The 53,902-nt window shown below is 67.1% G+C and carries 60 protein-coding genes (1 of these 60 cut by a window edge); 32 read left to right on the plus strand and 28 right to left on the minus strand.

Annotated elements, in window-relative coordinates:
- Positions 1–742 (plus strand): carboxypeptidase-like regulatory domain-containing protein (locus tag ACYQ1H_RS07380; protein WP_460027406.1); only part of this gene is annotated, 742 nt, incomplete at its 5' end.
- A gap of 328 nt (positions 743–1,070) precedes the next feature.
- On the opposite strand, the gene ACYQ1H_RS07385 is transcribed toward ACYQ1H_RS07380, so the two are convergent.
- The 3 genes from ACYQ1H_RS07385 to ACYQ1H_RS07395 are packed head-to-tail and all read right to left on the minus strand — an operon-like array spanning position 1,071 to position 4,189.
- Complete coding sequence (locus ACYQ1H_RS07385; RefSeq protein WP_460027407.1) at positions 1,071–2,567, minus strand: FAD-linked oxidase C-terminal domain-containing protein; 1,497 nt, start codon at positions 2,565–2,567, stop codon at positions 1,071–1,073.
- A gap of 8 nt (positions 2,568–2,575) precedes the next feature.
- Positions 2,576–3,271 (minus strand): rhomboid family intramembrane serine protease, encoded by a 696-nt coding sequence (locus tag ACYQ1H_RS07390; protein ID WP_460027408.1) that lies wholly within the window; start codon positions 3,269–3,271, stop codon positions 2,576–2,578.
- A gap of 36 nt (positions 3,272–3,307) precedes the next feature.
- Positions 3,308–4,189 carry a YybS family protein gene (locus ACYQ1H_RS07395; protein ID WP_460027409.1) on the minus strand — a complete coding sequence of 294 codons (882 nt, stop codon included), beginning with the start codon at positions 4,187–4,189 and terminating at the stop codon, positions 3,308–3,310.
- A 378-nt stretch (positions 4,190–4,567) separates the two neighbouring features.
- On the opposite strand from ACYQ1H_RS07395, the gene soxC reads away from it, so the two are divergent.
- Positions 4,568–5,848 (plus strand): sulfite dehydrogenase, encoded by a 1,281-nt coding sequence (soxC, locus tag ACYQ1H_RS07400; RefSeq protein ID WP_460027410.1) that lies wholly within the window; start codon positions 4,568–4,570, stop codon positions 5,846–5,848.
- The gene (locus tag ACYQ1H_RS07405) at positions 5,835–6,434 is read left to right on the plus strand and encodes a c-type cytochrome (protein ID WP_460027411.1); all 600 of its coding nucleotides are present in this window, start codon (positions 5,835–5,837) and stop codon (positions 6,432–6,434) included. The genes soxC and ACYQ1H_RS07405 overlap by 14 nt, the downstream gene beginning before the upstream one ends.
- Before the next feature lie 288 nt (positions 6,435–6,722).
- Here the strand turns inward: ACYQ1H_RS07405 and ACYQ1H_RS07410 are convergent, their stop codons facing one another.
- Positions 6,723–7,574 (minus strand): hypothetical protein, encoded by an 852-nt coding sequence (locus tag ACYQ1H_RS07410; protein ID WP_460027412.1) that lies wholly within the window; start codon positions 7,572–7,574, stop codon positions 6,723–6,725.
- Positions 7,575–7,744: 170 nt separating this feature from the next.
- On the opposite strand from ACYQ1H_RS07410, the gene ACYQ1H_RS07415 reads away from it, so the two are divergent.
- Complete coding sequence (locus tag ACYQ1H_RS07415; RefSeq protein ID WP_460027413.1) at positions 7,745–8,605, plus strand: carotenoid biosynthesis protein; 861 nt, start codon at positions 7,745–7,747, stop codon at positions 8,603–8,605.
- Positions 8,606–8,719: 114 nt separating this feature from the next.
- Here ACYQ1H_RS07415 and queC read toward each other — a convergent pair whose 3' ends face one another.
- The 17 genes from queC to ACYQ1H_RS07500 form a co-directional block, all read right to left on the minus strand.
- Positions 8,720–9,403 carry a 7-cyano-7-deazaguanine synthase QueC gene (gene queC, locus ACYQ1H_RS07420; protein ID WP_460027414.1) on the minus strand — a complete coding sequence of 228 codons (684 nt, stop codon included), beginning with the start codon at positions 9,401–9,403 and terminating at the stop codon, positions 8,720–8,722.
- On the minus strand, positions 9,400–10,041 hold the full coding sequence (gene queE / locus ACYQ1H_RS07425; RefSeq protein WP_460027415.1) for a 7-carboxy-7-deazaguanine synthase QueE: 642 nt from the start codon (positions 10,039–10,041) through the stop codon (positions 9,400–9,402). Before queE ends, queC begins: the two co-directional genes overlap by 4 nt.
- A gap of 7 nt (positions 10,042–10,048) precedes the next feature.
- Positions 10,049–11,002 (minus strand): tol-pal system protein YbgF, encoded by a 954-nt coding sequence (gene ybgF, locus ACYQ1H_RS07430; protein WP_460027416.1) that lies wholly within the window; start codon positions 11,000–11,002, stop codon positions 10,049–10,051.
- A gap of 8 nt (positions 11,003–11,010) precedes the next feature.
- Complete coding sequence (gene pal, locus ACYQ1H_RS07435; RefSeq protein ID WP_460027417.1) at positions 11,011–11,547, minus strand: peptidoglycan-associated lipoprotein Pal; 537 nt, start codon at positions 11,545–11,547, stop codon at positions 11,011–11,013.
- A 26-nt stretch (positions 11,548–11,573) separates the two neighbouring features.
- Positions 11,574–12,863 (minus strand): Tol-Pal system beta propeller repeat protein TolB, encoded by a 1,290-nt coding sequence (gene tolB / locus ACYQ1H_RS07440; protein WP_460027418.1) that lies wholly within the window; start codon positions 12,861–12,863, stop codon positions 11,574–11,576.
- Between the two features lie 19 nt (positions 12,864–12,882).
- Entirely contained in the window at positions 12,883–14,013 is a 1,131-nt protein-coding gene (tolA, locus tag ACYQ1H_RS07445; protein WP_460027419.1) for a cell envelope integrity protein TolA, read from the minus strand.
- Positions 14,010–14,450 carry a protein TolR gene (tolR, locus tag ACYQ1H_RS07450; RefSeq protein ID WP_460027420.1) on the minus strand — a complete coding sequence of 147 codons (441 nt, stop codon included), beginning with the start codon at positions 14,448–14,450 and terminating at the stop codon, positions 14,010–14,012. Before tolR ends, tolA begins: the two co-directional genes overlap by 4 nt.
- Positions 14,447–15,124 carry a protein TolQ gene (gene tolQ / locus ACYQ1H_RS07455; RefSeq protein ID WP_460027421.1) on the minus strand — a complete coding sequence of 226 codons (678 nt, stop codon included), beginning with the start codon at positions 15,122–15,124 and terminating at the stop codon, positions 14,447–14,449. Before tolQ ends, tolR begins: the two co-directional genes overlap by 4 nt.
- Before the next feature lie 4 nt (positions 15,125–15,128).
- Positions 15,129–15,602, minus strand: coding sequence for a tol-pal system-associated acyl-CoA thioesterase (gene ybgC, locus ACYQ1H_RS07460; RefSeq protein ID WP_460027422.1), 474 nt, complete (start codon positions 15,600–15,602; stop codon positions 15,129–15,131).
- Complete coding sequence (ruvB, locus tag ACYQ1H_RS07465) at positions 15,599–16,633, minus strand: Holliday junction branch migration DNA helicase RuvB (protein ID WP_460027423.1); 1,035 nt, start codon at positions 16,631–16,633, stop codon at positions 15,599–15,601. The genes ybgC and ruvB overlap by 4 nt, the downstream gene beginning before the upstream one ends.
- A gap of 193 nt (positions 16,634–16,826) precedes the next feature.
- Positions 16,827–17,423, minus strand: coding sequence for a Holliday junction branch migration protein RuvA (ruvA, locus tag ACYQ1H_RS07470; RefSeq protein ID WP_460027424.1), 597 nt, complete (start codon positions 17,421–17,423; stop codon positions 16,827–16,829).
- On the minus strand, positions 17,420–17,926 hold the full coding sequence (ruvC, locus tag ACYQ1H_RS07475; RefSeq protein ID WP_460027425.1) for a crossover junction endodeoxyribonuclease RuvC: 507 nt from the start codon (positions 17,924–17,926) through the stop codon (positions 17,420–17,422). The genes ruvA and ruvC overlap by 4 nt, the downstream gene beginning before the upstream one ends.
- 110 nt (positions 17,927–18,036) lie before the next feature.
- On the minus strand, positions 18,037–18,783 hold the full coding sequence (locus ACYQ1H_RS07480; protein ID WP_460027426.1) for a YebC/PmpR family DNA-binding transcriptional regulator: 747 nt from the start codon (positions 18,781–18,783) through the stop codon (positions 18,037–18,039).
- 66 nt (positions 18,784–18,849) lie between these two features.
- Complete coding sequence (locus ACYQ1H_RS07485) at positions 18,850–20,172, minus strand: NAD(P)/FAD-dependent oxidoreductase (protein WP_460027427.1); 1,323 nt, start codon at positions 20,170–20,172, stop codon at positions 18,850–18,852.
- 105 nt (positions 20,173–20,277) lie between these two features.
- On the minus strand, positions 20,278–20,991 hold the full coding sequence (locus tag ACYQ1H_RS07490) for a hypothetical protein (RefSeq protein ID WP_460027428.1): 714 nt from the start codon (positions 20,989–20,991) through the stop codon (positions 20,278–20,280).
- Positions 20,992–21,158: 167 nt separating this feature from the next.
- The gene (msrP, locus tag ACYQ1H_RS07495) at positions 21,159–22,085 is read right to left on the minus strand and encodes a protein-methionine-sulfoxide reductase catalytic subunit MsrP (protein WP_460027429.1); all 927 of its coding nucleotides are present in this window, start codon (positions 22,083–22,085) and stop codon (positions 21,159–21,161) included.
- Between the two features lie 28 nt (positions 22,086–22,113).
- Positions 22,114–22,761, minus strand: coding sequence for a protein-methionine-sulfoxide reductase heme-binding subunit MsrQ (locus ACYQ1H_RS07500; protein WP_460027430.1), 648 nt, complete (start codon positions 22,759–22,761; stop codon positions 22,114–22,116).
- Between the two features lie 167 nt (positions 22,762–22,928).
- On the opposite strand from ACYQ1H_RS07500, the gene ACYQ1H_RS07505 reads away from it, so the two are divergent.
- The 4 genes from ACYQ1H_RS07505 (at position 22,929) to ACYQ1H_RS07520 (ending at position 25,587) form a co-directional block, all read left to right on the plus strand.
- Entirely contained in the window at positions 22,929–23,630 is a 702-nt protein-coding gene (locus ACYQ1H_RS07505; protein ID WP_460027431.1) for a transaldolase family protein, read from the plus strand.
- Between the two features lie 164 nt (positions 23,631–23,794).
- Positions 23,795–24,175, plus strand: a complete 381-nt coding sequence (locus tag ACYQ1H_RS07510) for a phage protein NinX family protein (RefSeq protein ID WP_460027432.1) — start codon at positions 23,795–23,797, stop codon at positions 24,173–24,175.
- 85 nt (positions 24,176–24,260) lie between these two features.
- Positions 24,261–24,638 (plus strand): 6-pyruvoyl trahydropterin synthase family protein, encoded by a 378-nt coding sequence (locus ACYQ1H_RS07515; protein ID WP_460027433.1) that lies wholly within the window; start codon positions 24,261–24,263, stop codon positions 24,636–24,638.
- A 34-nt stretch (positions 24,639–24,672) separates the two neighbouring features.
- Complete coding sequence (locus ACYQ1H_RS07520; protein WP_460027434.1) at positions 24,673–25,587, plus strand: class I SAM-dependent methyltransferase; 915 nt, start codon at positions 24,673–24,675, stop codon at positions 25,585–25,587.
- Here ACYQ1H_RS07520 and ACYQ1H_RS07525 read toward each other — a convergent pair.
- Together ACYQ1H_RS07525 and ACYQ1H_RS07530 are read right to left on the minus strand one after the other, a co-directional pair.
- The gene (locus ACYQ1H_RS07525) at positions 25,544–26,323 is read right to left on the minus strand and encodes a class I SAM-dependent methyltransferase (RefSeq protein WP_460027435.1); all 780 of its coding nucleotides are present in this window, start codon (positions 26,321–26,323) and stop codon (positions 25,544–25,546) included. The two genes, ACYQ1H_RS07520 and ACYQ1H_RS07525, sit on opposite strands and share 44 nt — an antisense overlap.
- A gap of 7 nt (positions 26,324–26,330) precedes the next feature.
- Positions 26,331–26,996 carry a CDP-alcohol phosphatidyltransferase family protein gene (locus ACYQ1H_RS07530; RefSeq protein WP_460027436.1) on the minus strand — a complete coding sequence of 222 codons (666 nt, stop codon included), beginning with the start codon at positions 26,994–26,996 and terminating at the stop codon, positions 26,331–26,333.
- Positions 26,997–27,087: 91 nt separating this feature from the next.
- On the opposite strand from ACYQ1H_RS07530, the gene ACYQ1H_RS07535 reads away from it, so the two are divergent.
- The 13 genes from ACYQ1H_RS07535 (at position 27,088) to ACYQ1H_RS07595 (ending at position 41,863) form a co-directional block, all read left to right on the plus strand.
- A complete protein-coding gene (locus tag ACYQ1H_RS07535) occupies positions 27,088–28,107 on the plus strand; it encodes a glycosyltransferase family 4 protein (protein ID WP_460027437.1) in 1,020 nt (339 codons plus the stop codon).
- 75 nt (positions 28,108–28,182) lie between these two features.
- Positions 28,183–28,686: an ATP-binding protein gene (locus ACYQ1H_RS07540; RefSeq protein ID WP_460027438.1), complete on the plus strand. Its 504-nt coding sequence runs from the start codon at positions 28,183–28,185 to the stop codon at positions 28,684–28,686.
- A gap of 5 nt (positions 28,687–28,691) precedes the next feature.
- Positions 28,692–29,141, plus strand: coding sequence for a chemotaxis protein CheW (locus ACYQ1H_RS07545; RefSeq protein WP_460027439.1), 450 nt, complete (start codon positions 28,692–28,694; stop codon positions 29,139–29,141).
- Positions 29,131–30,417, plus strand: coding sequence for a CheR family methyltransferase (locus ACYQ1H_RS07550; protein ID WP_460027440.1), 1,287 nt, complete (start codon positions 29,131–29,133; stop codon positions 30,415–30,417). The genes ACYQ1H_RS07545 and ACYQ1H_RS07550 overlap by 11 nt, the downstream gene beginning before the upstream one ends.
- On the plus strand, positions 30,414–31,082 hold the full coding sequence (locus ACYQ1H_RS07555) for a chemotaxis protein CheW (RefSeq protein ID WP_460027441.1): 669 nt from the start codon (positions 30,414–30,416) through the stop codon (positions 31,080–31,082). Before ACYQ1H_RS07550 ends, ACYQ1H_RS07555 begins: the two co-directional genes overlap by 4 nt.
- A complete protein-coding gene (locus ACYQ1H_RS07560; RefSeq protein WP_460027442.1) occupies positions 31,079–33,445 on the plus strand; it encodes a hybrid sensor histidine kinase/response regulator in 2,367 nt (788 codons plus the stop codon). The genes ACYQ1H_RS07555 and ACYQ1H_RS07560 overlap by 4 nt, the downstream gene beginning before the upstream one ends.
- Positions 33,442–34,470, plus strand: coding sequence for a chemotaxis protein CheB (locus ACYQ1H_RS07565; RefSeq protein WP_460027443.1), 1,029 nt, complete (start codon positions 33,442–33,444; stop codon positions 34,468–34,470). Before ACYQ1H_RS07560 ends, ACYQ1H_RS07565 begins: the two co-directional genes overlap by 4 nt.
- A gap of 40 nt (positions 34,471–34,510) precedes the next feature.
- A complete protein-coding gene (locus ACYQ1H_RS07570) occupies positions 34,511–35,704 on the plus strand; it encodes a SpoIIE family protein phosphatase (protein WP_460027444.1) in 1,194 nt (397 codons plus the stop codon).
- A gap of 43 nt (positions 35,705–35,747) precedes the next feature.
- The gene (gene cax / locus ACYQ1H_RS07575) at positions 35,748–36,794 is read left to right on the plus strand and encodes a calcium/proton exchanger (RefSeq protein WP_460027445.1); all 1,047 of its coding nucleotides are present in this window, start codon (positions 35,748–35,750) and stop codon (positions 36,792–36,794) included.
- Positions 36,795–36,843: 49 nt separating this feature from the next.
- Entirely contained in the window at positions 36,844–37,185 is a 342-nt protein-coding gene (locus ACYQ1H_RS07580; protein ID WP_460027446.1) for a hypothetical protein, read from the plus strand.
- Between the two features lie 81 nt (positions 37,186–37,266).
- Positions 37,267–38,730, plus strand: a complete 1,464-nt coding sequence (gene guaB, locus ACYQ1H_RS07585) for an IMP dehydrogenase (protein ID WP_460027447.1) — start codon at positions 37,267–37,269, stop codon at positions 38,728–38,730.
- A gap of 48 nt (positions 38,731–38,778) precedes the next feature.
- Complete coding sequence (gene guaA, locus ACYQ1H_RS07590) at positions 38,779–40,353, plus strand: glutamine-hydrolyzing GMP synthase (protein ID WP_460027448.1); 1,575 nt, start codon at positions 38,779–38,781, stop codon at positions 40,351–40,353.
- Positions 40,354–40,660: 307 nt separating this feature from the next.
- Positions 40,661–41,863: a tyrosine-type recombinase/integrase gene (locus ACYQ1H_RS07595; protein WP_460027449.1), complete on the plus strand. Its 1,203-nt coding sequence runs from the start codon at positions 40,661–40,663 to the stop codon at positions 41,861–41,863.
- An 89-nt stretch (positions 41,864–41,952) separates the two neighbouring features.
- Here ACYQ1H_RS07595 and ACYQ1H_RS07600 read toward each other — a convergent pair whose 3' ends face one another.
- The gene (locus ACYQ1H_RS07600; protein WP_050714668.1) at positions 41,953–42,198 is read right to left on the minus strand and encodes a helix-turn-helix transcriptional regulator; all 246 of its coding nucleotides are present in this window, start codon (positions 42,196–42,198) and stop codon (positions 41,953–41,955) included.
- Positions 42,199–42,319: 121 nt separating this feature from the next.
- Positions 42,320–43,324: a hypothetical protein gene (locus ACYQ1H_RS07605; RefSeq protein WP_050714669.1), complete on the minus strand. Its 1,005-nt coding sequence runs from the start codon at positions 43,322–43,324 to the stop codon at positions 42,320–42,322.
- An 81-nt stretch (positions 43,325–43,405) separates the two neighbouring features.
- Between ACYQ1H_RS07605 and ACYQ1H_RS07610 the strand changes: the two genes are divergently transcribed.
- From ACYQ1H_RS07610 to ACYQ1H_RS07660, 11 genes are all read left to right on the plus strand, one after another.
- Positions 43,406–43,639 carry a Plasmid-related protein gene (locus ACYQ1H_RS07610; protein ID WP_015039729.1) on the plus strand — a complete coding sequence of 78 codons (234 nt, stop codon included), beginning with the start codon at positions 43,406–43,408 and terminating at the stop codon, positions 43,637–43,639.
- A gap of 3 nt (positions 43,640–43,642) precedes the next feature.
- On the plus strand, positions 43,643–44,521 hold the full coding sequence (locus tag ACYQ1H_RS07615) for a helicase RepA family protein (protein ID WP_460027450.1): 879 nt from the start codon (positions 43,643–43,645) through the stop codon (positions 44,519–44,521).
- Positions 44,475–45,380: a replication protein C, IncQ-type gene (gene repC, locus ACYQ1H_RS07620; RefSeq protein WP_460027451.1), complete on the plus strand. Its 906-nt coding sequence runs from the start codon at positions 44,475–44,477 to the stop codon at positions 45,378–45,380. The genes ACYQ1H_RS07615 and repC overlap by 47 nt, the downstream gene beginning before the upstream one ends.
- A 711-nt stretch (positions 45,381–46,091) precedes the next feature.
- Positions 46,092–46,370 (plus strand): TraK family protein, encoded by a 279-nt coding sequence (locus ACYQ1H_RS07625; RefSeq protein WP_460027452.1) that lies wholly within the window; start codon positions 46,092–46,094, stop codon positions 46,368–46,370.
- A gap of 332 nt (positions 46,371–46,702) precedes the next feature.
- Positions 46,703–47,077, plus strand: coding sequence for a conjugal transfer transcriptional regulator TraJ (gene traJ / locus ACYQ1H_RS07630; protein WP_017997823.1), 375 nt, complete (start codon positions 46,703–46,705; stop codon positions 47,075–47,077).
- 34 nt (positions 47,078–47,111) lie between these two features.
- Positions 47,112–48,926 (plus strand): TraI/MobA(P) family conjugative relaxase, encoded by a 1,815-nt coding sequence (gene traI / locus ACYQ1H_RS07635; protein WP_460027453.1) that lies wholly within the window; start codon positions 47,112–47,114, stop codon positions 48,924–48,926.
- A 213-nt stretch (positions 48,927–49,139) separates the two neighbouring features.
- On the plus strand, positions 49,140–49,925 hold the full coding sequence (trbJ, locus tag ACYQ1H_RS07640; protein WP_017997821.1) for a P-type conjugative transfer protein TrbJ: 786 nt from the start codon (positions 49,140–49,142) through the stop codon (positions 49,923–49,925).
- A gap of 16 nt (positions 49,926–49,941) precedes the next feature.
- A complete protein-coding gene (gene trbK, locus ACYQ1H_RS07645; RefSeq protein WP_050714673.1) occupies positions 49,942–50,217 on the plus strand; it encodes an entry exclusion lipoprotein TrbK in 276 nt (91 codons plus the stop codon).
- On the plus strand, positions 50,214–51,875 hold the full coding sequence (trbL, locus tag ACYQ1H_RS07650) for a P-type conjugative transfer protein TrbL (RefSeq protein ID WP_460027454.1): 1,662 nt from the start codon (positions 50,214–50,216) through the stop codon (positions 51,873–51,875). The genes trbK and trbL overlap by 4 nt, the downstream gene beginning before the upstream one ends.
- Positions 51,876–51,877: 2 nt before the next feature.
- A complete protein-coding gene (locus ACYQ1H_RS07655) occupies positions 51,878–52,135 on the plus strand; it encodes a hypothetical protein (protein ID WP_460027455.1) in 258 nt (85 codons plus the stop codon).
- A 63-nt stretch (positions 52,136–52,198) separates the two neighbouring features.
- Positions 52,199–52,432 (plus strand): type I toxin-antitoxin system ptaRNA1 family toxin, encoded by a 234-nt coding sequence (locus ACYQ1H_RS07660; protein WP_104561779.1) that lies wholly within the window; start codon positions 52,199–52,201, stop codon positions 52,430–52,432.
- Between the two features lie 218 nt (positions 52,433–52,650).
- On the opposite strand, the gene ACYQ1H_RS07665 is transcribed toward ACYQ1H_RS07660, so the two are convergent.
- The 3 genes in view from ACYQ1H_RS07665 to ACYQ1H_RS07675 are tightly spaced (at most 34 nt apart) and all read right to left on the minus strand, a layout consistent with a single transcriptional unit that may run on beyond the window.
- Positions 52,651–53,004 (minus strand): hypothetical protein, encoded by a 354-nt coding sequence (locus tag ACYQ1H_RS07665; protein WP_460027456.1) that lies wholly within the window; start codon positions 53,002–53,004, stop codon positions 52,651–52,653.
- Positions 53,001–53,366 carry a helix-turn-helix domain-containing protein gene (locus tag ACYQ1H_RS07670; RefSeq protein WP_460027457.1) on the minus strand — a complete coding sequence of 122 codons (366 nt, stop codon included), beginning with the start codon at positions 53,364–53,366 and terminating at the stop codon, positions 53,001–53,003. Before ACYQ1H_RS07670 ends, ACYQ1H_RS07665 begins: the two co-directional genes overlap by 4 nt.
- A gap of 34 nt (positions 53,367–53,400) precedes the next feature.
- Positions 53,401–53,902 carry the 3' portion of a caspase family protein gene (locus ACYQ1H_RS07675; protein ID WP_460027458.1) on the minus strand. It continues 485 nt past the right edge of the window, so the window shows 502 of its 987 coding nt (coding positions 486–987); its start codon lies off the right edge, out of view — the gene reads right to left on this strand; its stop codon occupies positions 53,401–53,403.

A 53,902-nucleotide genomic window follows, 5' to 3' on the forward strand; every position in this document is an offset into this window, starting at 1 on the left:
CATACTGGATCCCGTAAGAGGCACCTATGCCATCCCGCCGAACTGGCAGGAGGATTATCTCCCGCAGGATCTGTACATACCGAAAGGAACCTACAAGGTAAGGTTCTCCTATCCGGGCTATCCGACAGTGATCAACTCGAATGTGGTGATCAAGTCCGCACGGGCCACCACCTCGGATGCCTGCCTGAATGGCTCCTTGAGAGGTACGGTAACGGACCCCCTGAAGTCAGGGCTGCTTGCCCTGCGAACCGGTGTTAACGTGCGCGTCGTCGATGGCAGTAACACCACGGTGGCGGAAGCAACGACGGTAGCTGGCGTCTATCTGATCGATGTCATTCCGGGTGGCACCTACCGGATTGAGTTCCGCAACAATTCCGCATCGACCAACCCGGATGAAGTGGTTGAGAATATCGAGATCCCGGTTTGCGAAAGCAAGACATTGGATAAAGGCGTTTATGATATTTGCTACTATGAGTCATGGGGAACGTTAGGTGGACTTGTCCAAGGCAAGGCCTGCGGAGCGTGTCCGAGACTTCCCCTCACAAACACCACCGTAAAGGTATTGACAGGCAGCACAGTTATAGCCCAAGGAAACACAAGCATTGGTATCTATGGACTCCAAAAAGTGCAGAGCGGAACCTACACAGTGGAATTCAGCAAATCCGGCTATCCAACCCAAACAGAATTGAACTACACCATCAACAAATGCGGCATACAGGTACTTAACAAAAACCTCAACTAATCCATGCCTGTGGCAGGGCAATAGATAAGGTTTTCAGCACCACCAAAACCAAGACCACCGGCAAATCACCACCTAAAACCCGGCCACCTGGCCGGGTTTTTTTATGGCCCGGACTCCACAGTTGGCCACCCGTAGGCGATCCGGCACCTTCCGCAAGCGTCCTGGACAACTCGGGCTTCGGCGAGAGCAATCGTGCTAGCCCCGGAGCACGCACCCAAGGGTATGGGTTCTCGGCAGGCTGGATGCCGCACCCGAAAACCCGGGCTCCCCGCCGCACGAGCAGGAAGGGGTTGCGTGTTTCCCGGATGCCGGAAAACCGGGCAGACGCCTAGAACCGCTCCAGCTCGGGATGCGGCAGGCGGCCGCGATGCACGTGCAGGGCGCCGAACTCGGCGCAGCGCGGCAGGCTGGGAATGGCCTTGCCGGGGTTCAGCAGGCCGGCCGGATCGAACGCGCGCTTCACCGCGTGAAACTGCGCCAGTTCGGCCGGGGCGAACTGCACGCACATCTGGTCGATCTTCTCCACCCCGACCCCATGCTCGCCGGTAACGGTCCCGCCGGCATCGATGCAGACCTCCAGGATGGCCGCACCCAGCGCCTCGGCCTGCTCGCGTTCGCCGGGCCGGCCGGCATCGAACAGGATCAGGGGATGCAGATTGCCGTCGCCGGCATGGAAGACATTGGCCACCGCCAGCCCGTGGCGCTGCGCCAGCTCTGCGATCCGGCCCAGCACCTCGGCCAGCCGGCGGCGCGGAATGGTGCCGTCCATGCAGTAGTAATCGGCGGCGATGCGGCCGACGGCGGGAAACGCCGCCTTCCGCCCGGCCCAGAAACGCCGGCGCTCGGCCTCGTCGCCGGAACGGCGCACCTCGACGGCACCGCTCGCGCGCAGCACCGCCTCGGCCCTTGCCGCATCACCCTCGACCTGCTCCGGCAAGCCGTCCAGTTCGCACAGCAACAGTGCGGCGGCATCGACCGGATAGCCGGCATGGATGAAATCCTCGGCGGCGCGGATGATGGCGTTGTCCATGAACTCCAGCCCGGCCGGTACCAGACCGGCGGCGATGATGTCGGCCACCGCCGCACCGGCCGCTTCGATGCTGGGGAACGCCGCCAGCAGGGTGCGGGCTACCGGCGGGCAGGGCAGCAGCCGCACGACGATCTCCACCACGACGCCGAGCAGACCTTCGGAGCCGCAGACCAGCGCCAGCAGATCCAGCCCCGGCCCGTCCAGGCCACTGCCGCCCAGCGTCAGCGACTCGCCATCCATGGTCAGCAGGGTCACGGCGAGCACGTTGTGCACGGTCAGGCCATATTTCAGGCAATGCACGCCACCGGCATTCTCGGCAACGTTGCCGCCGATGGTACAGGCGATCTGCGAGGAGGGATCGGGCGCGTAATACAGCCCGTGCGCGGCGGCGGCCTCGGAAATGGACAGGTTACGGACGCCGGGCTGCACCCGGGCGGTGCGATTGACCGGGTCGATGGCGAGGATGCGATTGAGCCGGACCAGGCTCAGCAACAGGCCGTTCGCCAGCGGCAGGGCGCCGCCGGAGAGACCGGTGCCGGCGCCGCGCGGCACCACCGGCACGCCGGCCGCGTGACAGGCGCGCAGCACGTCCCGCACCTGGCCGACAGTTTCCGGCAGCGCCACCAACCAGGGCCGCTGCTGGATCAGCGTCAGGCCATCGCAGGCATAGGGCCCCAGCCCCTCCGGCTCGGCGATCAGGCCGCCCGGCGGCAGCAACGGACGCAACCGCGCCGCGAACGCCGCCCGCTCGAGCGTGTGGACAACCCGCTCGCTGGCATGTGGCCGATAGGGCATGGCGGTACCTAGGCGTGGGAGCGGAAATCGCTCCGCTGCCGGCTCGGCAACAGAAACGGGCGGTACAGGAACATCCCGGCCAGGATGCCGCCCAGGTGGCCGAACCAGGCCACGTCGCTGTAGCCGCTGGTGCCGAGGGCGGTGGTGACCTTGTAGAGCTGGATGATGACCCAGATGCCGAGAAAGGCGATGGCCGGCACCTCAACGAAGATCGGCAGGAACAGCACCCAGATGACGATGCGGGCATAGGGAAACAGGAAGAAATAGGCCCCCATGACCCCCGCCACCGCGCCGGAGGCGCCGATGGTCGGCACGGTCGAGATGGGATTGGCGTAGATGTGCGTCAGGCCGGCGATCAGCCCGCAGAGCAGATAGAAGGCCACGAAGCGCACGCCGCCCATGCGGTCCTCGATGTTGTCGCCGAAGATCCACAGCAGCCACATGTTGAAGATCAGGTGCAGCCAGCTGCCGTGCAGGAACATGCTGGTGACGAACGGCATGTAGTCCTCGGGAAACCCGACCGCGGCCGCCCAGTCGGGCCGCATGTAGCGCGCCGCCACCAGCCCGTGCAGATACTGGAACGCGCGCTCCGCGTCCGGTTCCAGGCTGTCGACATAGAGAAACATCAGCAGGTTGACCAGGATCAGCGTCCAGGTCACCCAGGGCGTGTTCTGCAGGGGAACGGTATCGCGGAAGGGAATCATGGCGGATGCGGTTCTCGGATGGCCGAACCGGCGCGGTCAGCCACGCCGGGGTTGCTGCACACGGAAATGCGCGAAGGTATCGACCGCTCCGACCAGCGCCAGCACCGCCAGTGCCTGCGGCGGGAAAAAAGCCAGCAGGATGTAGGCCGGTAGCGCCCAGCCCTGGGGCCGGCCGCGCACCTCGATCACGCCGTGGATGACTGCCAGCCCGACGAAGGCATAAACCAGGATGCCAACCATGAGGATGTCGGCCAGCAGCATCGCATCCCACAGGCCGCCGGCCCAGACCAGCGCCACCGCCAGCGGCAGCACCCAGCGCGGCAGCGCCAGCCGCCGGAATTCCCCGGAAAGGCGCTCCCGGCCGCCCATGCGCGCCTGTAGCCAACGCGCCAGCAGCAGCGACAGCAACAGGCCCAGGCCGAACAGCAGCGTCAGAAAGCCGTTGATCAAGCGCAGGCCGCCGCCGACATCGAGCGTCCCGGCCGCCCCTCCGGGCATTCCCTCCAGCGCGCGCCGCAGCCAGGCCTGCCAGAACGCCACCACATCGCCGGTGATCCCGTGCATCGCCAGCACCCCAGCCAGCATGGCGGCACCCGCCATCAGGAGCGGAAGCTGCAGCTCGCCGCTACGACGCAACATCTCGGCCATCGGCACCACCACCGGCCAGAGCAGGAAAACCAGCGGCACGATCTGTCCTGGCGGCAGCCCGAGCCCGTACCAGCCACCCGCGACCACCGCCGTGCCGACCAGCCAGGCGATGCCGCCCGGCAACAGGCCTGCCCGCAGGACCGGCAAGGCCACCAGGGCAGCGGCCGGTATCGCAAACAGCGGCAGGCGCAACGCCAAGACCCCGAACAGCCCGGCCAGGAGCCCCATCCAGCCGGGATGGGAGGTTACCGACAAAACAGGAAGACGCATGGGCAGCCGAGCCGGAAGAGTGGGAAAACGAAGCCGTGGAACATGGCCCCATGCTAACCAATCTTGCCTACCCAGACCAAACCCCGCCCGGACGAGATGGCTTGCCGGACATCAGGTTGCCCCGATCCCCCGGTTCCGGCCATGCCCGGTGCGTTGCGGAATGGACCAGCTTCCGACAGACGAGCGGGAGCACCGAGGGACGCGGGATGCCACCGGCCACGGCAGTCATCACCACCTGTCCCATCCATGCCCGGCGTCCAAATGATGCGGCTCGTAGCCCGCTGCCCTCGGCCCTGGTGTTCACCACCAGGGCCGCCAGACCACGCCGTCATCGCATCGCCAATCGGCTATGATCGGCCGCAAAAATGGTGGTGAATCATGACCCGAGAAACCCCACGCCTGGATGACGACTTGCAGCCGGTGGCCGGCGGCGGCCTTCTGGACCGCCGGCTGTTCCTGCGCCAGAGCCTGGGGCTCGGCGCGGGAACCGGCCTATTGCTGACCGGCATGGACGCACCGGCCGCCAACCTCCCGCCCTGGATGAAGACGCCCGGCGCACCGTTCAGCAACTATGGCCAGCCATCGCCGCGCGAACGGGAGACCATCCGCTGGATATCGGCCAATCCGGCGGCGCCGGGCAACGGCATTTCCTGGACCCCGTTGCACCGGCTGGAAGGTACGCTCACCCCCAACGGCCTGCATTTCGAGCGCCATCACAACGGCGTGCCGCAGATCGACCCCGACCGGCACCGGTTGCTGCTGCATGGCCTGTTCGGGAACCCGCTCAGCCTCTCGATCGAGGATCTGCTGCGCTATCCGATGGTGTCGCGGCTCTGCTTCGTCGAATGCGGCGGCAACAGCAACGCCGGCTGGCACGAGGAACCGATCCAGACGCCGGTCGGCTATTTTCACGGGCTGGCCTCGTGCAGCGAGTGGACCGGGGTGCCGCTGGCAACCCTGCTCGACGAGGCCGGACTGCTGCCCGATGCCCGCTGGCTGATCGCCGAGGGCGCCGACGCGGCGGCCATGAACGTAAGCATTCCGGTGGAAAAGGCGCTGGACGATACCCTGCTGGCGCTGTACCAGAACGGCGAGCGCATCCGCCCGGAAAACGGTTATCCGCTGCGGCTGATCCTGCCCGGCTGGGAGGCGGTGCTGAACGTCAAGTGGCTGCAGCGATTGCAGGCGGCGCGGGAACCGGTCATGGCCCGCAACGAGACGGCCCAGTACAGCGAACTGCAACCGGATGGCAAGGCGCGGCAATTCACTTTCCTGATGGAGGCCAAGTCGCTGATCACCCAGCCCTCGCCCGGCTTCCGGCTGCGCGGCCCGGGGCTTTACCAGATCAGCGGCCTCGCCTGGAGCGGACGCGGCAGGATCCGCAAGGTCGAGGTGTCGGCCGACGGAGGCAGGACCTGGGCCGAAGCCGCGCTGCAGGAGCCGGTGCTGTCGAAATGCTTTACCCGTTTCCGCCTGCCCTGGCGCTGGGATGGTTCGCCACGGGTGCTGAAGAGCCGTGCCAGCGACGAGACCGGCTACCAGCAGCCGGAGCGCGCCACCCTGATCGCCGAGCGGGGCCGCAACGGCTATTTCCATTACAACGCCATCGTGTCCTGGGCGGTGGCGGCCGACGGGAGCCTGAGCCATGTCTATGCCTGACAGCCGCGGGCTGGCCGGAGCATGGCCCGCCCGGACCGCTCGCGAGCGGCGGATTGCTCCATGGAGCTGGCGCCCCGCCCTGCTGCTGGTCCTCGTGGCCATGGCGGCGGAGGCCCGGGCGGCGCCCGAGGGGCCCCGGCTGGGCAGGCCGGCGACCGCCGCGGAGATCGCCGCCCTCGACAGGCACGTCTTCCCGGATGGCAGCGGCCTGCCATCCGGCCGGGGCTCGGCGCGGGAGGGCAGAGGCCTCTATGACAGCCAGTGCGCCGCCTGCCACGGCGCGAAAGGTTCGGGCGGCAGCGCCGGCGAACTCGCCGGCGGTTCCGCGCTGGATGGCCCCCACCCGGACCGGACGGTGGGCAATTACTGGCCCTACGCCACCACGCTGTTCGACTTCGTGCGCCGCGCCATGCCCCTGAATGCGCCGCGCAGCTTATCGGACGATCAGGTCTACGCAGTCACGGCCTACGTGCTGCACCTCAACGGCCTGATCGCCGAGGATGCCGAGATGAACGCCAGGACGCTGCCGGCCGTGCGCATGCCGAACCGCGACGGCTTCATCCGTATCTGGCCCGACGGCCGCTAGGGTTATGAACGGCCGATCGCGAGACCGGAATCGTGAACCTCGCGGCTGGCGGGAACCAGCGTCAGGGAGGGTTGCCATGCCGGGGGGTGCGGCAAGCCGAGGCCGGCCCGTGAACGAGGCTGATCGCTGAACGGCCGCACGCGCGCGGGCCCGTATCCGCGTGGCGGGCCCCGATGGCGGCATCCGCGTCTGGCCGGCGGGCCAGCAAGGCTGCCGGCGCGACCGGCCGAGAAAAACCGGCACCAGATGGCCCGGTCAGTACCCTACGGTTAACCGGGCCGGCGGCCCTCACCCATCCGCGGCGGGCTGGTCCTTGCTGGCCTCGGCCGCCTTCTTCACCGATGCCTGGCCTTTCTCGGCCGCCTCGCCAGGGGACTCGCGCGAGTCCTGCGCCAGCTGGCCTGCGGCGTCGGCCACCTGACGGGCAGCCTTGCCGGCCTCGGCCTGGGCTCGATCCGCCAATATCTCCGCCGCCTGCTGTATCTCGCCAAGGCTTTCGCGGGCTTCCTCGGCCAGCGCCCTGCCACGGCTGGCCAGTTTTTCCTTCGCCTGCGCCGCCTCGGCCCTGACCTGTTCCGCCAGATGCTCGGTGGATTGTTTCAGCTGCTCCAGTTCCTCGCCAGCCCCGGCGACAACGCGGGTCGCGGTCTGGCCGGCCTGTTCGGCGAGCCTGGCCGCCTCGTCCTTCAGTTCGCGCAGTTCGCCCCTGGCGTCCTCCAGCAGCCCTTCCGCCACCTCGCCCGCCTTGCTGGCAGCGCCAGCCACGGTGTCCTTGACGCCCGCGAACTTTTCCTTGACCTCGGCGGCGGCGGCACCGATGTCCTCGACCGCCTCGGCAACCGTCCCGCGGGCCTGGTCGAGCATTTTCGGCGCGCTCTGCCTGACCTCTTCCACCAGTTCCCCGGTGGCCTCGGCAACCTTGTCGACCACCTCAGCCACCTTTTCCCGCGCCTCGCCCGCCACCTCGCTGGAGCCCTGGGCCAGCCTGTCGGCCGCTTCCCTGGCCTCGCCGGCCACCTCGGCCGCCGCCTCGCGGGCCTGGTCGACCACCGGGGCCGCCTTGCCGGACAGGGTATTCAGGACATTCCTGATCAGCCTGCCGATGGAACCGATCAAACCTTCATTCGCGCCGTTGGACATGATTGCCTCCGTAATCGAAACTTCATGGAAACCCACCGTGACGTCGGGCCGTGCGATGCTGGGCTATTGAGCCGATACCACAACCCTCATCGGTTACGATACTCCCCCGAAACTGCGCTGTATACCAAGCCCAGCCCCGTCATCCCTCCCGATTCCGGCAAGATTCACCCGTGTTCGAACAACTGATCTGGTCCTTCACCCATCGTCCCTATGTCACCCTGTTCATGCTGTTCTTCCTGCTGCTGTCCTGGCTGGAGCAGGGCCGCACCCGCACCATCCTGTGGGTGGCGAGCAGCTATGCAATCGCGCTGGTGGCTGAATGGGGCAGCATCAATCATGGCATTCCGTTCGGCGTCTATACCTACCACTACGATGCCCTGAGCCGGGATCTGGTCATCCTGGGAGTTCCCTTCTTCGATACCCTGTCCTTCTCGTTCCTGAGCTACGTCAGCTTCTCGTTCGCGCAGTTCTTCATGTCGCCGCTGTCGATACGCGGTTGCGACGTGCAACGCGTCACGTCGCCGGAAATCCGGCGCGCCTGGCCGACGGTACTGCTCGGCGCGTTCCTGATGGTGGTGGTCGATCTCATCGTCGATCCCGTCGCCAACCTGGGTGCCTACTGGTTCCTCGGCAACATCTACCACTACCCGAATCCCGGCGTGCATTTCGGCGTGACCTTCGCGAACTACTGCGGCTGGTTCATGGTTGCGCTGGCGACGATTCTGGTCAACCGCTGGATCGATGCCTGGCTCGACCGCCACCAGGGCACCGGCCCCCGGCTCGCCGGGTTTCCCGGCCAGGGGCTGTTTGCGCCCCTGTTCTGGGCCGGCATCGTGCTGTTCCAGCTCGGCGTTACCTGGTGGGTCGCACTGAGCGACCAGCCCGGCCTCGACGGCGCAAGAACCCTGCTGCAGGCCGTCACCGGCAGCTACATCCTCGCGCCGATCCTGGTCCTGGCGGTCATCCAATTGGCGAAGCCGTCGAACCGGGTTGCCCCTGATGCCCAGTTGGCGGCGATCGAGCAAGGCTAAAGATGGTACGGGAGAACGACCCGAGGGCGGCTGACAACAGGGCTCCCGGCGGCAAGCATCGGCCTTCGAGCCCGATTGCCCGCCATCACCCGGCGCGCAGGACTCGCGACCGGCTTAACGGGCGTGTCGATAGCGCGTCGGGTCGGGCAGGCCGGCGGCCGTGAAGCCGGCGGCACGCAGGCGGCAGGCGTCGCAGACGCCGCAGGCGCGGCCATCGGGGTCGGCGGAGTAGCAGGATACGGTGAGGCCGTAATCCACACCGAGCCGGGTCCCGGCGCGGATGATCTCGGCCTTGGACAGGTCGATCAGCGGGGTATGGATCCGGAAGCGCGCCCCCTCGACGCCGGCCTTGGTGGCCAGGTTGGCCAGCGTCTCGAAGGCCTGGATGAAGGCGGGGCGACAATCCGGATAGCCGGAGTAGTCCACGGCGTTGACGCCGATGAAAATGTCGGTGCTGCCCAGCACCTCGGCCCAGCCCAGGGCGAACGCCAGGAACACGGTATTGCGCGCCGGCACGTAGGTGACGGGAATGACGCCTTCCTGCGGCTGGTCGGGAACGGCGATGGCGGCGTCGGTCAGGGCCGAGCCGCCGATGGCGTCGAGACCGATGTGGATACGCTTGCGCTCGACCACCCCGAAAGCATCCGCCACCCGCTCCGCCGCCCGCAGCTCCGCGCCATGGCGCTGGCCGTAGTCGAAGCTCAGCGCATGGCAGGCATACCCCTGGGAACGGGCAATGGCCAGCACGGTGGCGGAATCCAGCCCGCCCGAGAGCAAGACGACCGCCGGCTGGCTCATACGCCGCTCCGATCACCCCACAGCAGCTTGTGCAGCTGTAGCTGGAAACGTACCTCCAGGTGGTCGCGCAGGATGCGCTCGGCCAGCTCGGCGGGCTCCATCTCGCCGGCGACCGGCGAGAACAGCACCTCGCAGCGCTCGGCGAGCCCTTTTTCCCGCACCAGTTCGCGGGACCAGAGATAGTCCTGCTCGTCACGGATGACGAACTTGAGCTGATCGAGCGGCCGCAGGAAATCCAGGTTCTCGTAGCGATTGGCGGCCATCTCGCCCGACCCCGGCGGCTTCAGGTCCATCACCTTGACGACCTGCGGCGGAACCCCGGACACATCGATGGCGCCCGAGGTTTCCAGCGAAACCTCGTAACCCGCCGCGACCAGCGCCTCCAGCAACGCGAGGCAGGCCAGCTGGGCCAGCGGCTCGCCGCCGGTGACGCAGACGCGGCGCGGCGCGAACCCGGCGACCTCGGCGAGAATGTCCTCCAGCGACTTGCGGATACCACCGCTGAAGGCATAGGCAGTGTCGCACCAGACACAGCGCAGCGGACAACCGGTCAGCCGGACGAACACCGTCGGCCAGCCGACCGTCCGCGATTCGCCCTGCAACGAGCGAAAGATTTCCGTCACGCGCAACGTGGTCACGGGCGGATCAGCGGTTTTCCAGCTTCATCCGCTCCAGGCGCTTCTCGGCCATGCGGGCGGCGCTGCTGTCGGGATAGCGCTTGATGACGTCGTTGAGAATGCTGCGCGCCTTGGCGTATTGCGCATTCTCGTACTCGATGAAGGCCAGCTTCAGCTGCGCGTCAGGCACCTTGGCGCTCTGCGGGAAATCCGCCACCATGCGCTTGAAGGCCTCGCGGGCAGCGGCATAGTCGCGGTTGACGTAGTGCGCCTCGCCCAGCCAGTAGTGCGCGTTATCGCTGAAATCGCCGGTCGGATACTTGGCGACGAAGGTCTGGAACTCGGCGATGGCGTCGGTATAGCGGCCGGCCTTGAGGGTTTCGAAGGCGCGCTCGTAGTCGCCCTGGCGCACCCGCGGATCGGGGGGAGGCGGCGGTGGCGGGGCAATGGCCTCCTGGACCGGCACGGCCGGCGGCACCGCGGAAGCAGGATTTGCGGGATTCGGCAGCGGCTCGGGACTGACGCCGACGCCACCCGGCATGGCGCCGGCCGGTGTCGCGCCGCCGGCGGTCAGGGTCACCGGCGCATCGGGATCGGTTGCGGGCGCAATGGCCGGGGGCGGGGATGCGAGCGTGCCCGGCGGCAACACCAGCGCCAGCCGGCTTTCCAGATCCTGGTTCCGGCGCTCCAGGGCGGCGATCTGCTCCCGATCCTGCCGGCGCCCCCGCTCGAACCCGTTGCGCAGTTCCTCGACCTGGCCACGCAGCTTGCGCAGCTCCTCCTGCAAACGGTCGATATCGTGCGACATCTCGGTCAGCGGCTGACCCGCCAGGCGCTTTTCCAGTCGCGAGACGCGCGAATCCAGGGTGGTGGTGGCATAGCCGGCTTCGTCCCGGCCGTAATCGGCGGGCTCCGCCCAGACCGGGGCCACGGCCAGCAAGGCCGAGATCAGGGCGCCATTGCGCAGGGCGTCGACATTCATGTGCGATTTCATGGTCCTGTGTAAACGATTTCGACCCGCCGGTTCTGCTGCCAGGCGGATTCGTCATGGCCTGCCACGGCAGGCTTTTCCTCCCCGTAGCTCAATAGCCGCAACTGTTCGTCGCCCGCGCCCTGCAGGCGCAGGCTCTTGAGCACCGACCTGGCACGGCGCTCGCCGAGGGCGACGTTGTATTCGGGGGAACCGCGCTCGTCCGCATGCCCTTCGAGCACCGCCGACTCGCCGGGATGACTGGCCAGGTAATCGGCATGCGCGGCGACCACGGGCTGGTATTGCGGCAGAACGTCGTCGCTGTCGTAGCCGAACAGGATCACCGTCTGCGATGGCCGCGGAGCGACACCTGCCGCATCCTGCCCATAGCCGGCGGCACGGGCGCCATGACGGCCGCCAGCCGCATCGCCATACCCTGCTCCTGCTCCGGCACGTCCGGCAGCCCCGCCATCCATCCCGCCGCGCGTGCTGCAAGCACCCAGTGCCGCCGCCAGCGCCAAGGCGACCAGCCCACCCACCAACCTTATGCGATTCATCTCGATTTGCTCCCGCCCTTGCACGCTCAGGGCGACCAGGCCGCGCCGCGCACGTCGCCCGCCTTGGCCGGCAAGGCACGATGCCAGCGGCCGTCTATCGTAACCGTTGCCAGCTGATCGCTGCCACCCTCCTTGCGGGTGTAGAGGACGACGCGGCCGTTGGGCGCGAAGCTTGGCGAGGCGTCCAGGCGTCCCTTGGTCAGCGGGATCAGCTCGCGCGTCCCGAGATCCAGCCGGCCAATGCGGAAGGCGCCGCCATCGCCATGCACCAGGATCAGGCTGCGGCCATCCGGCGAGAACTGCCCGCGGGCGTTGTAGTCGCCGTCGAAGGTCAGCCGCTGCGGCTCGCCGCCGCCGACCGGCAGCCGGTACAGCTGCGGCTTGCCGCCACGATCCGAGGTCACGACCAGCGAGCGGCCATCGGGCGCGAAACCCGGCTCGGTCTCGATGGCGTCATCCTGGGTCAGCCGACGCAAGGCGCCGGAGGCGAGATCCAGCGTGTAGATATCCGGGTTGCCGTCCTTCGACAACGTCAGCGCCAGCATCGCGCCATCCGGCGACCAGGCCGGCGCGCCGTTGATGCCGGGCGTGGCGGAAACCTTGCGCCGGCCCCCGGTGGCGAGATCCTGCACGAACACGGCCGCCGCGTGCTCCTCGAAGGAGACATAGGCGATCCGCTTGCCGTCCGGCGACCAGGCCGGCGACATCAGCGGCTCGGGCGAACTGATCACCTCGCGCGCGTCCTGGCCGTCGGCATCGGCCACATACAGCCGGTAGGTACGCGACTTGCCCGAGCCGCTGGCGGTGACATAGGTGATGCGCGTGGCAAACACACCGCGCTCGCCGGTCAGCTGCTGGTAGATGCGGTCGGCGATGCGATGCGCCGCGCGCCGGGCATCGGCGGCCTTGAAGGCGACCCGCTCGGCCAGCAGCTGGCTGCCGCGTATGGCGTCGTACAGCACGTATTCCGCCTCGAAAGGCGCACCGGCGCTGCCGGGGGTCACCCGGCCGACGACGATGTGTTCCTGGCCCGCACTCTGCCAGAGCGGGAAGTTGACGGCGCCGGGCGGCACCGGACGCTCGGGCAGCTGCGCCGCCGGCATGGGCGTGAAGCGGCCGCTGGATTCCAGGTCGGCGGCGATGATCTGGGCCAGATTGTCGCCTGCCGGCTCCGTCTGTCCGAATGGCACGATGGCGATCGGCAGCGCGCCCTCGACCCCCTGGGTGATGTCGACCGTGAGTTCGGCGCGGGCCGTCACGGCCAGCAGCGCCAGCAAGCCGGGCAGCCATGGCGGGATCGATGGAAAGCGGATCATGTGGCTCTGGCCATTGGATTCAATGGGGATTGAAGCGGAAGGAAACGGTCTGCCCCAGAAGCTGCTCGGCCACCTGGGTATCGGTCGGCATCGGGAATGGTGCGGCCTTGCGCACGGCCGCCTCGGCCGAGCGCTCGAAGGCGGCGTCGCCACCGGAACAGGCCGCGTCCACCGAGGACACACGCCCGTCCGCCTGCAGGCGGACCTGGATTTTACAGGACATGCCGGACGTCGCGGAGGCCGGCCGCAGCCAGGCGCGCTCTACGCGCGGGCGAAAATAACGGTTGACCCAGGCCTGCGCGGCTTTTTCGGCGCCCTCTTCGGCGGCGCGCTGGCGGGCCTGCCGCTCCGCCTGTTCCCGCGCCAGCGCCTCGCGGCGGGCACTTTCCTCGGCCTGTTGCTCGGCCCTGGCCGCAGCCTCGCGGCGGGATTGCGCCTCGGCCCGTTGCCGGGCCTCGACTTCGGCCTGGCGCCGCGCCGCTTCCGCACGCTCGGCCTGCTCGCGCGCCGCCTGCTCGGCCCTGGCCCTGGCCTGCGCTTCGGCTGCACGACGGGCGTGGAGCTCGGCCTGACGGCGCTGGGCTTCCTGCTGGCGCGCCGCTTCCGCCTCCCGCTCGGCCTGCTGCCGGGCGGCGGCTTCTGCCCGTTGCCGGGCCACCAGTTCCGCCTGCCGTCGGGCATCGGCTTCCAGCCGGCGGCGGGCGTCATCCTCGGCCTTGCGCCGGGCAGCCTCCGCAGCCGCCCGCTGGCGTGCCTCGGCTTCGGCGCGCGCCTGCGCCTGTTGCCTGGCGGCCGATTCCGCCTGGCGCCGATGCTCCGCCTCGGCCTCCCGCTGGCGCTGGATCGACAGTGCCTTGGCGGCGTCGCGCTGCGCCGCCGCGCGGGCCTCGGCCTGCTCATCCGGGCGCTTTTCGGCTTCCGCCGGCGGCGCGGCCGGGAGCGGCACCGGCGGCTCGCGCCGTCGGGTCCTGAGCTGGGCGTCCTGCGGCGTTTCCTCGACCGCGACAGCCTCGATGACCTCCGCCTCATCCGCCGCAGCCCGGCGGCTGGGCGCCTCGCGCCAGTTCAGCAACAGGGCCAGGAGGACCGCATGCAACAGCAATGACAGCAGCAGGGCACCGGGCCGGCACTGCCTCCGGGCCGCCGTCATTCCGGCGGTGGCTGGGTCATCAGGCCGACACGCTCGACACCGGCCCGCTTGAGTGCCGCCATCAGGGTCACCACGCGGCCGTAATCCACTTGGCGGTCACCACGAATCAGCACCGGCAAACCCGGCTGGCGCGCCAGCTGCTCGACTACACGGCCCGGCAGCACGGCCGCGTCCACCGGCGCATCGGCCTGGTCGCCGGTGTCCAGCAGCAGGGTGCCGTCGGCCTTGACCGAGATGACGATCGGCAGCCGGTCTTCCGGGTGGATGGTGCGCGCCTCGGCCTGCGGCAGCTCGACGTCGACCCCGGTTTGCAGCATCGGCGCCGTCACCATGAAGATGATGAGCAACACCAGCGTGACGTCGATGTAGGGAACGACGTTGATCTCGGCCATCGGACGGCGCCGCTGGCGGCCACGCGAGACGCTGGGCGGATTCATTTGGCGTGGGCCTTGCGGTGCAGCAGGCTGAGGAATTCGTCGGCGAAGGCCTCGTAGCGGCTAGCGAGGCGGCCGATTTCCGTCGCGTAGCGGTTGTAGGCCATGACGGCGGGAATGGCGGCAAATAGGCCCATGGCTGTCGCCACCAAAGCCTCGGAAATGCCCGGTGCGACCATGGCCAGGGTGGCCTGCTTGGCCGTGCCCAGCGAGCGGAAGGCATTCATGATGCCCCAGACGGTACCGAACAGGCCGACGTAGGGGCTGGTGGAACCGACCGTGGCCAGGAAGGGCAGGCGCTGGTCCAGCAGTTCCAGCTCGCGGTTCAGCGACACCCGCATCACCCGCTGCGCGCCTTCCATCACCGCATCGGGGGCGATGTTCGGCTCCTGTCGCAGGCGGGCGAATTCCTTGAAGCCGGCCATGAAGATGTTCTCCAGGCTCTCGGTCTGGTAGTCCTCGCGGGCCAGCTGCCGGTACAGATCGGCCAGGTCGATGCCGGACCAGAACCGCTCCTCGAACTCGTCGGTGGTTTCCTCGGCGCGCTTGATCTCGCGATACTTGGCGAAAATGAAGGCCCAGGAGACAACGGAAGCGAGCACCAGAATCGCCATCACGGCCTGGACCACCGGGCTGGCATCGAGAATCAGCTTGAGCAGGGAAAGTTCGGGTGTCATGGGCTTACACGCCTCGTGTTGCATCGGAGCCGGACGGCAGCGGACATCCCGGCCACTGCGCGGCCAGCCGCTCGAACATGAAATCGGGTATCGCCATGGGCCGGAAGCTGTCGGCGGACAGCGCGGCGACCCGTACCCGGCCATCGCAGAGCAGTTCGCCGCCGCGCAGCACCCGCTGCACGAATGCCAGGCTGGCGGGCCGCAACGATTCCAGGTCGAGCGTCACCGTCAGCCAGTCGCTCAGCCGCGCCGGCCGGCGATAGTCGATCGACAGACTGCGGACGGCGAACAGCAGCCGCTGGTCGCGCTCCAGCGCGTCGAGCTCGAACCCCAGCGAGCGGAGGAATTCGGTGCGGGCGCGTTCCATGAACTTGATGTAGTTGCTGTGGTACACCAGGCCGCCGGCGTCGGTGTCCTCGTAATAGACGCGTACCGGCCAGGAAAACAGGGTTCCGCCGGCGGCAGGCTGGTCCTTCATGATGAAAACAGATCCTCGCTGGCGGTGGGCACGGCCGGCGGCTTGAGCCCCAGATGCAGCCAGGCGCTGCGGGTGGCGACCCGGCCGCGCGGCGTGCGCATGATGAAACCCTGCTGGATCAGGTACGGCTCCAGCACATCCTCGATGGTACCGCGCTCCTCGCCGATGGCGGCGGCCAGGTTGTCCAGCCCGACCGGCCCGCCGTCGAAGCGCTCGATCAGGGCCCCCAGCAGCTTGCGGTCGAGCTGGTCGAAACCGTGACGGTCGACCTTCAGCATCTCCAGCGCCCGGTCGGCGATCTCCGCCGTCACCGTGCCGTCGCCCAGCACCTCGGCAAAATCGCGCACCCGCCGCAGCAGGCGGTTGGCGATGCGCGGCGTGCCACGCGAGCGACGCGCGATCTCGAGGGCGCCTGCGGGATTCATGTCGACGCCGAGGATGCGCGCCGAGCGGCCGACGATCAGCGCCAGTTCCTCGGTGGTGTAGAACTCCAGCCGGTGGACGATGCCGAAGCGGTCCCGCAGCGGCGAGGTCAACAGCCCCGCCCGTGTCGTCGCCCCCACCAGCGTGAACGGCGGTATGTCCAGCTTGATCGACCGCGCCGCCGGTCCCTCGCCGATCATGATATCGATCTGGTAGTCCTCCATGGCCGGGTACAGCACCTCCTCGACCACCGCACTGAGACGGTGGATCTCGTCGATGAACAGCACGTCATGGGCTTCGAGATTGGTCAGCAGGGCCGCCACGTCGCCGGCCTTTTCCAGGACCGGCCCGGACGTATGGCGGATGTTCACCCCCATCTCGTTGGCGACGATGTTGGCCAGCGTGGTCTTGCCGAGTCCCGGCGGGCCGAAGATCAGCACATGGTCGAGCGCCTCCCCGCGCCCGCGCGCCGCCTGGATGAAGATGCCGAGCTGCTCGCGCATGGCCTTTTGACCGACGTAATCGGCCAGCCGCCGGGGCCGTATGGCGCGATCGGTAGCGTCGTCCTCACGACTGGCGCCGGGGGCGATGAGACGGGACTGGGTCATGAGCCGAAACAGAAAACGATGCCACCGAAAGCAGGTAGAACCGGATGCAATGAAAGCGAGCAAGGCCACTGCCATGCCCCAACGGCTGGCGCCAGCGTGGACAGGCGGCAAAAACCCTGCTTCGCGAGCAATCGTCCTGCCCTCGGCACCGATCGGAAGATTTTTCCGGAAGTTCTGTGATCGCCTTCGGGCATCATTTCCCCGCCGACTGCAAGGCCAGGCGAATGATGTCCTCGCTGCGCTTGCCCTCGACCGGGACCTTGCGGACAAGGGCGGCGGCATCCTGCGGCCGGAAACCGAGGGCAACGAGCGCGGCGGTGGCATCGTCCACCGGACTGGCTTCGGGCAACGGCAGGGTCCCCGCGCCGGGCAGGGTGACGCTGCCGGTTTCCGGCAGGCGGTCGCGTAACTCGACGATAAGCCGCTCGGCGGTCTTCTTGCCGACGCCGGGCAGGCGAACCAGGCGGGCGGTGTCCTGATGTTCGACGGCGCGGCGGAACTCCTCGGCGCTGAGACCCGAGAGGATGCCCAGTGCCAGCTTGGCGCCGACACCATTGACCCTGATGAGGGTGCGGAACAGGCTGCGCTCGGCCTCCGAGCCGAAGCCGAACAGGCTGTGGGCGTCCTCGCGGATGGCGAGATGGGTATAGAGGGTTACCTCGCCGCCGATCTCGGGCAGCGCGTAAAAAGTCGACATGGGCGCGTCGACCTCGTAGCCAACCCCGCGGACCTCCACCAGCAGCGAGGGCGGTTTCTTGGCGATCAGGATGCCGCGCAGGAAACCGATCATCGCGGCGGCACCCCGGCCCGGGCCATGCGGCGATGGGTCTGGCGGTGGTGGATATGGCACATGGCGATGCCCAGGGCATCACTGGCATCGGCCGGCAGGACCGCATCGACGCCCAGCAGGAAACGGACCATGTGCTGAACCTGCGACTTCTCGGCGCTGCCCTTGCCGACCAGGGCCTGCTTGACCTGCCGCGCGGCGTACTCGAAGACCGGCAGACCGGCATTCATGCCGGCGCAGATGGCGGCGCCGCGCGCCTGGCCAAGCTTGAGGGCGGAATCGGCGTTCCTGGCCATGAACACCTGCTCGATGGCCATTTCCGTCGGCCGGTACTCGCGGGCAACCTGATAGATGCCCTCATAGATCTGCTTAAGACGGGTGGGAAAGTCGTCGCTGTCGGTGCGGATGGTGCCGTAGGTCACCAGCACCGGCCCCTTGATGCCGTCGTGGATGATGCCGTAGCCGGTGCAGCGGGAGCCGGGGTCGATGCCGAGGATGCTGACCATGATCAGGCGCGACGCCTCGGACGGCCCACCGGCCCCCGGGCCGGCTCGCCGCCGGGGCCCGTGCCCCTCGGTAATCCGCGCCTCGCGCCAGGCGCCGCCTGCGGCATCCCTTATCCCAGCCTGGCGAGGATGTCCTCGCTGATATCGGCGTTGGAGTAGACGTTCTGCACGTCGTCCAGGTCTTCCAGCCGCTCCAGCAGGCGGATCATCTTGCCGGCATCCTCCTCGTCCAGGGCCACGGTGGTGCTGGCGCGCATGGTGACCTCGGCATTCTCCGCCGGCAGGCCGGCCACCGCCAAGGCATCGCGCACGGTCTCGAACCGTTCGGGACTGACGAGGACATCGACCGACCGATCCTCGTTGGCGACCACATCATCGGCGCCGGCCTCCAGCGCCGCCTCCATCAGGCGATCCTCGTCGATACCGGCCGGATAGCCGAGAATGCCGGTCTTGGTGAACAGGTAGGCCACCGAGCCGTCGGTGCCGAGATTGCCCCCGGCCTTGCTGAAGGCATGGCGGACCTCGGCCACGGTACGCTGGCGATTGTCGGTGAGGCAGTCGACCATGACGGCAATGCCGCCGGGGCCGTAGCCCTCGTAGCGGATTTCGTCATAGTTGTCGCCATCCGCCGCGCCGGTGCCTTTCTTGATCGCGCGCTCGATGGTGTCCTTGGACATGTTGGCGCCCAGCGCCTTGTCCATGGCCGCCCGCAGCCGCGGATTGTTGGTCGGCTCGCCGCCGCCCGCGCGTGCGGATACGGTGATTTCGCGGATCAGCTTGGTGAAGAGCTTGCCCCGGCGGGCATCCTGGGCGCCCTTGCGGTGCTGGATATTGGCCCACTTGCTGTGACCTGCCATGTGCCTGAAGGTCCTCCGTCGACGATAGGGTGTGAGGAAAAAGGGCCGGATTCTAGCATTCCGCCCTCAGTGCAGCTTGATCTTGGGCTGGATGCGCTTGCGGAAGAACGAGGAAACCATCAGCAGCAGGACCCGGAACGGGCCGAACAGCGCCAGCTGGTGCATCTTGTAAAGGGACAGGTAGACCAGCCGGGCGATGAAGCCCTCGATCATCACCGATCCCATCAGGTTGCCCATCAGGTTGCCGACCGTGCTGTACTTGCCCAGCGATACCAGCGACCCGTAATCGAGGTAGCGGAAATCCTTCTGTGGCCGCCCCCTGAGGCGCAGGCGCAGATTGCCCAGTACCCGGCTCGCCATCTGATGCGCCGACTGCGCCCTGGGCGGCACATTGGCGCCCTTTTCCGGCCACGGGCAGGCGGCGCAGTCGCCGATGGCGTAGATGTCGTCGTCGCGGGTCGTCTGCAGGGTCGGCCGCACCAGCAGCTGGTTGATGCGGTTGGTTTCCAGGCCGTCGATGTCCTTGAGGAAGTCCGGCGCCTTGACGCCCGCCGCCCAGACCTTGGCCGCCGCGCGCACGAAGTCGCCGCTGGCGGTCTGCATGCCGTCGGCCGTCACCTCGACCACCTTCACGCCCAGCATGACATCGATGCCGAGACCGCGCAGCTGCGCCAGGGTGGCGTTGGACAGGCGCTCGGGCAGGCCCGGCAGCAGCGTCGGCGAGGCTTCGAGGATGTGAATCCTGATGTCGGACGGCTTGATGTTGTCCAGCCCGTAGGAACTCAGCAAGCGCGCGGCCTGATAGAGCTGGGCGGACAGCTCGATGCCGGTGGCGCCGCCGCCGACAATGGCGACATCCAGCTCGCCGGGCTTGCGGGTGCCGCCGGCCGCCTGGGCGCGCAGATACGCCTCCAGCAGCCGGTTCTGGAACTGCTCGGCCTCGCCCGTGGTGTCCAGGAACATGCAGTGCTCGGCCACGCCCGGAATGCCGAAGTCATTGCAGACACTGCCCACGGCGATGACCAGGATGTCGTAGGGGTAGCTGCGCTCCGGCATGATCTGCTCGCCGCCGGCGCTGTACAGGGGCGCCAGGCGAACCTGCTTGCTGGCGCGGTCGAGGCCATTCATGCGGCCCAGCACGAAGCGGAAGTGGTTCTCGCTGGCCTGGGCCAGATACTCCAGCTCGTCGTCGTGCGAATCCAGCGTGCCGGCGGCGACCTCGTGCAGCAACGGCTTCCAGATATGGGTGCGACTGCAATCGATCAGGGTGATTTCCGCTTCTCCCCGGCGGCCGAGCTGCTTGCCGAGCTGGGTGACCAGTTCCAGGCCACCGGCGCCACCGCCGACGACAACGATTCTGGGGCAGGACGGGGCATTGGGCTTGCTCATGGCGTCTCCTGGCTTGTTCTTCTTGTACGGACAGATGCGGGGCGGGACAGCGGGCGCTGTCCCGGAATGCGAGCGCGGCTTCGCCGGGGCGAGCCGGTACTGCCGCTAGCGGCAGCGCTGCTGGCTGGCGCTGTATTCGGTGTTCGGCGGACAGATGACCCTCGCGCCGGTACCCTTGACATGGACAGTGCCAAAAGGAGCGCCCTCACGCAGATATAACTGGCCACCCTCGACCAGCCCGAAAAACTGATTCATGAGGGACGCCCCTGAGGCCGTCAGGAACAGGGGCATATTGTCGATTCTCACCGTGCCATTCTGCAGCGGGAAAGTCGTGATGGCGCCAATATTCTGGGCAAAGTTAGGAATACTCCCAAACACAGTGCCATTGACGATCAGGGTGCCACCCATCTCCAGGCAAGGGGAGGCGGCGAAACAGGCCCGACCCGTGTGGAGGTTGGGCGCGTTCAGGATGATGGAGGCGTTCGTACCCGGATTGTTCATTGCCAGACCACCCCGGTGAAGCAGGTTGTAGAAACCGACTTCCGGCTGCGGACGGTTCGGGTTGAGCGTACCGGTTGCCAAAGGAAAGGTGATGCGAAGGTTCTGGTTGTTGAGCGTACCCTGCAATCTGGCCGGGTTGTACTGCCCCAGCGAGGCACGCAACGCAGGGAAAATATTGAAGAAGGCCGGGGCGAGATCGAGGGTCGTCTTGCCGCCATCCACCGTCACGGTTCCCTGGCCACTGAAGGCATGCACGGAAGGCGTGCCCAGCATGAGGGTCAACGGCAGAACGGCGAGACTGGCCGTCTTCTTCAGCAAAGCGATGGAACGCATGGGGGGTTTCCTCGGGTTTGGATGTGGACAACAGGACGAGATTCACGTCCGTTGTGGACGCGAACCCAAGTATAACGCCCGCGCCCCCGTTCGACGCGCCGCCGCCGCCCTCACGAGTCCGTGTGCCCCGACGGGGATGATCGGACCATGCCTCAGAAATGGCGGGCCAGATCCATGCCGGCGTAAAGGCTGGCGACCTGCTCGCCATAGCCGTTGAAGGGCAAGGTCGGACGCTTGAAGAAATCGCCGATGCGACGCTCCCTGGCCTGGCTCCAGCGCGGGTGGTCGACCGCCGGATTGACGTTGGCGTAGAAGCCGTACTCCCGGGGTGCCGCCTGATTCCAGCTGGTCGCCGGCATGGCCTCCACCAGCCGGATGGCGACGATCGACTTGGCGCTCTTGAAACCGTATTTCCAGGGCACGACAATGCGCACCGGCGCCCCGTTCTGGTTGGGCAGCACCTGACCGTACAGGCCAACGGTCAGCAGGGTCAGCGGATGCAGGGCCTCGTCCATGCGCAGTCCCTCGCGGTAGGGCCAATCCAGCACGCCCCGCCCGAGATCCGGCATCTGCTGCCGGTCGGCGAGCGAGACAAACTGCACGAACCTGGCGTTGCCGCGCGGTTCAACCTGCTTCAGCAGGGCCGCAAGGGGAAATCCGACCCAGGGAATGACCATCGACCAGGCTTCCACGCAGCGCAGCCGATAGATGCGCTCCTCCAGGGGAGCCAGCCTGAGAATGTCATCGATGTCGAAGGTACGCGGCTTGTTAACCTCCCCGTCCACCGTCACCGTCCAGAGCCGGGTCCTGAGGCTGCCGGCCTGTCGCGCCGGCTCCTCCTTGTCGGTGCCGAATTCGTAGAAATTGTTGTAGCCGGTCACCTTGTCCAGCGGGGTGGGCTCCTCCGCCAGCCGGAACGCCGGATTGGGCGCGGCAGCGAGCCCGGCGGCACGGGTGACGAGCGGCGACGCGGCCCAGGCAGCCGTCGCCAGCAGCGCATCGCGCAGGAAGGCGCGCCGGCTTCGCCACAGCCATTCGGGGGTGACATCGTTTTCCGACAGGTCGTTACGGTAGCGCATGGTCTGCTCCTCGGTTGATGATCGCCGGCTACTCAGACCGGCCGGGCACGGAACCTATCCGGCCGCGTCCCGCCGAGGCGGCCGGCAGCAGCGCCCGCAGTCCCAGCGACACGCTCAGCACGCCCGCAAAGATCAGCGGCCGACGCAGGTCCTTCTTCACCTGCCAGGCAAAGTGCAGCACGCCGGCCACGGCGATGACGTAGACCAGTCGGTGCAGGCGTCGCCAGCGCTGGCCGCCGAGCCGTCGCCGCATGGCGTCGCTGGAAGTCGCGGCGAGCGGCAACAGCAACAGGAAAGCGCCGAAACCGACGGTGATGTAGGGCCGCCTGCCGATGTCGCGGACGATCCCGGACCAGTCGAAGAACTGGTCCAGCACGACATAGGCCAGAAGGTGCAGACAGGCGTAGAAGAAGGCGTACAGCCCCAGCATGCGGCGCAGCCGGACCAGCCAGTTCCAGCGCGACAGGCGTCGCAGGGGCGTCACCGCCAGCGTGAGCAGCAGCAGGGTCAGGGTCCAGTAACCGGTCTCGCGCAACAGCTTCTCGATCGGATTCGCGCCGAGGCCATCGGCCGCCGCCAGCACGGCCAGCCACAGCGCCGGCAGGAGCGCCATCCCGAAAACAAGCCGCTGCAGCCTACGCAGGGCGGGTTCGGGCAAACGCTGGAGGGAAAACATGGGCTCATTCCCCCGGATCGATCGGTTAAGGGCAACATCGCACACCGCGCCGGGCGGCCAGCGATCCGGCACCGGCGGGCTCGGCGGCAATCCTGGGCGCCGGTATCATGGCCCGGCAACACCCGTAGATATTAAACCCCAGCACCTTCGCCGGAGGAGCCGTCCACATGAAGCTCTACCTCGATACTGCCGACACCCGCGCCTGGCAACTGCCAGCCGGCTGCCCCCCGCTCCAGGGCGTCACCACCAACCCCGCGCTGGTCGAGCAGGCCGGCCTGCCGGTGACACTGGCCACCTACCTGCGGCTCGTGCAGGCGGCCGGCGCACTGCGGCTTCCGGAGCTGATGCTGCAACTGCCGCGCGCCGATGTCGCCGAGGCCCACGACTGGCTGGCCAGGCTGCTCCCCGAGGCCGGTCAGGCGCGGCTCCGGCTGACCATCAAGCTGCCCTGCCATCCGGCCTGGGCGCCCGTGATCCGCGAAGTCCACGCCTGGGGGCTGCCGCTGCTGCTCACCGGCCTGTCCAACCCGATGCAACTCCTCTGGGCGCGGGCGCAGAACGCCCAGTACGTCGCGCCCTACCTTGGCCGGCTGCACGCCGAAGGCCGGGAGGTCTGGCCACTGGTCCAGGCCTGTATCGCCCTGCAACGGGACGGGGTCCAGCTGCTCGCCGCCAGCATCCGCGACGCCGACACCTTCGGCCGGTTGATCGCGGCCGGCGCCCATGCCGCCACGGTGCGCCCCGAGTTCGCTGCCGGCTTGGCCATCGACCCGCTGACCGATGCCGCGATGGCCCAGTTCGACGACGCCATCGCCCGCAGCCTGGCGGCGGACGGTACGGCTCAGATCCACCGCTCCGGCGGTGAATAAGCCCCCGCCCGACGTGCCGCCCAGCCGTGAGCGGCTAGCAAGCCATTGATTCAACAACAAACAAGACAATGGCATGTGCATTGCTAAGTCACCGGGCAAGCGGATGTGCCGACCGGCGTCACAGGGACCCGGCCGATACCCGCAGCAGCAACCGGAGAACACGCATGAAAGTCAGAACGCAGGTGGAAACTCTGGCCGGCAATTCCCTCGACTGGGTCGTGGGCTATGTGCTGGAGGGCGGCGACCACGAGCTCGCCGCGCAGGCCAGCCGGGGCGAATACCGTCCGTCCTCGGACTGGTCGATCGGCGGCCCCCTGATCGAAAGCGCCCAAATCCGCCTGAGCCCGACCCGGGAAGGCTACTGGCGCGCCACCAAGCCGGGCGAGGACTGGGCGTCGGTAGGCAAGACCCCGCTGATCGCCGCCATGCGTTTTCTCATCCGCCACCGGCATGCCAGCGAGATCGACATACCCTGGCAATTGCTGGACCGGGGCGAGTCGTTCGATGTCAACCCCGCGCAGCCCTCCGCCCGCACCCGCCACTGACAGCCTGCCCGCGGGGCGCGCTGCAAGGCGACGCCCCGCGCCCCGACCGGCTCGCGGCACCGGCAACGATGCTATAGTGCCGGCCATGTCCTACCAACTCGCCATCCGCCGCGACTTCATCGCCCGCCACTTTCTTATCGGCGGCGACTGGGGTGCCGAAAACCACGAACACAGCCACCACTACCGCGCCGAAGTCATCGTCGAGGGCACGGAACTGGACCGGCACGGCTATCTCATCGACATCGTCGCGCTGGAGACGGCCCTGGCGGGGGTCATCGGCCAGTATGCCGACCGGGTGCTGAACGAGCAGCCGGCCTTTGCCGGGCTCAACCCCAGCATCGAGCACTTCTCCCGCATCCTGTGGCAGCAGCTGCGCAACCGCGTCGACCTGCCCGGCAAGCGCCTGACGGTGAAGCTGTGGGAAAACGCGGACGACTGGGCGGCCTACGGCGGCGGGCTCTGATCCCGCCGCCGATCACCGGCGGCGAAGTGCCCGCATGACACCGATGTCCGTCGACTTTCAGGCATACCTCGACGCCAAGTTTCCACTCGACGAACGCAGTCTCAACCGCGACGTGCGTGCCCTGTTCGAGGCCCTGCTGGGCGAGCGGGCAGCGGCGCGGCTGCTGGATATCGGCGCGGGCACCGGCGCCAGCCTCGACCGGCTGCTGGCCCTGCCCGGCCCCGCGCGCCTGGAGGTGACCTTCGTCGACCGCGACGGCGAACTGCTGGACCTGGCAAGACGCCGCGCCGAACCGAAACTGGCCGCGGCCGGGTTCGCGGTCGGAGCGGACCGCGAACCGCTCCAGGCCCGGCGCGCGACGCAAACCCTGACCCTGGCCTACCGGGCCGCCGACCTGGGCGACTACCGCCCCGCCGCAACCGGGCACTGGGACGGCATCATCGCCCATGCCCTGATGGATCTGCTGCCGCCCGGGCGGATGGCGCGACGCATGCGGGACTGGCTGAAGCCGGGCGGCCTCGTCTACGCCACGCTGAACTACGACGGCGGCACCGTCCTGTTTCCAGGGTTCCACGATGCCGGCTTCGAGGATGCCGTCCTGGCCCACTACGATGCTTCGATGGCGCGCCAGCTAGATGGCGAGGCCTGCGGCGGCGCGCAATCCGGCCGCCGCCTGCATGCCGCCCTGCTGGCGGCGGGATTCGAGCTACTGGCCTACGGCAGCTCGGACTGGAACATCACCCCCTGCCGGGGCGCCTACCGCGACGACGACGCGCGCTGCCTGCGGGCGTTGCTGGACATGATCCACGGCGAGGCGCAACGCTCGGGACGGTTCAACGCCGGAACCTTGGATGCCTGGTGGCAGCTGCGCCGCGAACAGATCGACGGCCGCCAGCTCGGACTGATCATCCATCAGCTCGATCTGCTGGCCCGCAAGCCGGCGGCTTGACGGCCAGGACGGCGAGACCGCCGCGCCAACCGTCGAACCCCAGCCAGCGGCCGCAGGCATCGGCCAGCGTCATCAGCCACGCCCAGCCGGCCGGCATGTCGCCGCGGGGGATGAAGCTCCAGCCCTGCAGGCGCCGGAGCCGCAACCCGGCAGCCGGCAACCGGGCCCGCAGCTCGGCGCGGCGCAGAAACCGGTCGCTGCTGAGATGCCGGGTCGGCAGCCCCAGTCGCGGCGCCAGCCAGCGATACCAGACATGATCGCCGTTGGGCGTCAGACAGACGAATACCCCGCCGGGCCGGAGCACCCGCGCGACCTGCGACAGCACCCGGTCGCGGTCGGGCATGTGTTCCAGCGCGCCGACGCAGAGCACCGCATCAGCCACGCCGTCGCCGACCGTGGCCAGCGATTCCGCCGGATCGACGCGGAAGGCGATGCGCTCGCCACCGGCCTGCTGCCGGCGCAGGGACTCGGCGCGGGCGATCATGCCGGGCGAAAGATCGGTGCCGATCAGCCGGGCGAAGGCACCGGCCAGCGGAAACAGATGCAAGCCGGTCCCGCAGCCGATCTCGACCAGGGTCTCGCGCCGGCTGCCAGCCAGCAGCCGCTCGATCAGCGCCAGCCGCTGGCGCAGGGCGCGGCCGGGGGCGCCATGGCTGTCGGCGTAAGCCGGCGCGAGCCGGTCGAAGAAGGCGCGGATGTCCTCGCGGTCGCGAACGCTCAGGGTTCTGGGCGGCATGGGCGCTTCAGGCCCGGTGCCGCTGCCACAGCGACACGAGGAAGGAGGCCACCAGGGCCAGGCTGGCGCCGGCCGCCAGGCCGGTCGTGACCGGCGGCGGCAGGCCGGGCCAGAGGCAGACCGCCAGGGTCAGCGTGCCGAGGACGCCCACTCCGCGGGTGAAACGGTTGCCGCGCACCGTCCCGCGGGCCGGTGGTCCCCAGCGCAGCCAGAGCACGAAGGCATAGCGCAGCGCGCCGGGCAGCAGCACCCAGGCCGGCAGGTGGTCGCCGAGCAGGAGCAGCAGGCACAGTGTCAGCAGCAGAAAGGCATCGCTCTCATGATCGAACACCTCGCCGAAACCGGAAACCGTACCGAAGCGTCGCGCGGCCCAGCCATCCAGCCCGTCCATCCCCACCAGCAGCATGGCGATCGCCGCCTGCCAGGTGCCAGCCAGGCCGGGACTCAGCAACAGGGCCAGCGTGGCGAGCACGCGCAGCCCGGTCAGAGCATTGCCGAGCCCGAAGGACTGCCCCGCCGGGACGACCCGCCGGAAGCGGGCCAGGAGTCCCAGGAAGGATGCCACCGCCATCGCCGCCAGCAGCAAAGGCGTTTTCTCCAGCAGAACGCCGGCGATGCCGAGGCTCATCAGCAGCGCATGCTGCTCGGTCCAGCGGGTAAGCGTGGCGGTCATGTTGCGGTCGTTTCCTGGGTGATCCCGGCGCGATGGAGGGGCCGTTCATGATGACATCAAACCGGACGCGGACGAAGTCCGGCCGCGGCGCATGAAACTGTGCTTCGTCCACCCGCCGCTCGATGGCCCGGTCAGCGGCGGCAACCGTTACAACGCGGCGCTGATCGGGGCGGCGAGGCACCTGGGTCTGGCGCTGCGCGCCTGCGCCTGGCATCCCGATACGGCGCCGCCCGAACCGGCGGCGGACGAAACGCTGCTGTGGGACAGCCTGTTCCTGCCCGAACTGGCGCGGCGGAATCTCGCCGGCGGCCAGCGCCAGGGGCTGCTGCTCCATTACCTGCCCTTCCACGATCCCCTGCTGGACGAGAACGAACGCCGGCGGTGGCGGGACATCGTCGACCGCGCGCTTGCCGGCATGGACTTCCACATCGCCACCGGCGCCCGGGTCGCGGCGGCGCTGCGACAGTACCGGCCCGGGCGGCCAACCTGGCTGTGCGAACCCGGCGTCGACGCGGCCTTCCTGAGCGCGCGGGCGCAGTCCCCGGCCCGGCGGCAAACCGGCCCGGTTCGGCTGCTGACCGTCGCCAGCCTGCTGCCCGCCAAGCGCCAACGGGAACTGCTCGATCTCCTGCACGGCATCGACGGCGACTGGGCCTGGCATCTTGCCGGCGACGAACGCCCCTGCCCGGACTATGCCCGGCGGCTCTGGCGACGCGCCGCCGAGCTGGGGCTGGCCGGGCGCATCCGCAGGCACGGCGCCCTGACGAGCGCGGCGCTGGCGCGCCTGATGGCGGGCATGGACCTCTGCGTGCAGTACAGCGCCTACGAGTCCTACGGCATGGCGCTGGCCGAAGCGCTGGCGGCGGGCCTGCCGGCCATCGCCACCGACGTCGGCGCCGCCGCCCGGCTGGTGCGGCACGGCGAAACCGGCTGGCTGACCGCCGCCGACGACACCGAGGGTTTCCGCGCCGCGCTGGCCGGCCTGATCGGGGACCGCGATCGACTGCGGCATTACCGGATGGCGGCGGGTCGCGACGAACCGGTGGCCGCGGCCTGGCGTTTCCCGGCGCTGTTCCGGCAGCTGGCGCTGGAAACCCGCGGACCCGCCTGAGACGCCCTCGCCGAGATGCCCGCCGTCACCGGTTTTGCGGTACTCTCTCCGGACCCGTCGCCGCCAGCCACCGCCATGTCCGAGCATCCCGCCCGTACCCTCCATTCCGCCCCGGCGGCCGAGCCATCGGCTGGCGGCGGGGCGGGCTGCCTGCTGCACCTGCGGCTGGCGGCGGAACAGGTCAGTCTGGTGATGGTGGCCGAAGCGGTGGAGGCCCTGGCCGAGCGCGACAACTGGCCGGCCGAGGCGAAATTCCACGTCGATCTGGTGCTGGAGGAGCTGGTGCAGAACATCGTTTCCTACGGCTATCCCGATGGCCCGCCCGGCGAGTTCGAACTGAGCCTGTGGCGCAAGGGTGACACCCTGCACATCCGCCTCGAGGACGACGGCATCCCCTTCGATCCCTTCAGCCTGCCCGTACCGGACCTGGACCTGTCGCTGGAAGAGCGCGGCATCGGCGGCCTGGGCGTGCACTTCACCCGCACGCTGATGAACCGCCACGCCTACCGGGCCGTGGCAGGACGCAACCGCGTCGATCTGGAAAAAGCCCTGCGCGCCGACGCCCTGCCGTCCGACTGAGGCCTATGCTGCACCTGCTGTTCCGTCTGGGCCAGGAAACCTTCGCGGTGCCCGCTGGCGACATCCAGGCGGTGCTCCCCCTGGCGGAGCTGGAGAGCCTGGCGCTGGCGCCACCCGCGGTAGCCGGCCTGCTGCGCTACCAGGGCCGCTTCGTGCCGGTGCTGGATGTCGGCGTGATCCACAGCGGCACGCCGGCCGCGCGGGTCATCAGCACGCGCATTGTCCTGGTGCGGGCGACCGAACAGGAAACCCTGCTCGGACTGCTGGTCGAACGGGCCATGGAAATGCTGGATCTCCACGACCGGCAGGTCCTGGCGCCAGCATTCCTGGGCCCGGGTCACGAGTGGCTGGCGCCCACCCTGTACGACACCGAACTGGGACTGGTGCGCCCCATCGACTGGCGAGCCCTGCTGACGCGCGAGATCGAGAGCCTGGCGGTGGCCAATGACGCCTGAGCAGCCATCCGCTTTTCTCGCCGGGCTGGCCGCCTGGGTGGCGGAGCGCTACGGACTGGACCTCGCCGTGCTCGGGCCAGGCTCCCTGGAGGAGGCCCTGGGGGCCCGGCGCCGCGCCAGCGGGTGCGACAACCCCGCCGACTATGCCGAACGCTGGCGGACGGATGCCGCCGAGCGCGAAGCCTTGCTGGAACGGCTGCTGGTGGGGGAAACCTGGTTCTTCCGCGAGTGGGCGGCGTTCGCCTATCTGGCCACCTGGGTCACCCGGCAGGCGCGGGATTTTGCGCCGGCCCATCCCCTGCGCGTCCTGACCCTGCCCTGCTCCACCGGCGAGGAGGCCTGGTCGATCGCCGCCGTACTGGCCGAAGCCGGGCTGGATGGCGCGCGCGCACGCATCGACGCCGTGGACGTCAATCCCGCCGCCCTGGCGATCGCCGCAAGCGGACGCTATCCCCCGCGCCGCCTGCGCGGCCAGCCGGTGGCGCGCTGGCAACACCTGCTGCGACCGCAGGCCGACGGGCAACTGCGCGTCGACGACCAGCTGCGCGCCATGGTCGAATTCTCGCGCGGCAACGCCATGGATGCCGGGTGGTACCGCGACCGCGATCCCTACCATGTCATCTTCTGCCGCAACCTGCTGATCTACATGAACGGGGAGGCGCGGCGCAGAATCTGCGAACGCCTAGGCCGCTGCCTGCGCCCCGGCGGGCTGCTGTTCCTGGGCCATGCCGAACAGCCACCGGCCGGGCTGGGACTGGCGCGCGCGCGCGCCAATGGCGCCTTCGCCTGGTGCCGGCAGCCAGGGCCGTCCACTCCGGCCCGGGAAACCACGCCGCTGCCCGCGCCGGTCCACCGCAGCGCCGATGTCCGGCCGGCGCCCCAACCGTGCCCCGAGGCTCCCCACCATCCGGCACCCGGACAAGCCAACCCTCCGGCTCCGCCCCATTCCGGCAAGGCGGCCACCCCGCTGGCGCTCGAGCGGCTGCGGGAACTGGCCGATCAGGGCCGCTACGCGGAGGCCCTGTCCCCCCTGCAGACGCCGGCGGCCATCCAGTCGCTGGACCCGGAGGCACATGCCCTGGCCGGCATCCTGCTGGGTGCGCTGAACCGCAGGACCGAGGCGGTGGAGCGCCTGCGCCAGGCACTGTTCCTCGATCCGGCGCACGCGGAGAGCCTGGCGCACCTGGCCCTGCTGCTGGAGCAGGGCGGCGACCCTGACGGCGCCGACCGGCTGCGCGCGCGGCTGGCGGCCCATGCCGGCGGGAGCGGCGCATGAACAACCGTCCCGCAACGCCATGCTGGAAGTCCATCGGCATCCTCGGCGACCGCAGCTGCGAGCAGCTGCCGCAGCAGGTGCACTGCCGCAACTGTCCGACCTTCCGCCAGGCCGGCCGGGAATTGCTCGACCGCCCGATGCCGGCGGACTACCAGGCGGAAATCACCCGCCAGCTGGCCATCCGCCCGCCCGCGCACGAGGCCGACACGCTGCGGATACTGATCTTCCGCGTCGCCAGCGTCTGGCTGGCGCTGCCATCGGCCTGTTTCGAGGAAACCCTGTCGCCGGTACCCATCGTCCACGTGCCCCTGCGCAGCAACCGGCATTTCCTCGGCCTGGCGAACACCCATGGCGAATTGCAGCTGTGCTTCACCCTCGAACACTATCTCGGCGCCGACCCCGACGAGCCGGTGGCCGGGAACGGCGACGCCCGGGCCTTCGCGCGCATGCTGGTGGTGCGCCTGCAGGGGCAGCGCTGGGTGTTCCTGGCCGATGAGGTGCTGGGCACGGTGACGCACCCGCGCGCCGGATTGCAGGCGCTGCCGGCCAACCTGGCCAAGGCCTCGCCACGCCTGCTCGATGCCCTGCTCGAACACGAGGGCCGCCGCATCAAGCTGATCGACGAGGCGCGTCTGGCCGCGCTGCTGCGGGAAGCGCTGGCATGAGCCTGCCCGACGCCTTCCTGCTGGAGCTGTTTCGCGAGGAGATGGCCGCGCACAGCGCGGTCCTCACCGATGGCTTGCTGGCCCTGGAACGGGACGGCAGTTCGCCGGAGCGCATCGAACCGCTGATGCGGGCGGCGCATTCGATCAAGGGCGCGGCGCGGGTGGTGGACCTGGCGCCGGTGGTCCAGGTCGCCCATGAGATGGAAGACCTGCTGGTCGCGGCCGGCGCCGGCCGGGTGGTGCTGGACGGCGCCGCGGTGGATCTGCTGCTGGCGGCGCTGGACTGGATGGTGGGTCTCGGCAATGTGGCCGACGACGCCCTCAGCGACTGGCTGGCGGCGCATGCCGGCGAGGCCGGTGACTGGGTCGCCCGCATCGGCGCCGGCCTGGGCAAGCCAGGCCCTGCCGGCGGACCGGCGGCCAACCCGGGCGAAGGGGAGATGACGCTTCCGGCGCCAGCCGAAGGGACCGGGGCAGGGACGGACGCGCCACCGGCCGCCCCGCCAGCACCATGGCCGCCAGCACCATGGCCGCCGGCGCCGACACCGGCGCAGCCAGCCCCGGCGGAGCCACCGCCTGCCGCCGCCGGAGAACCACCACGGCCGCCGCCGGGCGCGAAACCTGCTGCCGAAGCGGGCGAAGCCGCCGACGCGCCGGTGCGCATCACCGCCGAGACGCTGACCCAGATGCTGGGCTATGCCGCCGACATGCTGCTGGAGGCGCGCCGCATCGAGCAGGTCGCCCGCGAGCTGCAACCGCTCAAGCGCCTGCAGCGGCAGCTGTCGGCCGCCGCCCGGTCGCCGGCGGGCGGCGGGGCGGTCGATCCCGCGCTGCTGCACGACCGTCTGGCCGAACTGGGCACCGCGCTGGACCGCCACGACCAGCATCTGGCCGATATCGCCAGCCGCGCCAACTTCCTCTCCGAGCGGCTGCACAGCCTGGCCCTGCGCGGACGCATGCGGCCGTTTGCCGACGGCGTGCAGGGGTTCCCGCGGCTGGTGCGCGACATGGCCCGGCAGCTTGACCGACAAGTCGACTTCGAGATCGTCGGCCAGGCCACGCTGGTCGATCGCGACATCCTCAGCCGACTCGACGCGCCGCTGAACCATCTGCTGCGCAACGCCCTCGACCACGGCCTGGAATCGCCGCAGGAGCGCCTCGCCGCCGGCAAGCCCGCCACCGGCCGCCTGCGGCTGGAAGCCCGGCACCGCAGCGGCCGGCTGCTGGTGTCGATCGCCGACGATGGCCAGGGCATCGATACCGAGGCCCTGCGCGCCAAGATCGTCCGCCAGGGGCTGATCAGCGCCGACATGGCCCTGCGCCTGACGGCGGCCGAGCTCTACGATTTCCTGTTCCTGCCCGGCCTCAGCACCCGCGAGGCGGTAAGCGAGATTTCCGGCCGCGGCGTCGGCCTGGACGTGGTGCAGACCATGGTCCACGGCTGCGGCGGCTCGCTGCAGGTCAGCTCCGAGCGCGGCCAGGGCACCCGCTTCGAGTTGCAGCTGCCGGTCACGCGCTCGGTGATCCGCACGCTGCGGGTCGACATCGCCGGCCAGTCCTACGCCCTGCCGCTGGCGCGCATCGACCGCGCCGAGCGACGCGCCTCGCGGCAGCTGGAGTCGGTGAACGGCAACTACTATTTCGCCACCGGGCAGGGCAATGTGGCGCTGATGCCAGCCCGGCGCCTGCTGGGCCTGGAGGAGCCGACAGTGCCGCCGGAACGGCTGTCGCTGGTGCTGATCAGCGCCGAGGGTCGCCAGTACGCGCTGGAAGTGGACGCCCTCCGGGGCGAGTGCGATCTGGTCGTACGGCCGCTGGATCCGCGGCTCGGCAAGGTGCCCAACCTCAGCGCCGTCGCCCTCGACGAACAGGGGCTGCCGGTGCTGATCCTGGATGTCGACGACCTGGTGCGCACGGCCGACCGGCTGGCCGGCCAGGTGCAGCCGCCACGGCGCCGGCTGGCGGCGGCGGTGCGGCGCCGCGCCAAGCGCATCCTGGTGGTGGACGATTCCATCACCGTCCGCGAGGTCGAACGCAAGCTGCTGGAAAACGGCGGATACGAGGTCGACGTGGCGGTGGACGGCGTGGATGGCTGGAACCAGCTGACCGTCAACCGCTACGATCTGGTGGTGAGCGATGTCGACATGCCGCGCATGAATGGCATCGAACTGGTCACGCGGCTCAGGGCCGATCCGCGGCTGGGCAAGCTGCCGGTGGTGATCGTGTCCTACAAGGACCGCGAGGAGGATCGCCTGCGCGGCATGCAGGCGGGCGCCGACTACTACCTGACCAAGAGCAGTTTCCACGACGCCGGGCTGATCCAGGCGGTGCGGGATCTGATCGGCGGCGCGAACGACCCGTGAAAGTCGCCATCGCCCACCCCGACAGGGCAACGGTGAGCCGGCTGCAGACGCTGCTGGCCGAGCAACCCGGCATCCGCGTCGCCTGGACCGCCGATACGGCCCAGCGGCTGCTCGCGACCTGCGCGGTGCGGACACCCGATCTGCTGCTGATGGGGCTGGATTTCCCCGGCCTGGCGGCCGGCGAGCTCACCCGCCGGCTGATGACCGCTTCGCCGTGCAGTATCCTGCTCCTGAACCAGGGCTGCGATCCCTGCTTCGGACGGGTGTTCGAGGCGCTCGGCCAGGGCGCCGCGGACGCGGCGGTCCTGCCGCCGGCCCACAGCTGGAACCGCCCGGAGAGCTGGGCCGACCTGCTGAACCGGCTCGACACCCTGCGCACCCTCGCCGGCCATGGCCGCAAGGTGCCGGCGGCGCGGTCGCCGGCCAACGCGGCGCCACCGCGCCTGCGGCTGCCGCCGGTCATCGCCATCGGTGCCTCGACCGGCGGCCCCAGGGCCCTGGCCGCGGTAATCTCGTCCCTGCCGCGCGAACTGCCGGCCACGGTGGTGATCGTCCAGCACCTGGATTTCCACTTCACCGAAGGGCTGGCCGAATGGCTCAACCTGTCGGCGGCGCTGCCGGTCGCGGCACTGACCGGCGAAACCCGGCTGGAGCCCGGCCGCATCTGGGTCGCCGCCCGTCCCGAACACCTGATCGTGACCGATGCCCTGACCCTGGGCTGGACCGACGCCTGGCCGGACCTGACCATCCGGCCGTCGATCGACGTGTTCTTCAAGAGCCTGGCCGCGCATGCCCCGCTGCGCGGCGGCGGCATCCTCCTGACCGGCATGGGCAGGGACGGCGCCGAGGGGCTTCTGGCCCTCAGGCGCGCCGGTTTCTTCACCGTGGCCCAGGACGAGGCCTCCAGCGTGGTCTACGGCATGCCCAAGGCGGCCGCGCAGCTTGGCGCCGCCGAGACGATCCTGCCGCTGGATGCCATCGCCGGGCATATCGTCCGGCATGTCGCGCGCCTGAATGCCGCCTGAGGCCGATGTTTCCGTTCAACGTCACCCACCCCACTCCATCATGAGCTCCACCGTTACCCCGCCGGCCGGCACGCAGCTGTCCGAACATCCGATCGTCGTGCTGCTGGTCGACGACCAGCGCATCATCGGCGAAGCCGTCAAGCGCATGCTGCAAACCGAGACCGACATCGACTATCACTACACCTGCAACCCGGCCGAGGCACTGGTGCTGGCCGAGCAGCTGAAGCCGACGGTGATCCTGCAGGACCTGGTCATGCCGGAAATCGATGGCATCACCCTAGTGAAATCCTTCCGCGCCCATGCCGACACGGCCGGGGTGCCGATGATCGTGCTGTCCAGCAAGGAAGAGCCGACCACCAAGGCGGAAGCCTTTGCCGCCGGCGCCAACGACTACCTGGTGAAGCTGCCCGATCCGGTCGAGCTGATCGCACGCATCCGCTACCATTCATCCGCCTACATCGCGCTGCTGCAACGCAACCAGGCCTTCAAGGCGCTGGAGGCCAGCCAGCAGGCGCTGGCGGCGGAGCTGGCCGAGGCCGCCGATTACGTCCGCTCGCTGCTGCCGGCGCCGCTGGACCAGCCGGAGATCAGGACAGCCTGGGCATTCCTGCCGTGCAGCTCGCTGGGCGGCGATGCCTTCGGCTACTTCACCATCGACGACGACCATTTCGCCGTCTTCCTGCTGGATGTCTGCAATCACGGGGTCGGCTCGGCGCTGCTGTCCGTCAGCGCCATGAACGCGCTGATGGGGCGCACCCTGGTCGGGGTCGACTTCCGCGAACCGGCGCGGGTGATGGCAGCGCTGAACAATGTCTTCCTGATGGAGAAGCACAACAACCTGTATTTCACGATGTGGTACGGCGTACTGCAGAAAAGCACCCGCATCCTGCGCTATTCCAGCGGCGGCCATCCGCCGGCGGTGATGCTCGCGGGAGCGGAGCCGGAACTGCTGCGCTGCCGGGCCATGCCGGTCGGCACCCTGGAGGACATGGATTTCGAGGAAGGCCAGACGCACGTGCCGCCGGGAGCGACGCTATATGTCTTCAGCGATGGCATCTACGAGATCCGCACCCCCGACGGTGGCGAAATGGAACTGGCCGAATTCGTCGAGATACTCAGGCGCCCGGAGCGGTCACCGGGGCAGAAGGTGATGGAGGTGCTGGAGACCATGCGCGACCTGCAGGGCCGGTCCCATTTCGACGACGACGTGTCCCTGCTCGAACTGCGACTGTGAAGCGGACAACCACCCGCGCGCGACAGGCCATGCAGCCATCGCCATGAACTGGCTCCTGCTCCTCACGCCGGCAGCGATGGCGCTGTACGCCGGGCATGCCCACCCCATCCTGGTGTTCCTGGTCGCGGCGCTGGCGGTGATCCCGCTGGGACACTGGATGGGCGATGCGACGGAAAACCTGGCCCGCTCGCTGGGACCCGCCATCGGTGGCCTCCTGAATGCGACCATGGGCACCATTCCCGACATCATCATTGGCATCTTTGCGCTGCGCCACGGACTGGTGGAGGTGGTGAAGGCCTCCATCACCGGCGCCATCGTCGGCAACCTGCTGCTGGGCGTGGGCCTGGCCATGTTTCTCGGCGGCCGCCGCCACCCCCGCGGGCTGCACTTCGACCTGCAAGGCAGCCATCTGCTGGGCAGCCTGATGCTGCTGGCCACCAGTGGCCTCATCATTCCGGCCATCTTCGATTTCAGCACCGCCTCGGAGCGGGAAATCAGCCTGGAAGTCTCGGTGGTGCTGCTGATGACCTACCTGTCCAGCATGCTGTTCACGGTCTGCAACCCGAACACCGGGCACGAGTTCCCTGCCCCGCCCCGGGTCGACAGTGAAACCGCGCCTGGCGCCGGGCAACCGCACAGCGGGCATTCTCTGCTGATGCTGGCGGGCGCGACCGTGCTGCTGGCCATCGTCAGCGAAATCCTCACCGATGCCGTCGAGCCCGCGGCGGCCACGCTGGGCTTCACGCCGATTTTCACCGGCATCTTCCTGCTCGCGCCGGTCGGCGGCGCGGCGGAAATCCTCAATGCCGTGCGCTTCGCCCGCGGCAACCAGCTGGACCTGTCGCTGGCGGCCACCCTTGGCTCCAGCACCCAGACCGCGCTGCTGGCGGCGCCCATTCTGGTCTTCACCGGCCTGGCCATCGGCCAGCCGATGAACCTTTTGTTCAGCGAATTCCAGGTGGTGGCGGTGATCCTGGCCGTGGCGGCCGTCAACAACAGCCTGACCATCGGCTCGGTCCGCTGGATTTCGGGCATCAAGCTGATCGCCATTTACATCATGCTGGGCATCGGCTTCTATTACGCGCCCTGAAACCGGCACTTTCCTGCCCTCCCGCATCACCCTACCGCCATCCGTAGCCATGCCGCCGATACCCAAACCACCGCTCGCCAGCCGGAGCCCACGCGGTTGGCCGGCACTGACCATCGCCTGCCTCCTCTGCCTGCCCGGCTGCGCCCGCTACGATGGCGCCGGCGACCCGCTGAACCTACCCGAGGAGGCCCGTGAACAGGTCCGTCAGGAGGCCGCGAACGACTTCAGCTGCCCCCAGGTCAGCACCGCTCCGGCCGTGCGGCGGGTGCGCGAGCACGACTGGGAGGACGGTCTCTTCAGCGAATACCTGGTGCATGCCGAGGGTTGCGGCCGGCAGGGCAACTACCGGGTGTCCTGCCGCGAGGGAGGGCTTTGTGCAGTGGCGGAGTGACACCCGCCGACGCGGGCTCGCCTTGCTCCGCCAAGGCGAATCACCTATATTTCACCGGTTTCCAGACTGGCAGGTGAGACCATGCGTGTAATCCAGGAAGCGCTGACGTTCGATGATGTCCTTCTGATACCGGCGCATTCGAACATCCTGCCACGGGACGTCAGCCTGAAGACCCAGCTCACCCGCGCCATCACGCTCAACATCCCCCTGCTCTCCGCCGCCATGGATACCGTCACCGAGGGACGGCTGGCGATCACCATCGCCCAGGAAGGCGGCATCGGCATCATCCACAAGAACATGAGCGCCGAGCGGCAGGCCTACGAAGTCAGCATGGTGAAGAAGTACGAGAGCGGCGTCATCAAGGAGCCGTTCACCGTCGCGCCCGACGCCACCATCCGCGACGTGCTGGAACTGACCCGGGCCAAGGGCATCTCCGGCGTGCCGGTGGTCGACCAGGGTGATCTGGTCGGCATCGTCACCAGCCGCGACCTGCGCTTCGAGACCCGCTTCGACGAGCCGGTTTCCAGGGCCATGACGCCGCGGGACAAGCTGGTCACGGTGCGCGAGGGGGCCAGCAAGGAAGAGGCCATCCGCCTGCTGCACGAGCATCGCATCGAGAAGGTGCTGGTGGTCAACGATCAGTTCCAGCTGCGCGGCATGATCACCGTCAAGGACATCCAGAAATCGCGCGACTATCCGCAGGCCTGCAAGGACGAGCAGGAACGCCTGCGCGTGGGCGCCGCCGTGGGCACCGGCGCCGGCACGGAAGAGCGGGTGGAGGCCCTGGCCGCCGCCGGCGTAGACGTCATCGTGGTCGACACGGCGCACGGCCATTCGCAGGGCGTGCTCGACCGGGTCCGCTGGGTCAAGGCCCACTATCCGCACCTCCAGGTGATCGGCGGCAACATCGCCACAGGCGAGGCCGCCCGCGCCCTGGTCGAGGCCGGCGCCGACGCCGTCAAGGTGGGTATCGGTCCCGGCTCCATCTGCACCACGCGCATTGTCGCCGGCGTCGGCATCCCGCAGATCACGGCCGTTTCCAACGTGGCCGAGGCGCTGCGGGGCACCGGGGTGCCGCTGATCGCCGATGGCGGCATCCGCTACTCCGGCGACGTCGCCAAGGCTCTCGCGGCCGGCGCCTATGCGGTCATGCTGGGCGGCCTGTTCGCCGGCACCGAGGAGGCGCCGGGCGAGGTCGAGCTGTATCAGGGCCGCTCCTACAAGAGCTATCGCGGCATGGGCTCGCTGGGAGCGATGTCGCAAACCCAAGGTTCCAGCGACCGCTACTTCCAGGAAAGCACCGATGCCGAGAAACTGGTGCCCGAAGGCATCGAGGGCCGCGTGCCGTACAAGGGTTCGCTGGTGTCGATCCTCCATCAGCTGGTCGGCGGCGTGCGTTCGGCCATGGGCTATACCGGCTGCAGCACCATCGAGGAAATGCGCAGCAAGGCCCGCTTCGTCCGCGTCACCTCGGCCGGCATGCGCGAAAGCCACGTGCATGACGTCACCATCACCAAGGAAGCGCCCAACTACTCGATGGACTGATCGGTTCCGGGCCAGCCCGAGCGACCGCCCCCGCCAGCATTCGCCACCATGCAAGACATCCACGCCCACAAGATCCTCATCCTGGATTTCGGCTCTCAGTACACCCAGCTGATCGCCCGTCGCGTCCGCGAGATCGGCGTCTACTGCGAGATTCATCCCTGGGACTGCGACGAGACCTACATCCGTGAATTCGCCCCGCGCGGCGTCATTCTCTCCGGCGGACCGGAGACAGTCACCCTGGCCGACACGCCCCGGGCGCCGGAGCGGGTCTTCGGGCTGGGCGTACCGGTGCTGGGCATCTGCTACGGCATGCAGACCATGGCACAGCAGCTGGGCGGCACGGTCGAAGCCTCCACCCATCGCGAATTCGGCTATGCCCAGGTACGGGCGCGTGGTCATTCGCGACTGCTGACCGATATCGAGGATCATGCCTCGCCCGAAGGACACGGCCTGCTCGATGTCTGGATGAGTCACGGCGATCAGGTCACGGCCTTGCCGCCCGGCTTCAAGCTGATCGCTTCCACCGACAGCGCGCCTATCGCCGGCATGGCCGACGAGAAACGGCATTTCTATGCCCTGCAATTCCATCCGGAAGTCACCCACACCAAGCAAGGGCAGCGGCTGCTGGCCCGTTTCGTCACCGACATTTGCGGCTGCGAAACCTTGTGGACGACCCGCCACATCATCGAAGACAGCATCGCCAGCCTGCGCGAGAAGATCGGCGCCGAGCAGGTCATCCTCGGCCTGTCCGGCGGCGTCGACTCCTCCGTGGTCGCCGCCCTGCTACACCGCGCCATTGGCGACCGGCTCATCTGCGTGTTCGTCGACACCGGCCTGCTGCGTCTGCACGAAGGGGATCAGGTCATGGCCACCTTCGCCAAGCACATGGGCGTGCGCGTCATCCGGGTCGATGCCGAGGCGCGCTATCTGGCCGAACTGGCCGGCGTCACCGACCCCGAGCAGAAACGGAAGATCATCGGCCGGCTGTTCGTGGAGATTTTCGACGAGGAAGCCGCCAAGCTCACCGACGCCCGCTGGTTGGCGCAAGGCACCATTTACCCGGACGTCATCGAATCGGCCGGTTCCAAGACCGGCAAGGCGCATGTCATCAAGTCGCACCACAATGTCGGCGGCCTGCCCGAGCACATGAAGCTCAAGCTGGTCGAGCCCCTGCGCGAACTCTTCAAGGACGAGGTGCGCAAGCTGGGGCTGGAACTGGGCCTGCCCTCCGAAATGATCCACCGCCATCCCTTCCCGGGTCCCGGCCTCGGCGTGCGAATTCTTGGCGAGGTCAAGAAGGACTACGCCGACCTGCTGCGCCAGGCCGATGCCATCTTCATCGAGGAACTCTACCGGCACGACCTGTACGACAAGACCAGCCAGGCCTTCGCCGTCTTCCTGCCGGTCAAATCCGTGGGCGTCATGGGCGACGGCCGCCGCTACGATTACGTCATCGCCCTGCGCGCCGTGGAAACCATCGACTTCATGACCGCCCGCTGGGCGCACCTGCCCTACGACTTCCTCGACCTCGTCTCCCGCCGCATCATCAACGAAGTCCCCGGCATCTCCCGCGTCACCTACGACATCTCCGGCAAACCGCCCGCGACGATCGAGTGGGAGTGATTCGGCGTCTGGCACTGGCTGGCACCTAGTGGCACGAAAACACACCTAAGCCCGCGTAAATGCGGGCTTTTTTGTGATTTCGTTCGGCACCGCCTGGCAACATTTGGCATCGCCAAGCACCGTTTTTTCATGGCATGATGGATGGCATTGAATGCTTCTATGCCATGAGAAGTCGCCGATACCATGCAACCACCTTGCGGGTGTTCATGGTATTGAATTGGCGTAACACAATGATTTTGTTGTTGTTTTACGCCAAGATTGGCCGATTTTCGGATCATGGTATTTGAGCTGAATCAGGGCGAGAACCATGCTGACCGATACCAAGCTGCGCAACCTCAAGCCGAAGGACAGGCTCTACAAGGTGAATGACCGTGACGGCCTCTATGTAGCCGTCACGGCCGCCGGAGCGATCTCGTTCCGCTACAACTACTCGATCCACGGTAGGCAGGAGACCATCACCTTCGGCCGCTACGGTGTCGGCGGCATCACCCTGGCAGAAGCCCGCGAGCGGTTGGGCGAGGCCAAGAAGATGGTCGCGGCCGGGAAGTCACCGGCCAAGGAGAAGGCGCGGGATAAGGCCCGCGTCAAGGACGCGGAGACGTTCGGTGCCTGGGCGGAAAAGTGGCTGCGCGGCTACCAGATGGCCGACTCCACCCGCGACATGCGCCGCTCAGTCTACGAGCGCGACTTGAAGCCGAAATTCGGCAATCAGAAGCTGGTGGAGATTACCCACGAGGACTTGCGGGCACTGACCGATGCCATCGTGGAGCGCGGCGCGCCGGCAACGGCAGTGCATGTCCGCGAGGTGGTGATGCAGGTCTATCGCTGGGCCATCGAGCGTGGCCAGAGGGTCGAGAACCCGGCGGAGCTGGTGCGCCCAACGTCCATCGCCAAATTCGAGCCGCGCGACCGTGCGCTGACGCCCGACGAGATCGGCCTGATGTACCAGTACATGGAGCGCATCGGCACAGCGCCATCCATTCGGGCGGCGGCCAAGCTGCTGCTTTTGACGATGGTGCGCAAGAGCGAGCTGACCAACGCTACCTGGAGCGAGATCAATTTCAGCGACGCGCTTTGGACGATCCCGAAGGAGCGGATGAAGCGGCGCAATCCGCACCTGGTGTTTCTGTCCCGCCAGGCGCTGGACATCTTCATTGCCCTGAAAACCTTCGCCGGTGGATCGGACTACGTGCTGCCGTCGCGGTACGACTCGGACCTACCCATGAGCAGCGCCACGCTCAACCAGGTGCTGACGCTGACGTATCGGCTGGCGCAGAAGGAGGGAAAGCCGCTCGCCAAGTTCGGGCCGCATGACTTGCGGCGCACGGCCAGCACGTTGTTGCACGAGGCCGGCTACAACACGGACTGGATCGAGAAGTGCCTGGCGCACGAACAGAGAGGCGTCAGGGCCGTCTACAACAAGGCCGAGTACCGCGAGCAGCGGACGGCGATGTTGCAGGACTGGGCGGACATGATCGACGAATGGACGCTCAAGCGGCCGAAAGCTTAAGTCAGAGGAGGTCAGGTAGGCAGCGCCTCCAGAACAGCGACCTTGGCCTCGGCAGTCATTGACACTTGAGGGGCGCTGCGTTTTAGCCGCTAAAAAGCGGTGGCTGCGACCGATGGGGTGAAGCCGGGCCGCATGGCCTGCGTGCCCGATGACTTGCGTGCCTCGATCCATTCCTCGACCTCTGCCAAGTCCCAAGCGACGTTTCGGCTGGTGAGTGCGATCCGGCGTGGGAACTCCCCGCGTTGCTCCATGTTGAAGATCGTGCGCTCAGACAGCGGGATCATCGCCAGCAGCTTCTTGCGGTTGATGAGTGTCTTGCTTGTCGTTGCCTGCATCCCTTGGCCTCTTTCGGTCACTAGCGAACATGTGCCAGATGGTGCTTGGTAATGCGGATCAGGTCGGCCGTATAGTTGTTCACTTTGGTTGACATCGAAAGAGATCAGAGAACGCGCGCTTCTATTGCTTTTTCAGATGAAAATTTTCGGGAATCGATGCCAGCGCTTTAAGTGCCTTAGACACTGCTTGGCGCGTCAGCGGCCGTTGATCGTTTCTCGAAAGCTGTTCTGCAATCTCCGACTGATTGAGCCCGGAATACTGGAGCACAAGAATCTTCTTCTTGGCGTCCGACAGCTTCGAGTCCACCATCAATCGCGCCAGGTCTCGAAGCTCAGCCATGTCGGCTGGCTGCAAGGTCTGACCCAGCATGTAGTGAAAGAAGTAGTTATCAACCAGCTTGTCGCCGGACGCCGCCGCATGGGGCGTGGCTCGCTTCGCGCATTGCCGCTTGAGCCTTGCCAGTTCGATATCGAACTGCGCGACGGATCGTTTTGCTTGTCTATAGGCAGGGTTGCCTGCACCGCTCAGCAACTTCGGCTGATGAGCAACGCAGTACAGGCTGCTCAACCGAAGTGTGTCAGCGGCCCCGCGCAGTTGAGACTCATCGCCTGCAAATGAAGCGAGCGCGGTGAGCTCTCCGCAAAACCGACAAAATCCTTGCCTGCGTCTTCCATTCAAGCCCCGTGACTTTCCGTCGGAGCCTCGTATTGGAGAGTCCACCGGCTGTTTGCAGGCGCAGGCCCATATCAGCTCAAACAGCGATTCGAGAGTCGCTGTAAACCGTTTGTCCCTTGCGCTTGTGCAGTCCTCCTGACGGATGAACCTTCGTAGCAGTTCCCGTTGCAGAGGAACCATCGCATCAAATCCGATCAATCGAATGATGCCGCTCAGGCCCACCCCTGTCCCAGCTCCGGGGATGTGGCCCAAGAAGCGCAGTGGAAGCTTTTCCGTGTACTTGGCCACAGCGGGGTCGATCAACTCTTCTACCAGCCGAACGATTGGGTGCTGCTTCGACGATGCGGAGTAGGGCAGCCACCGATCATGGAACTGCTTGATGGCTTCCGCGACGGTCGGATCGCATTCTTCGGAAATGATGGTGGGTTTCGCATTTCGCATGTCAACCATTGTGGACAACTAAATGGGTGTTGGCAACTCTAACAACGCCTAACCTTCGTTGTACTTCAGTTGATAACGGAGGTTTACGCAATGACGATGGAAGACACGCTGCTGCAACGCTTCGGCCCGCTGCTGAGCATCGCGCAGCTCGCCACTGTCCTGGATCGTTCGCCTGATGGATTGCGGATCAGCTTGCGCGCGACGAACGAGTGGACGCAGCGAATCAACAAGGCCCGCTTGAAGATCGGCCGGCGGGTTTACTTCCGAACCTCGCAGATCGCCGAGGTGCTGAGCGACGAATCCCTGTACGGAACGGGGAACTGAGTCGTGGCGATTGATGTCCTGGCGGCGTTCGAGTGCGAACCGCCGGTGCTGGATTTCATATGGCCGGGCTTCCTGGCGGGGACAGTCGGCGCGCTCGTTGCTCCAGGAGCCACGGGTAAGAGCTTCTGGGCGCTCGAAGCGGCCATGAGCATCGCATGCAACGTTTCCGGTGGCGATCTCGTTGGCCTGGCCCCCGCGCGTACCGGGCGAGTGGTCTATCTGGCCGGGGAAGACCCACCGCCCGCGCTTGTGCGGCGCATTCACGCCATCGGCCAGCACCTCGGACACACAGCCCGCCAAGCCATCGCAGAGAACCTTGCGGTTGAGCCGATCATGGGCAAGCGCTTGAACATCATGGACGATGCCCACTTGCGCCGCGTTGTCGAGTACAGCGCCGGGGCGCGGCTGATCGTGCTGGACACCCTGAGTCGCATTCACGCCCTCGATGAGAACAGCAACGGCAACATGGCCCACCTCGTCGCCGTGCTGGAGCAGGTCGCGGCTACTACGGGCGCATCCGTGCTCTACCTGCACCACGTCAGCAAAGGCAGCGCCCGCGAAGGGCAGACCGACCAGCAGCAGGCCGCGCGTGGCGCGTCCGCGCTGATCGACAACGCCAGATGGTGCGGCTACGTCGCCCGTATGACCGAGGACGAGGCCAGGCGTCTCAGCGACCGCGCTCATGACCGGCAGCCTATCGGCAATGAGCGCCGCGGCTACTTCGTGCGTTTCGGTGTCAGCAAACAGAACTACGACGCTACGCCGCTTGATCGCTGGTACATGCGGCACGCGGGCGGCGTTCTGGTGCCGGTGGAGCTGCATGAGGCCAGCAGGAATGAAGAAAAGGGACGTGATGGCCGGAGGCGAGGCGATGGCTTTTGACCTCACCCATGCCAGGCACGATCCAATGCACTGCTTGGTCCCCGGCTTGTTCCGCAGTCTCAAACGCGGCGAACGGAAGAGGCTCAAGCTCGATGTGACGTATCACTACGCCGAGAATGAACAAGCGAGGTTTGTCGGCTTCGAGCCTCTTGGTGCTGATGACATGCGACTGCTGCAAGGTCTTGTTGCTCTTGGAGGGCCGAAGGGCATCATCCTGACGCCAGAGCCAACAGCAGAGTTGCCGAGGCAACTGCGTCTATTCCTTGAGCCGAAGTTCGACGCGGTAGGGCAGGATGCGCTTGTTGTGCGAGAGAGCATGACAAGCCTGCTAGCCGAAATCGGCTTGACCGATGGTGGCGACAACATCAAGGCCATCAAGGCGTGCTTGCTGCGCATGGCAAACGTGACCGTGGTAGTCACCAAGGGGGGCAGGCAAAGGTCTTTTCACCTGATGAGCTATGCCTTCGACGAGCAAGACGGGCGGTTGTTCGTCGCACTGAATCCACAGATCGCGGAGGCGATTCTTGGGAGGCGCCCGTATACCCGCATCGAGATGGTCGAAGTACGGGCGCTACAAACCGACCCGGCCCGCCTGATTCACCAACGGCTATGCGGCTGGATCGATCCCGGCAAAGCCGGGCGCGTAGAACTCGATACCCTTGCTGGCTACGTCTGGCCAGACGAGGCGAACGCCGAGGCCATGAAGAAGCGCCGCCAGAAGACCCGCAAGGCTCTGGCCGAGCTTGGCTCCGTGGGCTGGAAGGTCAGCGAGTATGCGACAGGGAAGTGGGAAATTGGCAGGCCAAAGCCCGTAGTAACGTTCCCCAAGCTCCGTAGCAATGATCCCCTTCATCCGTAGCAACGTTCCCCGCCTCAAGCCGGAAAATACAGCAACGGCGCGGGATTGGGGCTGGTTCGCAAATTCCATCCATGATCTTCCAAGATCATCCACTAGGCGCGGCACTTGCCGCCGCCCTGTAGGGCGACGCCAAGCCCTTGCAGGCGGTCGGCCTTCGGCCGTTGGGTTGTACGCCAGAAGGGTGGTTGGCTCCGGCCGACCCTTTTAGCGGCTAAAACGCAGCGCCCCTCAAGTGTCAATGGACTGGCGTTGTATGTTGTAGCGCGCTACAACATACAACAGTTCAATTCGATTCCCGGCCACGTCATGAGGCCGGCCCTTCTTTCGCGCGCACGTCGAGCTGCAGCATCGCTATTTCCGGCGAGGCTGGCCACAATCGGGGCACGGTCGACCATCGCCACATCCGACGATGCACCGAGGGGCCCCATCGCTAGTTCTGAAGATTACGGCCGCCGGCGCTCGAGCTCGCATCGCCGCTTCTGAGGATGCGATCCGCTCTTTGACACTTGAGGGGCCGAGCGGCGGGGGTTCTCCCGGCAACTCCCTCTTGGCGTTCAACTTTCCGTGCTATGAGCTCCCGTCCCTGTCTTCGATAGGCGTGCCCGTGTCATCGACTCCATGTCAACCATTTCGGCCAATTATTGGACTGTTGTGTAGGCCGGCACTCCGTAACCTTCGGAGTAGTTCAGTTGATAACGGAGGTTTACGGACATGGTGACGACAGAAAGCAGCTACCCCGACGAGCTGGCCGCACGGCTCGATCATCAGCAGCAGACCTCGCAAATAAAGCGGAGGGACTACCCGGCTGCATTCATGGCGGCGCGCACGGACGTGTCGGCAGCGATTGAGGCTGGCTACGCGCTCAAGATCATCTGGGAGCACATGCGCGAGATCGGGCGAATCCCTTTCCGCTATGAGACGTTCCTGAAATACGTTCGCCAGCACATCACCAATGCACCGCCTGGCTCCACGGGTCAGAGCACGAAGTAAGCAAAGTCCCATGCTCTATCGCTGCAAGCGCATGGCTGAAACGCTGTTACCGGCCTCTTGGATCGCTGCAAGCACACGGACGTTGGCAATTTCCGTTGGTTTTCCCGCTGCTGGCGCGCTGTTGCGAAGCAATGGTGCGGTTACAGCGCGAAATTCGATGAGGCATACGAGGCAAAAACAACGCCGAAAGGCGGGCAGGATGTGTGAAGTAGGCCCACCGCGCAAGCGCAGTGTTCCTCTTCACTTTCCCTTATTCGCGCCTACGGCGCTCAACGGGCATCCTGCTCTGCGAGGCATCCGGCGACCGCCGGCAACGACATGAGGACGCCAAGATGGAGGTCAACGAGAACAAGGTGACGAGGAAGGGCAGCCCGCCCATCAAGGTCTATTGCCTGCCCGAAGAGCGGGCCGAGATCGAGGCGAACGCCAAGAGGGCGGGCGTCAGCGTGGCGCGCTATCTGCGCGACGTGGGCCAGGGCTACCAGATCAAGGGTGTCATGGACTACCGGCACGTGCGCGAGCTGGTGCGCGTCAACGGCGACCTTGGCCGTCTTGGCGGTTTGCTCAAGCTCTGGCTGACGGATGACGCGCGCACGGCCAAGTTCGGCGAGGCCACCATCCTGGCGTTGCTGGGCCGGATCGAATCCACACAGGACGAAATGAGCCGCCTCATGAAATCCGTGGTGCAGCCGAGGGCGGGGGCATGATTTTTTTAGCCGCTAAAACGCTGGCGGGCCGGCCATGATCGCCAAACACGTGCCGATGCGCTCGCTGGGCAAGTCCGACTTCGCCGGCCTAGTGAACTACGTCACCGACGCGCAGAGCAAGGATCACCGGCTGGGCCAGGTGCAGATCACGAACTGCGATGCCGTGTCCGTGCAGGACGCCATCACCGAGGTTCTGGCGACCCAGCACACGAACACGCGGGCCAAGGGCGACAAGACCTATCACCTGATCGTCAGCTTCCGGGCCGGCGAGCAGCCCGGCGCCGACACGCTGCGCGCGATTGAGGAACGCATTTGCGTCGGGCTGGGCTATAGCGAGCATCAGCGCATCAGTGCCGTCCACAACGACACCGATAACCTGCATATCCACATCGCCATCAACAAGATTCACCCGACGCGGCACACGATGCACGAGCCGTACTACTCGCACCGGGCGCTGGCGGAACTCTGCACGACCTTGGAGCGCGACTACGGCCTGGAGCGAGACAACCACGAGCCGCGCCGGCGCGGTGCGGAGGGGCGGGCCGCCGACATGGAGCGGCATTCCGGCCAAGAAAGCCTGTCCGGCTGGATCAAACGTGAATGCTTGGCCGAGATCAAGAGCGCGGCGAGTTGGGCCGAACTGCACCAGGTCATGCGTGAGAACGGCCTGACGTTGCGCGCCCGAGGCAATGGCTTGGTCATCGAAGCCGGCGACGGCACCACGATCAAGGCCAGCACCGTCGCCCGTGACCTGTCCAAGTCGGCGCTGGAGAAGCGTTTCGGGGTCTACGAGGCTTCGCCCGAGCATCAGGCCGCGCCGACGCGGCGCGGCTATCAGAAGGGCCAGCCGATGCGCTTGCGTGGTGGGCTGGACACGACTGAGCTTTACGCCCGGTACAAGGACGCACAGCAGGGCCTCACGGCGACCAGGGCCGGCGCACTGGCCGAGGCGAAGCGCCAGAAAGACAAGGCCGTGGAGAACGCCAAGAAGGCGGCGGCGATGAGGCGGGCGGCGATCAAGCACCTGACCGATGGCCGGCTGACCAAGCGACTGCTGTACGGCCAGGCCAGCGCGGCACTGCGCGCCGATCTGGCGGCGATCCACGAGCGCCACAACCAGGAACGGGCAGCTATCTATCTGGCGCACAGCCGGCGCACGTGGGCCGACTGGCTCAAGCAGCAGGCAATGGCCGGCGACGACCAGGCCATCGATGCCTTGCGCGCCCGTGAGGCAGCTCAGGGCCTCAAGGGGGACACCCTTCAGGGTGAGGGTGTGGTGAAGGCCGGTCGTGCCTTGGTGATCGACAGCATCACGAAGAAGGGCACCATCATCTACCGCGCCGGCAGCTCAGCCGTGCGTGATGACGGCGAGCGCTTGGCCGTGTCCAGTGAGGCCGACCGCGCCGGCGTGTTAGCCGCCTTGCGCATGGCGATGGAGCGTTACGGCGAACGCATCACCGTCAGCGGTAGCGTGGCGTTCAAGGCCACCGCGATCCGGGCGGCCGTGGATGCGCGGCTGCCCATCGTCTTCACCGATCCGATCCTGGAGCGTCGGCGGCTGGTCGAGGCCGCGAAGGCTCAGGCCAGAGTCCGTCCCGGCGCGCCACCTGTCGGCCGGCAACCACCGCCGCATCGTCGGCATGGCCTGCGCACGCTGGGCCAGCTCGGCGGTCTGTACATCGAGGGCGGAGCCCAGCGGCCGACGCAAGCGCCGAGGCCAGCGCCGATGCCAGCCAAGGTACGACCATCAGCACCGTCCGAACTAGCGCAGCGCGAGGCGCGGCTACGGGCGCAGATGGAGGCCAAGAGGGCCAAACGCCAAGAGAACGGCAAGGGGCGTGGTCGATGACGAGCGCTTTCACTACCTGGGAGGTGCAGTGCGAGCTTCACCCCCGTACACCGATGTTCAACAGAAATGGCCGGGCGCTACGGTGTCGCTCAGGTCGGGGTACCGGGACAGCGATACGGCGTGCTGTCTCTGTGATGGCCCAACGCCGCCAGTTGCCGACCAGGCAGCCGGCAGGCGCAGTGCAGCCGCTCATCACATTCCAGGAACTCGACCATGAAACACGTCCGTTTTTTAGCGGCTAAAACCGCGCTTGCCGCCTCCCTCCTTGGCGTCATCGTGACCACGCCGGCCTCGGCCGGCATCCCCGTCATCGACGGCGGCAACCTGGTGCAGAACGTCATGACGGCCATCGAGTCGGTGGCGCAGACGCTCAAGCAGATCGAGCAGTACCAGACCCAATTGCAGCAGTACGAGAACATGCTGCAAAACACGATGGCCCCAGCGGCCTACATCTGGGATCAGGCGCAGTCCACCATCAACGGGTTGATGAATGCCGTCAACACGCTGGACTACTACAGGAACCAGCTCGGCAGTCTCGACACCTACCTGGGCAAGTTCCAGGACGTGAGCTATTACCGCAGCTCGCCGTGCTTCTCGGCTGCCGGGTGCTCGGATGCCGAGCGCGCCGCGATGGAGCAAAACCGCCGCCTGGCGAGCGAGAGCCAGAAGAAGGCGAACGACGCGCTTTTCAAGGGCCTGGAGCAACAGCAGCGCAACCTGACCGCCGATGCTCGCCAGCTCGAACGGCTCCAGTCCGCCGCGCAGGGTGCGAACGGCCAGATGCAGGCCATCGGCTTCGCCAATCAGCTTGCCGCCAACCAGGCAAACCAGCTTCTGCAAATCCGCGGCCTGCTGATCGCGCAGCAGAACGCCGCGACCGCCAGGATGCAGGCCCAGGCTGATCTTGAGGCCCGGCAGCAGGCGGCGCACGCGACAGCGACGGAATCCAGGATCGGCAAAACAGCCAGCCCGAGAAATTGGCTTGAGCTGATCCGCTGATCGGGGGGCAGACACCATGCAAAAAACGCTGCTGATCGCCGCCCTCATGGCGGCCTTGCTGGCTGGCTGCGAGAAGCAGCCACCCGCGCCGGTCATGCCCGAAGTGAGCGACGCCAACTGTCAGCTTCCCAGGATCATGGAGATCAAGGACAAGGCGACGCGAGAAGCCTTTGCCGGGAAGTGCGCACGCCGCTCGCTCACCGGCGGCGGCATTGCACCGACCAAAGACCCGAAGAACTGGCTGGAGCTGATCGACCAGACGACCCCGAAGGGGCAGGAGGCAAAACCATGAAAGCACTGCACAAGGCGGCGCTGATCGGCGTCGCCCTCGCGCTCTACTCCACCGCCGCATCGGCCCAGCTCACCAACCAGGGGATGCTTGACCAGGTAGTGACGGACTTCGCCTCAGCGGCGAGTTCCTGGCAGGTCGCCGTGATGAATGCGGCCATGTTCTTGTTCTGGACGCTGGGCACAATCTCGCTGGTCATCACGTTCGGCTTCATGGCGCTGCGCAAGGCCGACATTGGCGAGTTCTTCGCCGAGTTCATCAGGTTCATCCTGTTCTTCGGCTTCTTCCTCTGGCTGCTGCGCTACGGCCCGACCTTTGCCGGCTCGATCATTCGATCACTGCGCCAGCTCGGGGAACAGGCTTCTGGCGTGTCCTCGGTGACACCCTCGGGCATCGTGGATGTGGGGTTCCTGATCTTGAAACAGGCCCTTGCCAACCTGTCGGCCTTCTCGCCTGTCGATAGCGTCATTGGTGTGGCCTTGAGCCTCGGCATCCTGATCCTGCTGACCATCGTTGCCGTGAATATGTTGCTGCTGCTCGTGTCGAGCTGGATTTTGATGTACGCGGGCATCTTTTTCCTGGGGTTCGGTGGCTCGCGTTGGACGTCCGACATGGCGATCAACTACTACAAGACCGTGCTGGGTGTGGCCGTGCAGATCATGACGATGGTGCTCCTGGTCGGCATCGGGAATGATCTGCTTACCAGCTTCTACGCCAGGATGAACACCGGCACGCTGAACTTTGAAGAGCTGGGCGTTATGCTGGTTTTCTGTGTGGCGCTGCTCATGCTGGTCAATCGTGTGCCCCCTCTGGTCGCCGGCATCATCACCGGCTCGGGTATCGGCGGCGCGGGTGGCATCGGCAACTTCGGCGCAGGTGCTGCCATTGGTGCGGCTATGGGCGCGGCGAGCATGGCCGCCGGTGCGGCAAGCGTGGCTGGCGCGGCCGTGATGGGTGGTGCGGCCTCGGCCGCCGGCGGCATGTCGGCGATCAAGGCAGCGTTCGAGAAAGCAGGGTCTAGCGCAGGCGGTGAATCGGGCGGAATGCCCATGCTCGGCGGTGGCTCCGACTCCGGTAGCGATGCAGGCTCGTTTGCGCAAGCTGCTGGCTTTGGTGGCGGGTCAAGCTCAGGTGCGGGCACCACTACACCACTTGCACAGGCCGCCGGTTTCGGCAGCAGCTCGGGCAGCGGTGCCAGCGGCTCAGGTGGAAGCAATGGGCAGCAGCCCGGTAAATCGGGTGGAGGTTCCAGCTCGAAGGGTGGCGACGAAGCCGGCAGCAAGAAAGCCCAGCAAGGCGGCCAGCAGGCCGCACCAGGCAGCACCGGCCCCGGCTTGCTGGCCTCGGCCGCATCGGCGCTTGGCACGGCGGGCCGCGTGACAGCCGACGCCGGCGCGAACCTGATGCAAGGCGTCGGAGAGGTTGCGAAGGCCAAGGCCGTCAGCATCCGCGACGCCGCCGCCGAGCGCATCGCCGACACCACCGGCAGGAAGATCGCGGCGGCGATCAGGGCGAGCGCGGAGAGCGACCAGGCCGGCGCTGTCGAGGCGGTGCCGACATTCGGTGGCAACAACCTGGCAGGGGCCGATTCGGCCGCTGCCGATCCTGATGATGAAGTGGCCGCGTTCGCCAACCGCGAGCACGGTAAACCGGAGGCGTGACCATGAAACGTAGTGGCTTTTTCGACTGCCTGGCGCTCGACCAGGTGCAGCGGCCGGCGGTGGAGTTTGAGCAGCCTGGCGATCAATCAACCGAACTTGATGCAGTGGCGGAAGTGGCGGCCTTCATTGATCGCCCTGCTGCGTCTGCTATCGAGGCCACCAGACCGGCGGCTAGGTCATCAGGCAACAGCTACAGCGGCAGCAACAGGAACACGCCGCTGGCCGATGCCGCCGGCTTCTACAGCAGCGGCCAGCGATAAGGCGCGCCGGCCGGCGTGGGGCCGGCCGACACTTCCACAACCCACCTACCACAGAGGTGAATCATGGCAACCTTGAATCCTACCAATGCAATCGCAACCCAGGCAGTTCATCATGCGGCCGCGCAGCTTGCGGCCCTGGACTGGATCGACCAAGAAGCGGCGCGGCAGCTCTCACCGATGGCAGAAGCCGTCGCCAATATGTTCATGGTGCTGTACTACCAAGCCGAGACGGGCCGAGCCACGCGGGACGATTTCCGCCAGGCCCTGGATGCGGTGCGGCAGTCACTCGCCGCGTAGGCTCCACCAGGAACAGCAAGGGCGGCCAGTGGCCGCCCTTGTCGTTTTCTGGCCTGCATCGCAGTTTTCGACGATGCGCGCCGGCGTGCTCGAGCATCGCCAGTTCGAGCGATGACGGCCGCCCTGTGCCTTCCCCTTGGCGTGGATCTCGCATCGTCATTTCCGGCGATGAGATCCACCTGCAGCACCGCCAGAAATAGCGATGCTGGCCAGCTTCGTTATTTGATGCCGTGCATGGTCCGCGCACGTGTCGCAACTTCGCGGGCGTGCTCGATATAGGCCAGGTCGCCGGTGGCTTCCGCATCGGCCAGGACTGCAGCCACAGCTTCGGCATTGGTCAGGTGTTCGGCCGGATCGAAGGGCGTCAGCACTTCACGGCCGACCGCAGGCGCATCCAGCCACTCCCGTTCCTGCGTGGTCAACTCGACCGAAGGGTCGAATTGGGCCAGCAGCTCATCGAGCGTGTAGCGCACCCGGTCAGACGCGGCGCGGGTCGGGTCGGCCTTCAATGCGTCATGGGCCGGGCCGGCCTTCTCATGCCGCCAGGCTTCCAAGTTCTTCGGGTTAGTCATCGGCCGGCCTCATCGAGCAGCGCCGTCAAGCTTTCCAAGTCATCGACCGAGTGTGCCCGGAAGCGGCCGGCCAGCAGCTCGTTCAGCTCGGCCGGCGTCAATCCAAGAGCCGTTGCCGCCTGGTCGTTCGACAACTGCAGCGCCTTGATGGCCTGGCCGATCTTGGTTACGAGCGTGGCCTTGGCCTGCATTTCGTCGGCCCCGGAGTAGCCCAGGTCGGCATAGACGTTCGTGCTGCCTTGTTGAATGTCCGGCGTGTCGTCGGCGTTCAGATCGGCCAGCAGCTCGGCGACCGAGCCGAACCACGTCACGCGGCCGGCGCGGCAATCTGCAATCGCTTCCTCGGTTTCTTTTCTGCCCATCTCACACCGCTCCATTCCATCCAACGGGGCATCCCTATATCAGATTCTTTGCCGCGAGCCGCCGATAGTGCTCGCCGAGAGCCGTGAGGCGGATGGTTTTGCTCTCCATGGCGGCATGCCACATGTGCGGAGCACCTTCGGGCACGACAAGTCCTACGCGGTTGTACTTCTGTAGGAGTTTGAAGATCGCGTTGTGATCAGGGTCTGGAGCTGGAATGCCTTGGGGGTCTGTGGCCCAAGTTTCATGCCGTTCTGGCTCATACGTCGGATCAAGTTGGAACTGAAATCCAGGGGCCGGGAAAAACTCTGAAATCCGGCGAAGTTCCGCAAGTTCCAAGGGAGGTTGCACTTTCCGCAAGGAAACGAAACGTTTGACGTTGGTCTTAAAAACAGGCCGCTGCGCCCATGGTCCGAGCGACTGGTCTACATGTGCATAGACACCGCCTGGCGTCACATCTCCGACGAGGTTTGCGGCAGCACCGCCAAGCGCATCGACTAACAAGCTGGTAAAGACACCAGCCCCATCTTCCTCGGTC

This window comes from Methyloparacoccus murrellii (assembly GCF_054657115.1).

What these genes read in the sequence shown, in the direction of transcription:
- ACYQ1H_RS07385 (WP_460027407.1), bottom strand. Translation starts at nt 2,567, where the DNA reads ATGCCCTATCGGCCACATGCCAGCGAGCGGGTTGTCCACACGCTCGAG.
- ACYQ1H_RS07390 (WP_460027408.1), bottom strand. Translation starts at nt 3,271, where the DNA reads ATGATTCCCTTCCGCGATACCGTTCCCCTGCAGAACACGCCCTGGGTG.
- ACYQ1H_RS07395 (WP_460027409.1), bottom strand. Translation starts at nt 4,189, where the DNA reads ATGCGTCTTCCTGTTTTGTCGGTAACCTCCCATCCCGGCTGGATGGGG.
- soxC (WP_460027410.1), top strand. Translation starts at nt 4,568, where the DNA reads ATGACCCGAGAAACCCCACGCCTGGATGACGACTTGCAGCCGGTGGCC.
- ACYQ1H_RS07405 (WP_460027411.1), top strand. Translation starts at nt 5,835, where the DNA reads ATGTCTATGCCTGACAGCCGCGGGCTGGCCGGAGCATGGCCCGCCCGG.
- ACYQ1H_RS07410 (WP_460027412.1), bottom strand. Translation starts at nt 7,574, where the DNA reads ATGTCCAACGGCGCGAATGAAGGTTTGATCGGTTCCATCGGCAGGCTG.
- queC (WP_460027414.1), bottom strand. Translation starts at nt 9,403, where the DNA reads ATGAGCCAGCCGGCGGTCGTCTTGCTCTCGGGCGGGCTGGATTCCGCC.
- ybgF (WP_460027416.1), bottom strand. Translation starts at nt 11,002, where the DNA reads ATGAATGTCGACGCCCTGCGCAATGGCGCCCTGATCTCGGCCTTGCTG.
- pal (WP_460027417.1), bottom strand. Translation starts at nt 11,547, where the DNA reads ATGAATCGCATAAGGTTGGTGGGTGGGCTGGTCGCCTTGGCGCTGGCG.
- tolB (WP_460027418.1), bottom strand. Translation starts at nt 12,863, where the DNA reads ATGATCCGCTTTCCATCGATCCCGCCATGGCTGCCCGGCTTGCTGGCG.
- tolA (WP_460027419.1), bottom strand. Translation starts at nt 14,013, where the DNA reads ATGACGGCGGCCCGGAGGCAGTGCCGGCCCGGTGCCCTGCTGCTGTCA.
- tolR (WP_460027420.1), bottom strand. Translation starts at nt 14,450, where the DNA reads ATGAATCCGCCCAGCGTCTCGCGTGGCCGCCAGCGGCGCCGTCCGATG.
- tolQ (WP_460027421.1), bottom strand. Translation starts at nt 15,124, where the DNA reads ATGACACCCGAACTTTCCCTGCTCAAGCTGATTCTCGATGCCAGCCCG.
- ybgC (WP_460027422.1), bottom strand. Translation starts at nt 15,602, where the DNA reads ATGAAGGACCAGCCTGCCGCCGGCGGAACCCTGTTTTCCTGGCCGGTA.
- ruvB (WP_460027423.1), bottom strand. Translation starts at nt 16,633, where the DNA reads ATGACCCAGTCCCGTCTCATCGCCCCCGGCGCCAGTCGTGAGGACGAC.
- ruvA (WP_460027424.1), bottom strand. Translation starts at nt 17,423, where the DNA reads ATGATCGGTTTCCTGCGCGGCATCCTGATCGCCAAGAAACCGCCCTCG.
- ruvC (WP_460027425.1), bottom strand. Translation starts at nt 17,926, where the DNA reads ATGGTCAGCATCCTCGGCATCGACCCCGGCTCCCGCTGCACCGGCTAC.
- ACYQ1H_RS07480 (WP_460027426.1), bottom strand. Translation starts at nt 18,783, where the DNA reads ATGGCAGGTCACAGCAAGTGGGCCAATATCCAGCACCGCAAGGGCGCC.
- ACYQ1H_RS07485 (WP_460027427.1), bottom strand. Translation starts at nt 20,172, where the DNA reads ATGAGCAAGCCCAATGCCCCGTCCTGCCCCAGAATCGTTGTCGTCGGC.
- msrP (WP_460027429.1), bottom strand. Translation starts at nt 22,085, where the DNA reads ATGCGCTACCGTAACGACCTGTCGGAAAACGATGTCACCCCCGAATGG.
- ACYQ1H_RS07500 (WP_460027430.1), bottom strand. Translation starts at nt 22,761, where the DNA reads ATGTTTTCCCTCCAGCGTTTGCCCGAACCCGCCCTGCGTAGGCTGCAG.
- ACYQ1H_RS07505 (WP_460027431.1), top strand. Translation starts at nt 22,929, where the DNA reads ATGAAGCTCTACCTCGATACTGCCGACACCCGCGCCTGGCAACTGCCA.
- ACYQ1H_RS07510 (WP_460027432.1), top strand. Translation starts at nt 23,795, where the DNA reads ATGAAAGTCAGAACGCAGGTGGAAACTCTGGCCGGCAATTCCCTCGAC.
- ACYQ1H_RS07515 (WP_460027433.1), top strand. Translation starts at nt 24,261, where the DNA reads ATGTCCTACCAACTCGCCATCCGCCGCGACTTCATCGCCCGCCACTTT.
- ACYQ1H_RS07520 (WP_460027434.1), top strand. Translation starts at nt 24,673, where the DNA reads ATGACACCGATGTCCGTCGACTTTCAGGCATACCTCGACGCCAAGTTT.
- ACYQ1H_RS07525 (WP_460027435.1), bottom strand. Translation starts at nt 26,323, where the DNA reads ATGCCGCCCAGAACCCTGAGCGTTCGCGACCGCGAGGACATCCGCGCC.
- ACYQ1H_RS07530 (WP_460027436.1), bottom strand. Translation starts at nt 26,996, where the DNA reads ATGACCGCCACGCTTACCCGCTGGACCGAGCAGCATGCGCTGCTGATG.
- ACYQ1H_RS07535 (WP_460027437.1), top strand. Translation starts at nt 27,088, where the DNA reads ATGAAACTGTGCTTCGTCCACCCGCCGCTCGATGGCCCGGTCAGCGGC.
- ACYQ1H_RS07540 (WP_460027438.1), top strand. Translation starts at nt 28,183, where the DNA reads ATGTCCGAGCATCCCGCCCGTACCCTCCATTCCGCCCCGGCGGCCGAG.
- ACYQ1H_RS07545 (WP_460027439.1), top strand. Translation starts at nt 28,692, where the DNA reads ATGCTGCACCTGCTGTTCCGTCTGGGCCAGGAAACCTTCGCGGTGCCC.
- ACYQ1H_RS07550 (WP_460027440.1), top strand. Translation starts at nt 29,131, where the DNA reads ATGACGCCTGAGCAGCCATCCGCTTTTCTCGCCGGGCTGGCCGCCTGG.
- ACYQ1H_RS07555 (WP_460027441.1), top strand. Translation starts at nt 30,414, where the DNA reads ATGAACAACCGTCCCGCAACGCCATGCTGGAAGTCCATCGGCATCCTC.
- ACYQ1H_RS07560 (WP_460027442.1), top strand. Translation starts at nt 31,079, where the DNA reads ATGAGCCTGCCCGACGCCTTCCTGCTGGAGCTGTTTCGCGAGGAGATG.
- ACYQ1H_RS07570 (WP_460027444.1), top strand. Translation starts at nt 34,511, where the DNA reads ATGAGCTCCACCGTTACCCCGCCGGCCGGCACGCAGCTGTCCGAACAT.
- cax (WP_460027445.1), top strand. Translation starts at nt 35,748, where the DNA reads ATGAACTGGCTCCTGCTCCTCACGCCGGCAGCGATGGCGCTGTACGCC.
- ACYQ1H_RS07580 (WP_460027446.1), top strand. Translation starts at nt 36,844, where the DNA reads ATGCCGCCGATACCCAAACCACCGCTCGCCAGCCGGAGCCCACGCGGT.
- guaB (WP_460027447.1), top strand. Translation starts at nt 37,267, where the DNA reads ATGCGTGTAATCCAGGAAGCGCTGACGTTCGATGATGTCCTTCTGATA.
- guaA (WP_460027448.1), top strand. Translation starts at nt 38,779, where the DNA reads ATGCAAGACATCCACGCCCACAAGATCCTCATCCTGGATTTCGGCTCT.
- ACYQ1H_RS07595 (WP_460027449.1), top strand. Translation starts at nt 40,661, where the DNA reads ATGCTGACCGATACCAAGCTGCGCAACCTCAAGCCGAAGGACAGGCTC.
- ACYQ1H_RS07600 (WP_050714668.1), bottom strand. Translation starts at nt 42,198, where the DNA reads ATGCAGGCAACGACAAGCAAGACACTCATCAACCGCAAGAAGCTGCTG.
- ACYQ1H_RS07605 (WP_050714669.1), bottom strand. Translation starts at nt 43,324, where the DNA reads ATGGTTGACATGCGAAATGCGAAACCCACCATCATTTCCGAAGAATGC.
- ACYQ1H_RS07610 (WP_015039729.1), top strand. Translation starts at nt 43,406, where the DNA reads ATGACGATGGAAGACACGCTGCTGCAACGCTTCGGCCCGCTGCTGAGC.
- repC (WP_460027451.1), top strand. Translation starts at nt 44,475, where the DNA reads ATGAAGAAAAGGGACGTGATGGCCGGAGGCGAGGCGATGGCTTTTGAC.
- ACYQ1H_RS07625 (WP_460027452.1), top strand. Translation starts at nt 46,092, where the DNA reads ATGGTGACGACAGAAAGCAGCTACCCCGACGAGCTGGCCGCACGGCTC.
- traJ (WP_017997823.1), top strand. Translation starts at nt 46,703, where the DNA reads ATGGAGGTCAACGAGAACAAGGTGACGAGGAAGGGCAGCCCGCCCATC.
- traI (WP_460027453.1), top strand. Translation starts at nt 47,112, where the DNA reads ATGATCGCCAAACACGTGCCGATGCGCTCGCTGGGCAAGTCCGACTTC.
- trbJ (WP_017997821.1), top strand. Translation starts at nt 49,140, where the DNA reads ATGAAACACGTCCGTTTTTTAGCGGCTAAAACCGCGCTTGCCGCCTCC.
- trbK (WP_050714673.1), top strand. Translation starts at nt 49,942, where the DNA reads ATGCAAAAAACGCTGCTGATCGCCGCCCTCATGGCGGCCTTGCTGGCT.
- trbL (WP_460027454.1), top strand. Translation starts at nt 50,214, where the DNA reads ATGAAAGCACTGCACAAGGCGGCGCTGATCGGCGTCGCCCTCGCGCTC.
- ACYQ1H_RS07655 (WP_460027455.1), top strand. Translation starts at nt 51,878, where the DNA reads ATGAAACGTAGTGGCTTTTTCGACTGCCTGGCGCTCGACCAGGTGCAG.
- ACYQ1H_RS07660 (WP_104561779.1), top strand. Translation starts at nt 52,199, where the DNA reads ATGGCAACCTTGAATCCTACCAATGCAATCGCAACCCAGGCAGTTCAT.
- ACYQ1H_RS07665 (WP_460027456.1), bottom strand. Translation starts at nt 53,004, where the DNA reads ATGACTAACCCGAAGAACTTGGAAGCCTGGCGGCATGAGAAGGCCGGC.
- ACYQ1H_RS07670 (WP_460027457.1), bottom strand. Translation starts at nt 53,366, where the DNA reads ATGGGCAGAAAAGAAACCGAGGAAGCGATTGCAGATTGCCGCGCCGGC.